Origin of the sequence: Streptomyces sp. NPDC028635 (genome assembly GCF_040637635.1) — a bacterium.
In the GTDB taxonomy this organism is placed as follows: domain Bacteria; phylum Actinomycetota; class Actinomycetes; order Streptomycetales; family Streptomycetaceae; genus Streptomyces.
On record NZ_JBEZWX010000003.1, the window covers coordinates 113,660 to 169,537 of the forward strand.

Sequence of the window (55,878 nt, forward strand, 5' to 3'; positions counted from 1 at the left end):
CCCGGTGATCATCGGCACCGGCAAGCGGCTGTTCGCCGACGGAGCGATCCCCACCGCGCTCGAGCCGGTCAGCGTCACCACGACCAAGGGCAGCACCGTCGTCGGCGTCTACCGGCCCAACGGCAAGCCCACCTACGACAGCTACTAGGCGATCTCCTCGGCACCGTGCCGGAGCGGGGCACGGTGGGAGGTTGTCGGACATCTGTCGGCGTGAGCATGCTCTGTCGGTGGTTTGTCGGTGGGCCTTGCGACCGTGGGCGGGTCGGTGTTCTCCACGAACACGCTGTCCCGAGCGCAAGGAGCCTGTCATCGTGTCTGCCGCATCCCAGAGCCGGCCGTGGGACGTTCACCGGCTGCCGTCCGCAGCGGGCCGGACCTTCCTGATCACCGGGGGTAACGCCGGGATCGGCTACTTCGCCGCGGAGCAGCTGGCCGCCACCGGCGCGGTCGTCATACTCGGCAGCCGGGACCGCGCGAGGGCCGACGCCGCCATGGCCTCGATCCGCTCGCGAGTCCCCGGCGCGCGTGTGCGGCACCTTCCCCTGGACCTGGCCGACCTGTCGTCCCTGAAGCGCGCCGTGGACGCACTGGACATCGGCCATCTCGACGCGGTGGTCCACAACGCGGGGGTCGCGCTCGACGACCCGCCGCGCCGCAGGACCGTGGACGGCCACGAGCTGATGTTCGGCACCAACCACCTGGGCCACTTCGCGCTGACCCAGTGGCTGGCCCCCTTGCTGTCCACGGCGCCGGCGGGCCGCGTCGTGACCGTGGGAAGCTTCGCCGCGCGGTCCGAGCGACTGGACCTCGCCGATCTGCAGTCGGCCCAGGACTACCGGCCCAAGCGCACCTACGGCCGTTCGAAGCTGGCGCAGATGTCCTTCGGCTTCGAACTCGATCGCCGGCTGCGTACCGCGGGCAGCAGGGTGCTCAGTGTGGTGGCGCACCCGGGTGGCGCACTCGACTCCCTCACCCCCTCCCGTCCGCCGGTGGCCGTGACCAGCCCCGGCGTGCGGCTGCGCGCCTTGCCCTGCGCGCTCGTGGTGCAGGGCAAGGACGCCGGAGCGTGGCCCATCGTCCGTGCCGTTCTCGACCCCGGGGTGCAAGGAGGGCAGCTGTGGGGGCCGCGGGTCTTCGGCCTGCGGGGCGCACCGCGACATGAGCCCGTTCCGTCCCACATGGCCGACCCGGCCGTCGCCGCTCACCTGTGGGCCGCCAGCACGGAGCTGACCGGTAGCGAACCTCACCTCGGCTTTCGGTAGGCGTCCCCCGCCCGACAGGTGGCGGCGAGCTGCCCGTCATTGCCCGCGCAGGAGGGGGAGCAGACGTTCCCAGTGGCGCTTCAGCCCGCAGGCGCTGAAGGCGTCGGTGTCGGACATGGTGAAGCCGTGGACGGTGCCGGGGTAGATCTCGGAGGTGTAGCCGACACCCGCCGCGTCCAGGGCCTGGTTGAGCTCGCCGAGGGCCTCGGGCGTCATGTCGCCTTCGGCATGGCCGAGGTGGACCCGCGCGGTGAGCCGGGAGAAGAGGCCGACGCCGTCGGCACCCACGGGGGCATGGAACGCGGCGACGGCCGCCACCTGCTCGGGGTGGGCCGCGGCGGTGCGCATCGCGTAGAGGCCGCCTATGCAGTAGCCGGTCACCGCCACCGGTCCGGTGCCCACCTCGGGCCGGGTGGTGAGGAACCTGAGGTAGGCGTCGGCGTCGCTCAGGACGCGTTCGGCGGTGTGCGCCTCGATCAGGGGCATCAGCTGGGCGAAGACCGCGGGCCGGGCCTCTTCTCCGATGTACTCGGGAAGCTCGATCAGCGGTGCGGGGCCGTGCCGGTAGTAGGAGTTGGGGACGAGTACGTAGTAGCCGTGCCCGGCGAGTTCGCGGGCCATCTCCCGCAGTACGGGCCGGATGCCGAAGCCGTCGGCATACATCAGCACCCCTGGGTGCCGCCCGCCGCCTTCGGGGAAGGCGGCGAAGGCGTCGGCCTGGCCGTCCGGGGTGGGGATCCGCAGCGTCTTGGTGGGCATGCATGCTCCTGTCGTGGTTGATGTGGCAGAGCCTGTGATCAACACGACGGAGGCGGAGCCCGCGCAGCGGCGCAAGAGCCTCGATCGAACAGGGGGCCCGAACCGGCCCGCACGGCGCTCAGAAGAGCACCGGGTCACCAATCCGTGTGTGGCGCAAGGCCGTCCCGGTGTTCATGGCCGTGCAGCCTACCGCACCGGACACGAGCCGAGGCAGCAACTCCGGCCCGGGTGCGCAGGGTCGGCGACTGCGGGGACGCCACCGGGGCGATCCGCCGCGGTCTGGTGTACCTGCCCGTGGCTCAGCTGCGGGCCGACGTCCTCGGCGCCCGCAGCTGAGCCACGGGCCCGACGCGGGTCTGCGCGGTGCCGCACTCCTGGCGCTGGTCGCGGCGGGAGTGGAGCCCGGTCTCGAGACGGCGCAGGCCCGCAGCGAACCCAGGCTGCGGCGATTCGCCGCACGGGTTCCGATCGCGGCACGTGAGGACGAGTTCTACCGGCAGTGGCTACGAGCGAGGGGCGGATGATCCTGGTGCACGCCCCCGCTCCCCCGGCCGGTCGGACGAAGGCGTCACCGGGGAATCGGGGCGGCTCCGGTCGCGGCGAGGGACAGGTCCCAGAGCCGGGCGGCCTCGTCGGGGGCGACGGCGTACTCCCGTACGCCACCGTCGTCCATGGGCGTGCCGGGCGCCGTGATGCGGGCGACGTCGCAGTCTTCCAGGTAGAGCCCGCCGCGGCCGTCGAGCAACGCGGACGTGGCGGCCCACAGGCCGGTGGCGGCACCTTGAGAGGGGGTCTTGAAGTCGGCGCCGACGACATGGCCGTGCTCGTCCACCCACCCGCGGTCGATCTGCGCCTGGAGCGTCATCTCCCGCTGGAGACCGGTGATGATCTTGCCGGGATGCAGGGCGAACGCCCGGACGCCGTCGCCTTTGCCGAGAGCGTCGAGGTGCACGGCGAAGAGGGAGTTGGCGGTCTTGGCCTGGCCGTAGGCCAGCCACGTGTCGTAACCGGTCCGGAAGTGCGGATCGTGCCAGCGGATGCCTGTCAGGGTGTGCCCGGCGGAGCTGTTCACGACGACCCGGGCGCCGCCGGCGGAGGCCAGGAGCGGGTAGAGCTCGCACGCGAGGGTGAAATGCCCGAAGTGGTTGGCGGTGAGCTGGCCTTCCCAGCCGGGTCCGACGCGCCGCTCCGGGGTGGCCATGATTCCGGCGACGGCCATCAGGAGGTCGAGCCGGTCGAGACGTTCTCGGATGTGCGCGGCGGCTGAGCGGACGCTGCCGAGATCGGCCAGGTCCATGGGGACGACCTCGCAGCCTCTCACCTCCTTCAGAGCGTCCCGGGCGACATCGGGGCGGCGGGCCGGGACGACGACCCGGGCCCCGGCGGCCGTCAGGGCCCGGGCCGTCTCCAGGCCCAGCCCGGAGTACCCCCCGGTCACCACGGCGTTCGTGCCGGAGAGGTCGCAGCCGGCCATGATGTCCTCGGCAGTGGTGACGGCGGAGAAGGGCGAGCCGAGCGGCTGCTGGTCAGTAACAGTCATGCCGCCGACGCTACGATCTGGAGCGAGGTCTAGATCAACCCCGGGAGTGGGTGGCATGACGACAACCCCGGCCGCTGAGGAGTCGTTGAGCATCGGCGAGGTGGCCGAGCGGACGGGACTGAGCGTGCACGCCCTGCGCTTCTACGAGCGTGAGGGCCTGCTCGTCGGGCCGGTCCGGCGCACGTCGGGCGGCAGGCGCCGTTACACCTCCCTCGACGTCGACTGGCTGCTGATCTGCGTCAAGCTGCGCGCGTCCGGGATGCCGCTCGCCGACCTGAGACACTTCGCCGACCTGGTACGGCAGGGGCCGGGCAACGAGGCGGAACGCCTGCGGCTGCTGGACGCCCACCGGCAGCGCGTCGACGCGCAGATCCAGACGCTCCAGGAGTGCCGCTCCGTCATCGCCTGGAAGGTCGGCGTCTACGCCGAGCACCTCGCCCGGGGCGAAGCCGGCGGGCTGTGGGACCCGACGGCCTGATCCCGGCCGCAGGGGGCGGCGTCCCGCCCGATCGGCGGGCGGCGGGTGTGTGACCCCATTGGGCCTGCTGGAGTGCGGGGCTCGAGTGGTCTTCGCAGCATGGCGTCTGACGACCCCGACCGTGCGGCGACGAGTTCGATCGGTGCCGGTGCGTTGCCACCGGTGCCGGTTCGGAAGGACGACATGCCCATACGCAACCGCGGCACAGCTGCCGCTGCCGCCCTGTTCCTGGCCGGCTGGACGGTGCTGAGCGCGGCCCCGGCCCACGGCACGTCCGGCGCGGCCACCGCCCGGCAGAAGCCCGCGGCGAAGGAGGGCGGCCGCCCGCTCATCAGCCCCGGGCCACTGCAGGGACAGCGGCCCGGTGCGTTTCCGCCCGCACGCGCTCAGTCCGGCACGCACACCGTCGCCTCCGGAGACACGTTGTGGGACGTCGCCCAGCGAACCCTCGGCACCGCACCGCGGTGGGACAGCGTCTACGCCCTCAACCGGCGGACAGTCGAGGACGAGGCCCGCCGGCACGGGTACGCCTCCAGCGACCGGGGTCACTGGATCTTTCCGGGTACCGTGCTCGCCCTGCCCTCCTCCCCGGCGGCACGGGCGCAGCCGTCACCGCGGTTCGAGCCCGCCCCGTGCCCCACCACGTACGGAGAACTGAAGGGGACCCGCTGCGGCTTCCTCGTCGTACCGGAGAACCGGACCCGTCCCTCCACGCGAACGCTTCGCCTGGCCGTCGCACTCGTCCGCTCGGCGTCGCCGAGGCCGCACCCCGATCCGATCGTGTTCCTCACCGGCGGGCCCGGCGCGGACGCCCTGGGGAACATAGCGGAACTCACCGAGGCCGGGCTGAACCGCGACCGTGATCTGGTCGTCCTGTCCCAGCGCGGGACCTTCTCGTCGCAGCGGCCGCTGACGTGTCCTGAGATCGACCGGTTCTACGGAGAACGCGTCGGCCTCCTCTACGACGCGCCCTCCACCGGGGACCGTTACGCCCGGGCCGCGGCCCGCTGCCGTGAGCGCCTGACAGCCCAGGGAGTCGATCCGGCTGCCTACACCACCGGCGAGAACGCCGCCGACGTGGCGGATCTGCGCAAGGCCCTGGGAATCCGGCAGTGGAACGTCCTCTCCCATTCCTACGGGACGCAGCTGGCGCTGACCTACATGCGCATGTTCCCCGACGGGATCCGCTCCGTGACCGTCGACGGCGTCGTACCGCCGTCCGTGGCGACGCCCGGGTGGACGTGGAGCAGCATGAGGGAGGCGTTCGACAACATGGTGAGCGCCTGCGCGGCCCAGAACGCCTGCCGGCAGCGCTACCCGGACATCGGTGCGACCTTCCTGCGCATGGTGCGTCGGCTGGAGGCTCGGCCGGTCACCACGCAGGTGACGGTGCCGCAGGTCGGGAGGGTGAAGGTCGTCCTCGACGGCGGTGCGCTGCTGAACTGGGTGGTTCGTGCCAGTCACGCCCCCGCGACCTTCCCCCTGGCCGTGGACGAGCTGGCCCACGGCCGCCCCGAGCGCATCGCCGAGCAGTGGGCGGCGGCCTGGCTTCCCGGCTCGAACGGGATGTTCGCCCACGGGTTCTCGCTGAGCGTATGGTGCAGCGAATGGGTTCCGTTCGAGACCCCCGGCGAGCAGCTCGCCGAGGGACTGCGGGCCTTTCCCGAGCTCCCCCGCTCGGTCCTGGCCCAGGCGCCGCAGCTGCCGTTCCTGCGGCAGGCGTGCCAGGCCTGGGACGTCCCGAAGGCACCCGACTCGGTGCGCGCGGTCACCCGTAGCAGCATCCCCACCCTCGCCATCTCGGGCAGTTTCGACGCCCAGACCGGGGCGCAGTGGGGACGCTACGTGGCCCGGACGCTCTCCCGGTCCACGGTGGTGACCCTGGCCGGGGTCGCCCACGGGGCGTTCGACCATCCGTGCGGCGCGGAGGTGATCACCTCCTTCTTCGACGACCCCGACCACCCCGACACCCGTTGCGTGAGCTCTGTGAAACCGGCGCCGTTCGTCGTCGACCGTCCTTGACACCGAGGGCGGGGAGCGCATGCCGGCGTACGCGTTGCCGGAACGGCGGTGGGCATGCTCCCGTGTTCCTCCGCTAGGCGCAGGGCTCCTGCTCCATGGCCCGCTCTCGCGGGGCCTGCTGGTCCGGGGCGTCATGTTCCGGGGCCTCGGACGCTGAGGAGCGGGTCACGATCCGGGAGCCCGGCCGGGTGAGCCGCAGGGCGACGGCGACCGTGGCCAGAGCGAGCGCGGTCATGGCGGCGCCGGCCCAGGCCGGGGAGGCGTAGCCGAGGCCGGCGTCGATGACGGAGCCGCCGAGCCAGGGGCCGCCGGTGTTGCCCAGGTTGAAGGCCGCGGTGGTGGTGGCGCCGGCGAGGGTGGGGGCGGCGCCCGCGACGTTGAACATCCGGGCGTTCAGGGCGGGCGCGGTGTAGAACGCGGACACGCCGAGGAGGAACGTCAGCGTGATCGTGGCGGCGGGGTGGGTGGCCAGCAGCGCGAGGGCCACGAGGAAGACGGTGGAGGCGGTGATGCCGGTGAGCAGTACGCCGAAGAGGTGTGCGTCGGCGACCCGGCCGCCGATGTACGTACCGATGAGGGCGCCGATGCCGAACAGGGCGAGGACGGCGGAGACCCAGCCCGCGTCGAGGCCGGAGACATCCGTGAGCAGCGGGGCCAGGTAGGAGAAGGCGCAGAAGACGCCGCCCGCGGCGAGGGCGGTGATCAGCACCGACAGCAGGACCTGCCGGTCGCGGTAGATCACCAGCTCACGCTTGAGACGCGGCCGGTTCTCGGGCAGCGGAATGTGCGGGATGCGGGTGACGACGCCGGCCAGGGCGATGGCCGACGCGGCGGCCACGGCCCAGAACGCGGAGCGCCAGCCGAGGTGCTCGCCGAGGAAGGCCCCGGCGGGAACGCCGAGGACGTTCGCGATGGACAGACCGCCGATCATCACGGCCATGGCGCGGGCGCGCGCCCCGATGGGCACCATGGCGATGGCGACGGCCGCCCCGACCGCCCAGAACCCGGCGCACGCCAGTGCGCTGACCACGCGTGAGGCGAACAGCACGGCGTAGTTCGGCGCGAGCGCGCCGGCCACCTGGCCGAGCCCGAACAGACTGATCAGCGCGACAAGCGTGGTCTTGCGCGGCAGCCGCAGCGTGGCGACGGCGAGGAGCGGGGCGCCGACGACCATGCCGATGGCGAACGCCGAGATGAGCAGTCCGGCGCGCGGGATGGAGACGTGCATGTCCTGCGCGATGGGCGGCAGCAGCCCGGAGAGCATGAACTCGCTCGTGCCGAGCGCGAACACGGACAGGCCGAGGATGTAGACGGCGAGCGGCATGCGCGCGGACGGCGGTGGCGACACGGGAGGCCCGGCCGCGGGCTCGGCGGGGCCGGGCTGCGCGGACTCGGCTGGACCAGGCTTCACGGACTCGGCAGGCTCAGGCTTCACGGACTCGGCGGAGAAAGACGGCATGACATGGGTAACCAGGCCTTTTGTGCCTGTCATTCCTGCGTCGGCGAAACGTCTCGCGATACGGGACGGTTCCTGCGGCGCACCGATGCCCGGTATGGGCCGGGTGCCCCGAAGGCCCGGCTGTGCGCGAGGGGCCGGCTGGGCGCGCCGGGCACGGGTGAAGCGGTACGGGCAGGAGGCGTTCGCGGCGCAGGTCTTATCCAGGAAGCTCAGCCCGAGCAGATCAATGCCCGCCAGTATTTCGCTGGGCGGTCTCGCCGCCGGTCGGTACCGTGCGACACGGGACCGAGGGGGGATCCGGTGCGACCAGTGCTGTTGGTGGATGTCGACGGACCGCTGAACCCGTACGCCGCGAAGCCGCATCGTCGGCCCGCGGGCTATCGGACGCATCGCCTGCTGACTCCTCGCTGGGAGGCTTCCGAGCGGCGCCGGCTGGCTGAGTGGGGGCTGCAGGACAAGCCCGTCAAGCCGCTGCGGGTGTGGCTCGACCCGCGTCACGGCGCCGCGCTGGGCGCGCTTCCCTTCGACCTCGTATGGGCGACGACGTGGGAAGAAGAAGCCAATGCCTTCATCGCGCCGATCCTGGGATTGCCCGAGTTGCCCTTCATTGCCTGGTCCGCGCGCCGACGTGAGGCCGGGGACGACGTGTTCTGGAAGACGCCGGAGATTGTCGCGTGGGCGCAAGGCCGTGCGTTCGCCTGGGTCGACGACGAAATCACCGAGGCGGACCGGGTCTGGGTGAAGGACCACCACGACGGTCCTTCTCTGCTGCATCGGGTCGATCCACGACGCGGCCTGACGATGGACGACTTCGCAGTGCTGACGGCATGGGCCGCCAGGCTTGGCTGAGTTCGCGACTGGTTGACGGTCGGCAGCGGACCGGGCCGACCTGCGTGACCGTTACGCGGAAGCCCTTGGCGAAGCCGGGGGCGCTCTATCGGCGGACCGCCGAGATCAGTCCGCCGGGTCGCTCGTCGTGCTTCGGTGGGGTGCTGATCGGGCGGCCGTAGGCGGCAGCGCGTTCGCGCAGGGTGTGGCATTCGGCCTCCCAGCCGTGACCGGCCAGCCAGCCCACCGGGTCGTCGGGCATCTCCGAGACCCACATGGACGCCGCCGATCCCGGCACGGCGTCCGCGCCGAAGCGCTCGATCACGCCGCGCGAGCCCAGCGTCAGCCCCATCCGACTGCCTGGCGCCGACCGCGCGCCGATCCGGGCCAGCAGCAGCTCCACCGCATCCTCCGGCAGATAGATCAGCAGTCCTTCGGCGATCCACACGGTCGGCACCGCCGGGTCGTGCCCTGCGGCGGCCAGCGCGCCCGGCCAGTCCTCACGCAGATCCACCGCGACGGTGATCCGCTCACAGCGTGCGACGGCCCCCTCCTGGCGCAGCACCGATGCCTTGAAGTCCAGTGGCGCGGCGGTGTCGACCTCGAACAGCCGGGTGCCCTCGGGCCAGTCCATCCGGAAGGCCCGGCTGTCCATGCCGGCGCCGAGCAGCACGACCTGCCGGACCCCGGACGAGCAGGCCTCCCGCACCAGGTCGTCGAGGAACTTCGTCCTGATGACGATGGAGAACGACACGGCCAGCCGGCGACGTCGTGCGGCCTCGTCATCGGGCAGCGGTGGCGAGGAGGGCCACAGGCCACCGGCGGTGGCGAAGGCCTGGGCCAGCGGGTCGCGGAACAACGCGTCCTCCCGCTCGGTCTCCAGCGCCCGCACCCGCGCCACTCCCACCGCCGTGGCCCACACTCCCGACGGCTGCACCCGCTCCTGCTCATCAGTCACCGCGCCAGCCTAAGGGTTGCCCAGCAAACGAGCCTGGACTCGTTCTGGAACACGAGGCGACAGAGCGATCGAGGTGGGCTTGCAGTGGCCGCCTGGTCTCGCCTGCTCCGGGCTGATCAGCTGGATGTCACCTGGCTCGGTGGCGCCCATCGGCTTCGATAGCCTGCGCTAGTGGCTGACGCTTCGCTGAGATTCCTGATCGACGCCGATCACGGGCAGTTCTACGTCCAAGACCTTGATCCCTATGACGCGTGGAGCGCCGAGCACGCGATGGACCCAGACCTGCCGCCAGCAGGCTGGACGGATGAAGCGGTCTACGTCCACCGCATCGGCGTTGAACCGCACTCGATCTCTGTCGGCACGGCTCGGGACGACATGGTCGAATCGCTCATCACCGTTCACGCTTCCGAGCCGCCGACTGACCCGGCGGCCGAGCACATCGTTGAGACCGACCTTGACGTGCCAACCGGTCAGCTCACCGTGTCCAGCCCCGGGACCGATCCTGCCGACGGGCCGAGCCTGACTGTTCCGGCTGGATTGCTACGTGCTCGGGTCTCCTACGTCCCGGCCGGACCACCACCGGTCGGCACTGGCGGAGGTCCCGGCGACCACTTCCTGTATCAGGTGGACCTCTGGCCCTCCGACCGGACGTACGGACTGGTCATAGTCAAGCAAGGGCCGGAAATCTGGGCAGGGTAGGCCCTCAGCCCGTCCTCACCTGTCGGCCGAGTGCCAGTTTGTGCAGGCGGGCGATGCCCCTCATCGCGTGATCCGTAAGAAGTGCCTTGATCGGACCTGATGGCCGCTCAGCGCAGCAACGTGTCGAGGAACGGGTTCGACAGCACGCGGTGGGGGTCCAGGCGGTCGAGCGTCGCGACCGCCTCGTCCCAGCCCGGGCCGCCGCCGGCACGGTGGGCGGCGGGGACGGCGCGGGTGAGGACGTCGGGGTCGGACCACGCGGCGGTGTCACTGTAGGCCCAGCCCTTGGACCATTCCACGCGAACCGTCGCCCGGTCCCCGTCCAGGGCCAGCAGGAACTGCTCGATGTCGCGGTAGAAGCGGTACACGGCGGGGGTGGCCGGCAGGGAGAGGATGTCGAACCACACCGCGGTGTCGGCGTCCGGCCGGTCGGGGCGCGGTCGCAGGGCGGACAGCAGCGGGGGCCGCGCGCCCGGGACCCCGCACACGGACGGGTCCTCCAGACCCGTCACCCGGATCTCCACCTGGCCGTTGACCGGGTACTCGCCGCGCGCCGCGTACTGCGCGAGCAGCGTGCGGTAGAAGCCGGTGAACTGGCTGACGACCCACTGCAGATCGGCCCGGCGGATGAGGACGGCGTAACCGTTGGCGGTCTCGCGCAGCGTGGTGGGGCGCACGTACTGCAGCAGGTTGCGGGAGGCGCCCCACAGGTCCGAGCGCAGCCCGCCCGCCAGCAGGTGGGTGAGGACGTCGCCGGTCAGCACGTCCCGCACCAGGGTCCCGGAGAGCAGGACGTCGGTGATGTCGCCCGTCAGCGCCACCTTCGCCAGCAGGTACTGGACCTGCCCGAAGAGCGGCGCGCTCGCCCACGCCCCGGAGACCAGGTCCCCCGCCAGCCGGGCCACGGGCTCGGGCAGGGAGTCGGAGAACGGGTAGTTGTACGGTTCGTCGACCGCGCGGGCGGTGAACGGCCGCTTCGGGGCGACGCTCCAGACCTTCAGCCAGGGGCAGTCGGTGAAGGCGAACCAGATCGCCTCCACCCGGCCGGCGCGGTCCACGAAGTCGGCGAGGGTCCGCGTTCCGGCCGGAGCCCCGGGGGCGGCGAACAGTTCGGTGGCGGGGATGTCCAGGAAGGACTGGCAGCGCAGATTGCGGTCGGTGCCCACGCGCAGAACGGCCTCGGTGACGAGTGCGCGGCCGAGGTGGGTGAGGAGGGCAGGGCAGTCGGGCTCGGCCCGGCCGACGGTGCGCAGGGTGTAGCGGCCGGCCTTCTCGTCCCAGACGACCGCGGTGAGTTCGGTGACCAGGTTGCTCAGTGAACCGTAGCCGTGGCCGGGTGACGGGGTCTCGCCGGCGGCGGGGACGGCGGTGCCGTGCGCCCCGATGGCGAGGGCGCCACCGACCGACAGGTCACCGGGCGCCGGGGCGGAGGCGACGCCGTGTCCGGCCGCCCCGGCGAACGCGAGCAGCGTCTCCAGCGAGGCACCGGCCTGGACCCGGATCGCGGCCGACCCGTCCGCGGCCCGCTGTTCCAGCGACATCGCGGTGAGGTGCGCGGTGGTGTCCAGCAGGACGACCTTGGCCGCGGCGGGGGTGCCGTCGGCCACCGTGAGGGGGGCCCAGCCATGCCGATGACCTTGCGCGCGTACCGTCCAGCCCGCGCCGTGGGCCCAGTTGACGACGGCCAGCGCCTCCTGCGGATCGCGCGGCGCACATGTCCACAACTGGTCGGTACGGATCTCGCCGGTCCAGTTCTCGTAGGTGCGCTGATAGACATCGATCCCGGCCGGGAAGCCCGGCGGCGGTGCCGAGGCCGCGTAGGCGCTGCCCGGGCGGACCAGCCCGCGCAGCATCCAGACCGCGCCGCCCGCGGCGGCCGACGACGCGAGCAGCCTGCGCCGCGACAGCCCGCCTCCCTGGTTCGAAGGACTGTCCGTCATTCCCGTATCCCCCTGACCCGCTCATGACCGGCGCGTCCGGGCCGGTCGAGCACGCACGTTACCCAGCACGGGAGATCCCACGGTCACGCGTTCGGCCGATTCACGTGAACGAGTGAACGACCGTCGAACCGCATCGCATTCGGGGGGCTTGCCATGTAAAGGCCAGGTGGCGGCAGCGTGGGGTGCGGTCGCGGACCAGCTGAACACGGATGGGGCACGGTGCATGGCGTGAGCCGCGAGCGCGCCGCACGCTGGATCCGGATGTGGACGCGCCGTCCGACACTGCGCGGCGACCGGCCTTCTGGAGGAGCGCATGACTGCTTCGACGCCCGCGACCGAGGCGCCACCGGCCCGGTACGACGACCTGCGGGCACTGGTGATCAACTGCACCTTGAAGCGCTCACCCGAGACGAGCAACACCCAGGGGCTGATCGACCGCAGCACGGCCATCATGGCCGCCCAAGGGGTACGGCTGGATGTCGTACGGGCGGTGGACCACGACATCGCCACCGGGGTGTGGCCCGACATGACGGAGCACGGTTGGGAGAGGGACGCCTGGCCGGATCTGTACCGGCAGGTGATGGCGGCCGACATCCTCGTTCTGGCCGGCCCGATCTGGCTGGGTGACAACAGCTCGGTGATGAAGCAGGTGATCGAACGGCTCTACGCCTGCTCCAGCCTGCTCAACGCGGCCGGTCAGTACGCGTACTACGGCCGTGTCGGCGGTTGCCTGATCACCGGTAACGAGGACGGCGTCAAGCACTGCGCCATGAACGTGCTCTACAGCCTCCAGCACCTGGGCTACACCATCCCTCCCCAGGCGGACGCGGGATGGATCGGCGAGGCCGGCCCGGGCCCGTCGTACCTCGATCCCGGCTCGGGCGGCCCGGAGAACGACTTCACCAACCGCAACACCACCTTCATGACCTGGAACCTTCTGCACATGGCCCGGGCGCTGAAGGATCTCGGCGGCATTCCCGCCTACGGCAACCAGCGCACCGCCTGGGACGCCGGCTGCCGCCACGACTACGAGAATCCCGAACATCGATAGACACGGACGTGGAAGCCGTGGCCCGGGCGGGGGTCCGCGGCTCATCCTCATAGGTCTCGTAGGTGCTCGACGGCTTCGGCGGTGCGATGGCGGGTGCGGTCCAGGGCGGCGGTGAAGCGCACGCCACAATGGTCGCCGCAGTCCCCGAGCACCACGACGAGGAGCACGGCTCATGGCAGGACCAACCGCTCAGCAGGACCCCGGGCAGACAGCCGCCCATCACGTGGCGCTTCCGGGGACCGAAGGGCTCGGACAGCTGCGTGGGACGTTTCTGCCGAAGCGGGCCGGCGCCGTGCGGCTGACCGCCCTCCTCCTCATGGGAACCGTCTCCCTGATCGTGCCCCCGCTGGGCGTCTACTTCCTGTGGCTCGCCGCCCGGACGCCCGACCTCTCCCGCAAGCAGGCTGCCCGCAGACTGCACCTGTTCGACCACGGCCTGGCCGAGGTGGGCGGGAACGGCGAGGTCTCCGTCTTCCGCTGGGACTCCCTGACGGTGCTGCAGGAGATCACCGAGCGGTACGCCAACGGCGTCTACGTCGGTACCACGTACGTCTACACGCTGCATCGCGAGGACGGCACGACGCTCAAGGTGACCGGCTTCTACGCGCAGCCCGAGCAGTGGGGCCCCGCGATCCAGCAGGAGATCACACGGGCGCAGCTGCCCGCGCTGCACGCCGGGCTGGTACAGGGCAGGACCTTGTCCTACGGCGATCTCTCGGTGAACGTGGGTGGTGTGGCCACGGCGAGGGACAGCCTGTCCTGGGCGGACATCGAGACGGTGGAGATCTCTCAGGGCGTGCTGGTGCTGCGCAGGAGGGGCAGGAAGCTGCCCTGGGCGAGGGTGCCGGTCAAGAAGATCCCGAACTTCTTCCTCTTCCTCGCCCTCGTCGAGCTTCTCCGGCAGGGTGATCCTCGCCAGGCCGTCTGAGCCACTCGGCAACCGGAGTGAACCGCGCGCGGCCGGCCTCGGACATCAGCTGTGACTGGCCGCCTTGCCCGGACGCTCGTTCCGTCACAGGCCGCTCGCGGACGACGCCCTGATGTTCCCGGCGAGCAGACGCCCCGTCCGTCGGCGCGCCCAGGCGGCTCAGACGCCGGGGTCGGGCTCGGCCGGGGCGGGCAGGCGGGCGCGCGCCGCCTCCAGTTGGGCGGCGAAGGCCAGCCCGAGGAACAGGGCGATGGAGGTCAGGTAGGCCCACAGCAGCAGGGACATGAAGGCGCTCAGCGGACCGTACAGCGTGTCGAACGAGCCGCTGAGGTCCAGATACAGGCTCAGCACCCAGGTCAGCGCGGTCCACAGGACGATGTACACGGCGGCTCCGAACGCCAGCCAGGTGTAGCCGGGCTGCTTGCGCCGCGGTGAGCAGCGGAAGACGGCGCTCGCCGAGATCAGCGCGAGCACGAGCCCCACGGGCCAGCGCAGGACGTTCCAGGACGAGAGGTCGGAGCCGTCGAGGTGGTAGACGGTCACCGCGGCCGCGGCGAGTTCGTCGCCGGCGATCATGATGACGAACCCGAGGCCGAGCGGCAGCCCGGCGGCGACGGACATCAGCAGGCCTCGCAGGTACTTGCGGTGGAAGGGCCGGTCGCGTTCGTTGCCGTAGATGCGGTTGGCGCCCCGCTCGATCTGGCACATGGCGGTGGTGACGTTGACGAGGCAGAAGGCGGCGCACAGCCACAGGGCCAGGGCCGCGCCGTCGCCCGCCGTGCGGCGGCTGCGGCCAAGGGCCTCGTCGACGACGTCGGCGCTGGGCCCCTGTGCGATGCGGTGGATGGTGAGCTCGGCCAGCCTGCCCACGCTCTCGGTGTGCAGGGTGGTGGACAGGCCGACGAACGCGATGGCGAGGGGGACCACGGCCAGCACCGTCTGCAGGGCCAGGGCCCGGGAGTGGCTGAAGCCGTCGGCGTAGCGGAAGCGGACGAAGGCGTCCCGCAGCAGCGACCAGCCCCCGTAGCGGCGCAGGGCTGCCCAGGCCTCGTCGCCCGACAGTTCGTCCCCGCTCATGTCCCGCGTCACCGGGACCTTCGTCGCGGTACCCATTCATGTCTCCCGTCCGGCGACAGCACCGTTCCTCCTTGTGCCCCCGCCCCGCCGAACAGTCACTTCCCCGTACGCCCGGATCCGTCCGCCGCCCCTTGCGTCGGGCACCGCCCGGGATCTGCGGGAGTGAGTCCGTGGCCGCAGGGCATCCGCTCTCTCGGGCTCGCCCGGCGGCCCGTGTTGTTCACTGTCCTACTGGTCCGACGGGAGACTCGGCGTGATCCTCGACGGCATACCGGTGCCCTCAGCACCCGGTACCGATACTGACGCGCAGGCCCGCAAGCAGCGCCTGCGCCGCCGCCTGGAGCGGCTGATCGGCGTGGCTGCCACCGAGGGGAACGAGCTGCTGCCCCTGCGCAACGGCGACGAGATCTTCCCCGCGATGCTCGGAGCGATCCGCTCCGCTCGGCACACGATCGACATGATGACGTTCGTGTACTGGCGCGGACAGATCGCCCGCGACTTCGCCGCCGCCTTGGCCGAGCGCGCCCGGGCCGGGGTCCGGGTGCGGCTGCTGCTGGACGGCTTCGGAGCCAAGGAGATCGAACGGCGCCTGCTGGACCTCATGGACGAGGCGGGTGTGCAGGTGGCGTGGTTCCGCAAGCCGGTCTGGCTGTCGCCGTTCAAGCAGAACCACCGCTGCCATCGCAAGGCCCTGATCGTCGACGAGCACACCGCGTTCACCGGCGGTGTCGGCATCGCGCAGGAGTGGTGCGGCGACGCCCGCGGCCCCGGCGAGTGGCGGGACACCCATGTGCGGGTGCGCGGTCCGGCCGTGGACGGCATCGCCGCCGCGTTCGCGCAGAACTGGGCCGAATGCCACGAGGAACTCTTCGACGAGCGTGACCGCTTCACCGAGCACCCGCAGGCGGGCTCGTCGGTCGTGCAGGTGGTGCGCGGCTCGGCCAGCATCGGCTGGCAGGACATGCAGACCCTCGTCCGGGTGGTGCTCGAGTCGGCCGAAGAGCGTTTCCGCCTGGCCACGGCGTACTTCGCCCCCGACGACTACTTCGTCGACCTGCTGTGCCGTACGGCCCGCCGCGGCGTGCGCGTGGAGATCCTGCTGCCCGGCCCGTACACGGATCAGCGTGCGTGTCAGCTCGCCGGCCAGCAGCATTACACACGGCTGCTGCGGGCGGGTGTGCGCATCCGGCAGTACCAGCGGACGATGATGCATGCCAAGATCATGACGGTGGACTCGGTCGCGGCGCTCATCGGGTCGACCAACTTCAACCGTCGTTCGATGGACCACGACGAAGAGGTCATGCTCGCCGTCCTGGACGAGGAGTTCACGGCCCACCTCGATCGCGACTACGACACGGATCTGGAGCACAGCGTCGCCATCGACCTCGCCCGCTGGAGACGGCGGGCCGCGGTGCAGCGGGTCAAGGAAGCGGCCGTGACGCCGATCCGCCGCTTCCTCTGAGCGGGCGCGCGGCCCAGGAGCGGGGGTGGCGGAGGCAGGCACGGGCGTGGGCCTCCGGGCAGTACGCGGCACACGGTGCGGTACGCGAGGACGGCCCGCCCGGTCCCGAAGGGGCTCGGTCCTCCCCCCGCTCCCCCACGTGGTCATCCCCCGCTCCCCCACGCGCCGTTCGTCGGCGACTTCGTTTCTCGCGGGCCACGGGTGCCTTCGCCCGTGCGATCTCGTGCTCGGTCGCCGTCACGCCGTCGCTGCCGCCCTTGTGGTTCACCTGGTGTCCGTCCTCAGGTGAACCGGTGGAGAAGTCGGCAGATCCGTACCCGTCGCACTGTTTGCACGCGCGACCCAGGGGCAAGCGGAATTCACGCTTCGGACCGGAGGCGCGCCCGGTGACCTGCCCCACGCCCTCGCAGGCTTGGCACCGCACCGCGGCAGAACCTGACAGGTGACAGTCCCGTCGGGTCGTCCGGCACACGACGTCCGGGCCGACCCCCAGATCGTTCGGGGAGCGAACGCATGCCGACCGAGATGTCCACCCGCCGTCCTGACACGCCCACCACCCACGCCGCCCCCTCAGGCAGCCGCCGCCACACCCACGACGACGCTCCCGACACCGCGGCGCTCTTCGCCCGGCTGGCGGAACTGGAGGACGGGCCCGCCCGCCACGCCCTGCGCGACGAACTCGTCGAGATGTGGCTTCCGATGGCTCACCGGATCGCCACCCGTTTCCGTGACCGCGGTGAGTCCGTGGACGACCTGCGGCAGGTCGCCGCGCTCGGACTGGTGAAGGCCGTCGACCGGTACGACCCGTCCCGAGGGGCGTTCGAGAGCTATGCCGTGCCCACCATCACGGGTGAGATCAAGCGGCACTTCCGCGACCGGATGTGGGCCTTGCGGGTGCCGCGCCGGGTGCAGGAGCTGCGCAACCGGGTGCGCCTGGCCCGCCGCGAGCTCTCTCAGCTGCCCGGCGGCCACGAACCCACCGTCGGTGACATAGCGGCCCACACGGGGCTCACCGAGGAGGAGGTGTCGGCGGGCCTGGAGGCGCTGGACAGCTTCAAGACGCTGTCCCTGGACGCCGAACTGACCACGGAGGACGACGGCCACAGCCTCGCGGACACACTCGGTACGACGGAGGCGTCCTACGACGTCGTCCTCGACCGGGAGGCCGTCAAGGAGGGACTGCGCCTGCTGCCCGAACGTGAGCGGGCCATTCTGTACATGCGGTTCTTCGAGGACATGACGCAGAGCAGCATCGCCGACCGACTGGGCATCTCCCAGATGCATGTATCGCGTTTGATCAGCCGCAGCTGCGCCCGCGTCCGCGAACAGGCGCTGGGCCGCCGGCGGACCCGTTCCGGTTCGCGCTGACCGCACGGTCCCGCACCCCGCAGAGCTCTCGGCGACGTTGCCGCGGCTCCGCGCCACGCCGGTGATCGGGGCCACGCGGTGTTGCCGGAGCACCGGCTCGTGCAGGTCACCCTCGGCTTTCAAAGTTTCCTCACAAGTAAGTCACAAAGCCTTCTCCTCGCCCGTCACCCGTGCCTAAGGTGATCGCCGCGCCGGACGGAGCCGACCACTTCGTCAGCGGGCGCGTCGACCGGCGACCGGGGGAACACCGTCGCCACGGGGAGGACTTGTCCATGCCGAGACATCGGCTTCTCACGCATGCCCGGTGGCGATCCGGGCCGCTCACCGCTCTGCTCACCACCGGCGTCGCCGTGGCCCTGCTCGGGGGTCTCGCCGTCCAGCCGGATCTGCTGAGCCGCTACGACCACGACCACCTCGTACCCGTCGCCGACAGCTACGACGGGTTCGACGCCCAGGCCGCCGAGCAACTGCGGCAGGACCAGTGTCTGCTGGGCGAGGCACTGCGGATGGGCGGCCCGGCCATGTCCACCGTCGCGCAGGACGGGCTCAACCAGCCGCCGGACAAGCTGCACACCGCGGCGAACCGGCAGTACTGGGACCACACGCCGCTCGACGTGGCGTTCGAGCAGGACCGGGCCGCCGCCGACAAGGAGGGCACGGCCACCTACGAGCACATCCGCGACTTCGAGATCTCGGGCCTGCCCACACCCGGCGGCTTCAAGTCGGTCACCGACTTCGAGTGGCCGCCCGGTCTGGGCGGCGACGACCGGCCGACGTTCTTCGGGCAGACCGGTCTGTCCAAGTGGATCTGGGAGCAGTTCTGGAAGAGCGAGAGCGACTTCTACCGTGATCTGACCCCGAAGGCCGACGACGCCACCGTCAAGGCGGTCAAGGACCTCGGAACGCCCCTGTACGGCACCGAACCTGCCCCCGGCACACCGGAGTGGAATCAGGGTTACGAGGAGCGCCGGGCGTGGGACGGCCTGGTCAACTGGAGCATGGAGCCGCTCAGCGCGGACAACGCCCGTCTCTTCCTCTCCTCCGGCGGCTTCCCGCGGACCGCACCCGAACCGGGCAGCGCCGAGTACCGCATCGCCGTCGAGGACCTGAAGTCCCGCTTCGCGTCCTGCGCCTGGCGCGGCCCCGTCGACCCGGACAAGGTCCTCGGCAAGGAGGTCGCCACCGCGTCCGCCGAGTGGCAGCAGGAGATCGCGGCCCAGGCCGGCCAGCGCAACCAGATCCTGACCGCCAACCGCACCGCCACCGTGGCCCTCGCCGCCGGCTCCAAGGCGCTCGGCGAGATGCTCGGGCAGTCCTGGCGCGCCGACCACCTGGTCCGCTGGCAGGACTACTGGTCGGCCGGCGGCCCCGGTTGGATCGGCGACAGCCCGTTCGTGGTGCACCCGCACGGCGCGGCCGACAAGTGCCTGGACGTGGCCGGCGGCAAGAAGGACAACGGCACGCCCGTGCAGATCTACACCTGCAACGGCGGCGCGGCCCAGAAGTGGCAGATCTCGGGCGACTCCCTGGTGAACCCGGCTTCGGGCAAGTGCCTGGACATCAAGAGCAGCGGTACCGCGAACGGCACCGCGGTGCAGATCTGGACCTGCAACAGCTCCGCGGCCCAGAAGTGGGAGTACGGCACGCACGGCACCACCCGGCTCTACAACCCCGGCACCGCCAACTGCCTGGACCTGGCGACGTACAACAACAGCCAGGACGGCCGGATGTGGGACTGCACCGGCAAGGACCCGCAGAAGTTCGACATCGTCCCGTCCGGCCACAACGGCACCGACGATCTGGACTACCCGAAGAAGGCCCAGTTCGACCGGGTGACGGCGGACATCGCCAAGGCCCAGGCCGAGGCGAAGAAGCAGCTCGACGTCATCAAGGCGCAGGCCGCGATCGCCAAGACGGCCGCCACCACGACGGACACCGCCATGCAGGCCGCGTACGCCGTCGCCGACAAGGCGGGTGCCCCGCGCGGCCGCGGTCTGCTCGTCGGGCAGCAGAAGGCCCAGGTCACCAAGGCGTCCGCCGCCGCGATGGACGCGCTGTCCAAGGCAGGTGACACGGCGTACGCCGCGACCCGCGCCGCCGCCGGTGACAGCGCCACCGTCGCCGCCCGCGCCCTGACCCAGGCCGCCCAGTCGAAGGCCGCGTTCCGTACGGCCGCCGCCAACGAGGCCCGCGCGCAGGCGAAGGCCGCCGCCGACGCGGCCGCCGTGCAGGCGCAGAACGCCAAGGCCGCCCGCGATGTCGCGAAGGCCAAGCTGGCCGAGACGCAGAAGGCCGAGGCCGACGCGAAGGCGGCGGCCGCCGACGCGCACGCCAAACGGCTCGCGGCGGAGGCCGAGGAGGCCACGGCGAAGGCGGAGAAGGACACGGCCGCCGCCAAGCAGGCCGAGGCCGCCCAGCACAAGCAGAACGCCCAGGGTTACGCCACGCAGGCCACCGAGGCCAAGACCAAGGCCGAGGCGGCCGAGTCCACCGCCCGCACCAAGCGGCAGGACGCCGAGGCCGCCCGGGACCGGGCCAAGGGCAAGATGGACGACGCCTGGGACGCGGAGAACAAGGCGCACGCCGCCCGTGCCCAGGCCGACGCCAAGGACGCCTACGCCGCCGCCCACGACTCCGACGCCGACGCGAAGGACTCCCGGGCGGCCGCCGACGAGGCGGACCGGCACGCCGACGACGCCGAGGCCGCCGCGAGATCCGCGCGCGCCGAGGCGAACGCCGCCTCGCAGGCGGCGGCCGACGCGGACGCCGCCGCCACCCGCGCGGAGGCGGCCGCCAAGCGGGCCCGCTCGGACGCGGACGCGGCGCAGGCCGCCAAGCTGCGGGCGGACGCCGCCGTGCGGACGGCGACGAGTGCGGCGGCGGACGCCATCGCCGCGTCCCAGACCGCGGCCACGGCGGCGCGCGCCGCGGTCAAGCTCGCCGACGAGGCGGAGAAGCACGCCACCGACGCCAAGGCGCAGGCCGACGCCTCCAAGGCCGAGGCGGCGAAGGCGGTCGCGGGTTCGGCCGACGCGGCCGGGCACGCCTATGTGACCGCGCAGGCGGCGGAGGACGCCGGCAACGCGGCCCTGCAGGTGGCGGCCCCGGCCAACGACGCCGTCCAACTGGGCTCGCCGTACATCACGACCGACTCGGCCGCGGGTCTCGCCGTGCTGGCGGGCCAGTCGTCGAAGACGATCGCCGAGCAGCAGCAGGCGGTCGCCCAGGCGCACGCCGCCAACGCCCAGAAGAACGCCGCACAGGCACAGAGCCTGGCGAACGCGGCGACCGGCGACGCGAAGGCCGCGTACACGCTGGCGGCGGAGGCCGCCGGGTTCGCGGCGACCGCCCGCACGTCGGCCAAGGACGCGCTCGGCTACTCGGCCGAGGCCGCCGGGTACGCGGCGGACGCGCAGGCGTCCCTGGCCCGGGCCACCACCTACGACCAGCAGGCGACCGAGGACGCGACGGCAGCCGACCAGGCGGCGGGCCGCGCGGAGAGCTCCGCCACCCAGGCGCGCTCCTCCGCCGACCAGGCCGCCCTGGACGCCGCGGCGGCCCACACGGCGGCCTCGGAGGCGGAAGCGGCCGCGAAGGACGCCCGCGCGGCGGCCGACCGCGCAGATGCCGACGCCACCGCGGCCGAACAGGCGGCGAAGGACGCGCAGAAGTACGCGGAGTCCGCGCAGCAGGCGGCCGACGAGGCCGCGAACAAGAAGGCCAACGAGCAGGTGTCGACCGGTGCCGGCACCGGTCACGACCACACCTTCTACGTGTTCGACAGCATCGAGCCGATCGGTGACCCCAAGCCGCTCAACGACTGTGTCCTCGGCATGGGCAACAGCAGTTGCCGGGTGACCTTCGAGATGCACTTCAACGCCGTGGTCAGTTTCTACTACTGCGCCGACCCGGATGTGCCGGCCACCGAGTCCGGGTGCCCGAAGCAGGACACGATCTTCCTCGGTTCGCAGCCCTACAAGGACCTCAAGCGGGAGATCACCCAGACGTACACCACGTGGGACTTCACGAAGATCATCTGGAGTGCGATCTGGGACGCCCTCAAGAAGGACTTCGTCGAGTGCTACCACCAGGCGACTCCGTCGAACGACGGTGGCACGGTCTCGGGGTGCGCGTGGGCCGCGGCCTCGTTCATTCCCGGCGAGAAGGTCCTCGCGGGGCTCAAGTACGTCGGCCTCGTCGAGGACGCGATCAGGACCGGGCGGGGCGCGGAGAAGCTGCTGGGCGAACTCAAGGCGCTCATCGGCGAGAAGGCCTCCGCGAAGGACATCGCCGACCCGGACACCCTCGCCGGTATGGCCCGCCGGCTCTCCGAGCGCATGGCGGACCGCGCCAAGGCCGCGAACAGCCTCGACCTCGACCTGGTGAAGAAACTGGAGGCGAGCGGCGCGAACCTCAACCGGGCCAACGTCGTCATGGCGGTGCGCTACTCGCGCCCCGGCGTGCCCGTCGCATGGCTGGAGGTCGGTGACACCCGGGCCGGGCTGGTGCACATCCTCTTCCGGCACGCGGGCGAGTTCATCGAGCGAGGTGTCGCCGCCGAGGACATCCCGCGGTTGCTCAGCAAGGCCCTGGAGGAAGGGAAGATCGTCGGCTACCAGGGCGCCGACCAGGGACGGCCGATCTACGAGACCGTGTACAACGGAACGACCCACAGGGTGGCCATCACCGTGGGTGACAACGGATTCATCGTAGGGGCCAACCCGGCGTGACCCAGCCGCCGCCGGCCGCGGGGAGCCCACGGACCCGGACCCGGACCCGGACCGGGACCGGAGGCCCCCGCGGCCGGCGGCTGCGGCAGGACTAGGAGAAGAACCACAGCTCATGACCCGAGAAAGCGCTCCGCGCCACCTCATGGTGCGTGCCCACGGCGGCCCGTCACCTCTGTCGACCGCGGACGCCGGTGCCCACGCGGACCCGGACGACTTCATCGACGAGGTCCCCCTGGACGATCCCCGTCTGAACCTGCCGCACGACCTCACCGAACGGCTCAGCCGATGGGACCGGGCACGTCCCGAGGGCGGCTTCCCCGACCGGCCGGCTCTGCGCCGCCACGTCAAGCAGGGGCTGGAGGCCGCCCAGGATCTGGCGCGGCATCTCGGCCCCGACTGGGTGGTGCGTTTCTGGGACGAGCAGCACGGCCAGGCCAAGTTCGTGTGCTGGGGTTGCCGGCAGCTGCACTGGACCGCCGACGCGCACGGCACGCCACCGCACCCACGGCACGTCGTGGTCGAGGGCGAGTACAAGTGGTTCCCGCTGCGCGCCGACGGCTTCGGCGACTTCGCCCCCGACGACCCCGCCGCCGCGCTCGGTTTGTCCGAGGACCTGGTGCGAGAGCTGTACCGGTGGGCGAAGGACATCGACTCGGTGATGGAGACCTGGCTGAGGGACCGGGACGACGCGGCCCGCGAGGCCGCCTACGAACGTCTGGACGCCGAGGGCGAACAACTGGCCCGACGCGTGGCCGGCGAGCTCGCTCCCGGGCGAACGGCCACCTACGGAGGAATCGGCTGACCCGCCCGCCCGCGCGGACGGCGCGGCGTCCGGGGCCCGTACTCACACCCGAGTACGGGCCCTTTCCGTGCGGCGGGACGGCGGGCCCCGTCCCCTGCGGCGCGATGGTCAACCAGCAGATGATCGGCGCTTCGGCTCCGCAGTGGTCGCTGCCGGTGCCGCCGCTCTCGCGCTCAGCCCTCTGCCCTCGGTCCCCGGTCCCCGGTCCCCGGACCCCGGACCCCGGCCCCCGGCCCCCGGCCCCCGGCCCCCGGCCCTCAGGATGACCGGATTCGGTCGAAGAGGGCGAGGGCTTCGCTCGGGTCCGGGCTCACCAGGCGTTCCAGACCGGCCGTGGTGATCTTCGCCCACCTGCCGGCCCGGGCCCACATCCGTTCCTCGAAGGCGCGGACCGCTTCGTCCAGGTCCTCAGGTCCCGCGGCGATGGACTCGGCGAGTTCGGCGCCTTCCAGCATCGCGAGGTTCGCGCCCGCCCCCAAGGGGGGCATGAGATGGGCGGCGTCGCCCAGAAGCGTCACTCCGGGCACGTGGGGCCAGGTGTGGGACACGGGAAGGACGTGGAGGGGGCGGTGGACGAAGGCGGTGCCGCGGCGGATGAGGTCGAGGGCGGGAGCGGCCCAGCCGTCGAACAGGGCCAGCAGGCTCGACCGGACAGCCTCGGCATCGGCCAGGTCCAGATCCGTGTGCCAGTCCAGCGGCGCGCGGAACTGGGCGTACACCTTGACGTGACCGCCGCTGTTGCGCTGGGCGACGAGCGCGCGGTTCACGCCGTAGACGGCCAGGGAACCGTCGCCGATCAGCCGGGCGAGGTCGGGGTGACGGGTGTCGACGTCGTCGAGAGAGGTCTCGACCGCGGTGACGCCCGTGTAGTGCGGCGTCACCGGCGAGACCGCCGGACGGGTTCGGGACCAGGCGCCGTCCGCGCCGACCACGAGATCGAACGTCTCCTGTCGCCCGTCCGCGAACCGGACCAGCACGCCGTCCCTGGTCCCCGGCACCACCTGCGTCACGGCCCTCCCCCACTCGACGTCGAGGGGGCCGAGGAGCAGGTCACGCAGTTGACCACGGTCGATCTCGGGGTTGGCCCGCTCGTCCGGGCCGGGTCGCCAGTCACGCAGGACGGTCCCGTCCGTGGCCAGGATGCGCAGGGCCTGCCCCTCGGGACGGGACAGTGCCCGGAATTCCTCCAGCAGCCCCGCCTTCTCCAGGGCGAGCTGGCCCATCCCTTCTTGAAGGTCGAGCGTGCCACCCGGGGGGCGGGCGTCGGGGGCGGGGTCGCGTTCGAGGACCGCGACAGGGTGGCCATGGCGGTGCAGGACACGGGCGAAGGTGAGGCCGGCCGGGCCGCCCCCGACCACAGCGATGCGGTAGCTCATGCCGATACACTGTATTGGGTCGATGTGCTGTATCACAACAGTACGATGTGGCCATGACTGTGTGGGACCGGCCGGAGCCGCCGACTCAACCCGTGCCGCTCGACCGGGAGCGGATCGTCGCCGCCGCCGTCGCGCTGGCCGACGAGGGCGGGCTGGAGGCGGTGTCCTTGCGCAAGGTCGCCGCCCGCCTGGACGCCGGCCCGATGCGGCTGTACCGATACATCTCCACCAAGGAGGAGCTGTTCGACCTCATGGTGGACGAGGTCCAGGCCGAGATCCTCCCCGAGGAGCAGCCCGGCGACTGGCGGGAGGCGCTGCGCGTCCTCGCCCACCGCACCAGGCAGACCGCTCTCCGTCACCCGTGGCTGGCCGACCTGCTCGGCGGACGCCCGTCGCTGGGCCCGAACGGCCTTGCCGTGACCGAGGCCACGCTGGCCGCCCTCGACGGTCTCGCCGACGTCGACACCGTCATGCGCGCCGTGGAGACCGTCAGCTCCTACTTCATCGGCGCCATCAGGCGCGAGATCGCGAACCTGCGGGCAGAGCGCGCCACGGGCATGTCCAAACGGGACTGGCAGCGAGCCCACGGCCCGCATGTGACGAGAATGCTGGCCACCGGCCGCTACCCGGCGCTGGCCAAGGCCGTGCACGACGGCACGCACGTGGACGCGGAGGAATCCTTCGCGACCGGCCTGGAGTGGGTCCTCGACGCCGTGGCCGCCAGACTCGGCAGGCCACCGGCGTGACGCTTGTGCCGGAGGGGACCAGCCGGGGCCGGCTGCTCCCCTCATCCACGGGGGATGGCCCCCTGGCTGCTCCCCGCGGCTGCGGACTGATCCCGAATGCCCCGTTCTCGGTCTTCAGCCGAGAACTTTCCAGCCGGCCGCGCCGATCAGCGCAGTCCGGTTCAGCGCAGTCCGGCGCGGCGCGATCCGGCTCAGCGCAGTCCGGCGCGGCGCGGTCCGGCTCAGCGCAGTCCGGCGAAGAGATCGTCCTCGCGCGTGGCCGTGCCCGTGCCGCCCTGGACACGCACGAAGGTCTCCACGCCCATCAACTCGCCGAACCTCTCCTTGCCCATCCGGAGGAAGAAGATGTTCTCGCCCTGGCTGGCGTGCGCGGCCAGCGCGTCGAACTTCTGACCGCTGAACGCGGTGGTGTCCACCCACGTGGTGATCTCGTCGTCGGGGAGGCCGATCTCGGCCAACGCGGCGGCCTCGGCAGGATCCGGCTCCGGCATGTCCTCGGCGAACTCGCGCATGACCTCACCGAACCGCTGCATCATCGAGCGGGGCATCGTGGTCCAGTACACCTTCGGTTGCAGCCCGGTCATCTCCAGCGCCGCCATGGTGATGCGGTGGGCCTGAATGTGGTCGGGGTGGCCGTAGAAGCCGTTCTCGTCGTAGGTGACGACCACATCGGGGCGATAGTGCCGCATGAGCTCCGCGAGTCGGGCCGCGCCGTCCGCCACGGGGGTCTGCCAGAAGGAGTCGGGGGCGTCATTGCTGGGCCAGCCCATCATCCCGGAGTCGGCGTAGTCCAGCATCTCCAGATCACTGATCTTCAGGATCTCGCAGCTGGCCTCCAGTTCCTGACGGCGCATCAGGGCGACGGCCGCCGGATCGTGCCCGGGGGCGCCCGGCTTGACACCCCCGGGTCCGTCACCGCACCCGCCGTCGGTACAGGTCACGAGGACCGTGCGGATGCCTTCCGCCGCATACCGCGCGAGGACCCCTCCGGTTCCGGTGGCCTCGTCGTCCGGGTGGGCATGTACCGCCATCAGCGTCAAGGGCCGGTCAGCCATGAATCAGTCCTCCTGCAGAAAAATGGGTCTTGGTCCGAGTGCGCGGCGGGCGTACCGCCATGTTGAGCCCGGCTCCTGGTGCAGCGCCGTTCCCCGGTCGGTACAACCGTGTCGGCCGCCCCGACTGTTCCCAGCGCGGCCGCTTGCTTTTCCCATCGGCGGGATCGTTCGGGCGGCACCGTCTCCTGCGCGTCAGAGCGCGTCGGTCGCCGCGTGCTCCCCCGTCAGACCCGCGCGGTCCAGCGCTCTGGCGACGGCGGGCCGGTCCATCGGGTCGTCGTAGGTGGTGGTCTCGGCCAACTGTTCCAGCAGTCTGCTCGGCTCCAGTCGGTACGCTTCCGCGTCGGCCAGGAGGCTGTCCGCGCTCGGCCCGTCGACCGTGTCATCCAGGTGGTCCGTCAATTCGCCCAGCACCTCACCGCGGTCGATGAAGCAGCTCATGCCGCAGTCCAGACCGTCGTCGTCGAGGTCGTCCGGGTACGGGGCCCGGGCCCAGGCGCCGTTCTCGTACCAGTAGACGCAGCCGATCTCGCGTCCTTCGAGCCGGTTCCGCAGTTCGTCGTAGGGCAGCCAGTGCGGGCCGCCCGCCAGCACGTCGATCGCCGGCTCGTACCACTTGACGTCGCTCGCCTCGTCCTCGCCGTAGAGCACGAACCGGCCGTCGCCTGCCTTGGCCATGACCCACCAGGTGCAGCCGCAGTCGTCCCAGTGGAGGCCCTTGTCGTCGATCCACCGGCCGGTCCGGTGCCGCGGCGGACGCTCCTCGTACTCCGTGGTCGCCTGAAGGGCGGCAAGCAGCGCCCACCGCGCCCACAGCTGATCGGCCGGCGGAAGATCCTCCGGCAGTCCTGGCCGATGAACGGTCATGTGTTCCCCCGTGTGTGCGTTCCTGAGTGATCACGTGATCGCGTGACACCGCAACGATACGGTCCGGCACTGACACGACCCTCGAAGGGTGCGGCGAGCAACGCGTACAGTGTGCACGGGCGCGGTGAGATCACGAGGAGTCTGTGTTGACTGCCGTCAGCCTTGAGCACACCACCGTCCCGGCCGACACCGGCGAGGTGACCCTGCTGATAGCCCGCCGGGTGGAGCCCGGCCACGAAGCCGCGTTCGAGCGGTGGGCGAAGGGCATCCTCGACACCGCGGCGACCTTCCCCGGCCACCTCGGGTACGGGCTCTTCCGCTCCTCCGGCGGCGACGCACCCTGGTTCCTCGTCCATCGGTTCCGGGACGCTGCCGCGTGCCGGGCGTGGCAGGAGTCGCCCGAGCGGGCCGCCTGGTTCGCCGACTGCCAGGGGCACCACCACACCGAGATCGCCCGGCGGCAACTGACCGGCATGGAGACCTGGTTCGCCAAGCCCGGCTCGACCCGGCCCGCACCGCCGCGGTGGAAGATGGCGATCAGCGCGACCCTGGCCATCTATCCCATCTCGGTCGTCGGCAGCCTCTTCCTGGTGCCGCACCTGACCTCCCTGCCTGTCCTGGTCAGCAGCGCGGTCGTGGCCTGCGTCTTCAACGTCCTCATGACGTACGTCTCGATGCCGGCCGTCAGCAGACTTCTGCGCGGCTGGCTCACCTCGTAGCACCGGCGGGGCGGCGCTCACCCGCCTGCCACCTGCGCTCGAGGACGCGGCGCTGGGCCGAGGAGGGTACGGAGGTCGATGACGCGGTAGCCACGGGCGGTGATCGCGTCGAGGATCCGGGGCAGCGCCCGGGCGTCGATCACGTCGGTCCGTCCCTCGGACGCGCCGACGTGCATCTGCAGGATCGCCCCGGGACGCAGGGCGTCCAGCGCCCTGCTCACCGCGCGGTCCACCGTCATACCGCCCTCGGTGCCCATCCACCCGTTGGTGTCGGTGGTGAATTCGATGTCCGCGTATCCCAGCTCGTTGACCTCCCTGATGTGGGCAGGGCTGGTCTCGCTGTACGGGAACCGGAAGAACGGGGTCAGGGTGCCTCCTGCCCCGGCCCGGCGCAGGGCGTGGTCCGCTTCCCGGACTTCACGGCGTCGTCCGGCGGCGGTCAGGTCCTTGAAGTAGGGGTGGCTGTAGGAGTGGTTGCCCAGTCCGTGGCCCGCAGCCGCGATCCTCTTCACGGCAGCGGGGTACCTGTCGGCGAAGTCGCCGGTCAGGAAGAACGTGGCAGGGGTGCGTCGGCGGGCGAGGTCATCGAGGATGCGGTCCAGACCGGCGTCGTTCCAGGCCGCGTTGAAGGTCACCGCGACGACGCGTGCGCGCGTGGCCAGCACACGGTTCTCCGATCCGAACAGTGCGGGGAGGCCCATCTCATCCGCGGGTGCTGCCGGGCGCGGTGTGTCCGCTGCGGCCGTCATGGCCTGGGGCATGGGAACCACCGGCCACAGGACGGCGAACAGTCCGGCGACCGACCAGAGCAGACGGCGGGACGCGAGACGGCGTGCGGTGACGAGGAGACGCGTTGTCATACCACCGACATCGGTCGCCAGCCGACCGCCCTTGAGCCTGGACGGACAGCGCCTCTGCCGCTGGTCGCCATGCCGGTCAGGGCCTTGGCCTCAGCGCTTCACCTTCGAGAAGGCCGGTCGCGGGCTCGCTGGACCACCGTCCCGAGGCCGTCTGCTTCCCGGAGATCTGCGTCCACGCGACCGTCACCTTCCGACGCCTTCCACGGGGACGCGCAGGCGGAACAACGCGCCGCCGCCGGGGGCGTGTTCGGCGGTGAGGTCGGCGTGGTGGGCGCGTGCGATCTGGCGGGCCATGGCCAGGCCGAGACCGGAGCCGGGCAGGGCGCGGGCGGTGCGGGCGCGGTAGAAGCGGTCGAAGACGTAGGGCAGGTCCTCCCCGGCGATTCCGGCGCCGTGGTCACGGATCGTCAGTTCGAGGTGGCCGGGAGGTCGGGTGAGCGTGACCTCGACGGGGCGTCCGGGCGGACTGAACTTCGCGGCGTTGTCGAGGAGGCTCGACAGGAGGCGGGAGAGGCGGGCCGGCACGCCCGCGACGGTGGCGGCCTCCGCATCCGGGTCCACGCAGAGGAGGAAGGGTACGGCCGGCCAGTGGTCGCGGGCGGCGTCGACGGCGTGGGTCACGACTGCCGTGAGGCGTACGTCCTCGATCAGCGGATCCGGTTCCTCCTCGCGGGCCAGCTCGATCAGGTCGTTGACGAGGACCGTGACCTCCCGCAGCTGGCGGCTGAGCGCGGTGGCCGCGCGTTCGCGCTGGGCGTCGGTGAGGCGGGAGGACCGGGCGAGCAGCTCGGCGTTGGTGCGCAGCGCGGTCAGCGGGGTGCGCAGTTCGTGCGAGGCGTCGGCGACGAGTCGGCGCCGGGCGCTGACGGATTCCTCCAGTTCTCCGAGCATGGTGTTGAAGGACGCCGCGAGCCGGGTGATCTCGTCGTCGCGGCCGGCGCGTTCGGGCGGGAGCTCGATGCGGTGGCGGGCGTCGCGGGTGGCGGCGATGCGTTCGGCGGTGGCGGTGAGTCTGCTGACCGGGGCCAGCCCGGTACGGGAGACCCAGAAGCCGAGTGCGCCGGCCAGGAGCACGCCGGACGCCCCGACGACGGACAGCAGACCGGCGGCCTGCCGCACCCCGCGGTCGACGGTGTCGGAGCGCACGGCGACCTGGAGGGCTCGCCCGTCGCCCAGGTGGGTGGTGAGCATTCTGGCACTGTGGCCGGCCAGCTCCAGATGGCGGTAGTAGGCACCTCGGCTTCCGGAGGCGACCTCGCGAGTGGCCTGGGTGACGGGGAGGAGGTACGGCTGGACGGGGTCCTGGGCGGCCTGCGCGGGGACCAGTTGGGCGCAGGCCGGGGCGGCGAGATAGCGGCACTCGCCCTGCACCACACCCACGGGTTCGTGCCGGTACTGCTGGGCGGCCAGCCGCGCGGACTGGGTCAGGTGCAGGTCCAGCTGGTGGAGCAGCTCGTGACGGATCACCAGGAACGCGGCAGCACACATACCGACGGCCACGACGGCCACCGCGCAGGAGGCGGCGAGCGTCAGCCTGGTGCGCAGCGGGCGCCGGCGCAGCCATCGCGCGTGCGCGGGGCCGTCGGCGCGTGGTGGGCGGCGTCGCGGGGCCGGCGTCACGACAGGTCCAGCCGGTAACCGACGCCGTGCACGGTGTGCACCAGCCGGGGCTCGCCGTCGGCTTCCAGTTTGCGGCGCAGGTAACCGACGTAGACGGCGAGGGAGTTGGAGTCGGGACCGAAGTCCCGGCCCCACACGCGTTCCTGGATCGTCTCGCGCGGCAGTACCTGCCGGGGGTGGCGCAGCAGCAGCTGCAGGAGCAGGAACTCGGTACGGCTGAACTCGATGGCTCGCTCCCCGCGTCGTCCGGTGCGTGTGGCCGGGTCCACGATCAGGTCGGCGAAGGCCAGTTCTCCGGCCGTCTCCGGTGCGGCGGGCGCGGTGCGGCGCAGGAGCGCGCGGATCCGCGCCACCAGCTCGTCCAGCGCGAAGGGCTTGACGAGGTAGTCGTCGGCGCCCGCGTCCAGGCCGTCGACCCGTTCACTCACCGAGCCCAGTGCGGTCAGCACCAGCACCGGGGTCCTGTCGCCGAGGGCACGCAGCCGCCGGCAGACGGCCAGCCCGTCGAGACCGGGCATCATCACGTCCAGCACCATGGCGTCCGGGGACCACTGGGCGACGGCGGCCAGTGCCGCCAGGCCGTCCTGTGCTCCGCGTACCTCGTAGCCCTCCACGGCGAGCCCGTCCTCCACGGCGTACCGCACCTCGGGCTCGTCGTCCACCACCAGGATCTTCGGGGCTCTCGGGCTCTCACCGACACCGTTCATGGCAGCAAGCCTGCCAAACGCCGTCTTAAAAGGTTCTTAGACACCGCCCGCAGGGTGAGGGGCATGAGGACACCACGAACATCTCAGTCCCCTCTGTCGGTGGTGATCGGTGCCGGGGGCACGGGCGGCCACATCTATCCCGGGCTGGCGCTGGCGGACGCGCTGCGGCGGGCCGTGCCGGACGCCGTGATCTCGTTCGTCGGCACCGAGCGCGGGCTGGAGACCCGGCTCGTCCCCGAGGCCGGCTACCGGCTGCACACCGTCGACATGATCCCCTTCGATCCGTCGCTGGGCGCCAAGCGGTTCCTGCTGCCCGCCGCTCTGGCGAGGTCGGGTGGCCAGTGCCGGGCCGTCCTGCGGGAGCAGGGCGCGCAGGTCGCTGTGGGGATGGGCGGCTACCCGAGCGCACCGGTCATCGTCGGTGCCCGCCTGGCCGGACTGCCCAGTGTGATCCACGAGTCCAACGCGGTACCGGGTCGCGCCAACCGGTTCGCGGCGCTGCTCACCGACCAGATCACGCTCGCCTTCGAGGAGAGCAGGGCGCACCTCGCGGGCGGTCGGCACGCGGACGTCGTGGGCATGCCCATCGCGGCGGACCTGGCCGCGCTGGACCGCCCTCGGCTGCGCACGACCGCCCGTCGGGCTCTGGGCGTTCCCGCGGAGGGCCGGCTGCTCCTGGTCAACGGCGGCAGCCTGGGTGCCGCCCGGCTCACGGCCGCCGCGGTCGGCCTCGCCCGGCGCTGGCGGGAGCGTACGGACGTCCACCTGCTGATCAAAACCGGTCCGGCCGCCCTGGAGGACGTCCGGCGGCAGCTGCACCAGGCCGGCTGTGACCGGGTGGCGAGCGCCGTACCGTATCTGGACCGGATGGATCTCGCGTACGCGGCCGCCGACCTGGTGGTGTGCCGGGCCGGTTCCGCGACCGTGGCCGAGCTGTCGGCCACCCGCACCCCCGCCGTCCTGGTGCCGTACCCCTACGCGCCCGGTGACCACCAGACCCACAACGCCCGGGTGCTCACCGATGCCGGCGCCGGGCTGCTGCTGCCGGACGCCGAGACGGACGCCGACCGGCTCGCCGCGCTGACCGAGCCTCTGCTGGCGCAGCCGCACCGGCTGACGGCGATGGCCGCCGCCGCGCCTCCCGGCCGACATGCCCGGGCCGCCGGCCTGCTGGCCGCTCACGTCCTGCGTCTGGCCGGCCGTGGGGCGTCCCCGTCCCACGGCGCCGCAGGATCCCCCTTCCTGTCCGGCCCCCCATCGACGCCCTCACCCCCGCACGCCCCCTCGCTCCTCCCTTCCCACCCCGACTCGGAGACCGCAGCATGAACGACACCACCTCCCCCTCCTCCAGCGCCCCGGCCGGCTTCGACTGGAGCGGACGCACCGTGCTGGTCACGGGCGCCGAAGGGTTCATCGGCTCCACTCTCGTCGACCTGCTCGTCTCCCGCGGGGCCCGGGTCCGCGCCCTGGTCCACTACAAGCCGTACGCCGACAAGGGGCACCTCGCGCACCACTTCGCCGACCCGCACAGTCCGGTGGAGACCATCGCGGGTGACGTCCGCGACCCCGGCAGGGTCATGGACGCGGTGGCCGGCTGCGACACGGTCTTCCACCTCGCCGCCCTGATCGGTATCCCGTACAGCTACGACTCGCCGGGCGCGTACGTGCAGACGAACGTCGTGGGCACGGAGAACGTCCTGGAGGCGTGCCGCCGCCATGCCGTACGCCGTATGGTGCACACCTCCACCAGCGAGGTCTACGGCACCGCCCGGACCGCACCGATCCGCGAGGACCACCCGCTGCAGCCGCAGTCGCCGTACTCGGCGTCCAAGATCGGCGCCGACATGACGGCCCTGTCGCACTGGCACGCCTTCGAGCTGCCGGTGACCGTCGTACGGCCCTTCAACACCTACGGTCCGCGGCAGTCGGCCCGCGCCGTCATCCCCGCCATCCTGTCCCAACTCCACTCCGGCGCACGGCAGATCAGGCTCGGCTCGCTCACCCCGACCCGTGACTTCACCTACGTCACCGACACCGCCGCCGGGTTCCTCGCACTGGCCGCATGCGACCGGGCCGTCGGCCACAGCGTGAACCTCGGCACCGGCCGGGAGATCTCCGTCGGCGACCTTGCCAAGGCCTTGATCGCCGCCTCCGGGCGGGACGCCGAGGTCGTCGTCGACACCGGCCGGCTGCGCCCGGCGGGCAGCGAGGTGCAGCGGCTGCTCTCCGACAACTCCCGAGCCCGCGACTGGGCCGGCTGGGAGCCGACGGTGCCGCTGGACGAAGGGCTGCGACGGACCTCCGACTGGATCGCCGCCCACCTCCACCTCTTCGTCACCGACCGCTACCAGGTCTGACCCACCGGCGGCCGTTCCTCGCACAGGCTGTGACGAGCCGGCTGGAGCAGTCGTCGCACAGCTGTGAGACGGTCAGGCCGCAGCTTGCTCCAGTCGTGGGAGGCTGCGGCCTTGCACCGGTCGTGGGTGGACCGACGCGTGCCAAGGTGAACCGAACGGTTCCCCACCTGGGCGGAGGCATCACATGTCCACCGAAGCCAACAAAGCGCTCGTGCGTCGGTTGTACGACGACGTCTTCAACGGTCGCCACGTGGAAGTCGTCGACGAGCTGGCCGCCCCGGACTACGAGGAACATGATCCCTTGCCCGGCCAGGGCCCCGGCCGCGAGGGGCTGAAAAGTCGCGTGAGCATGCTCGTGGAAGGGCTGTCTGCCCGGTTCACCCTTCACGACGTCATCGCCGAGGGCGACCGTGTCGTCGTCCGCTGGACCAACGACGCCACCCACTCCGGCACCTTCCTCGGCATCCCTCCCACCGGACGAACGGCCAGTTTCGCCGGCATCGACATCTACCGCGTCGACGGCGACCGGATCGCCGAACACTGGCACGTGGTCGATCAGCTCTCCATGCTCCAGCAACTCGAACTGCTGCCTCCTGCCTGACGGCGACTCGGCTGCAGCCGACTGGAGTTGCGGGACCCGGCTGCAGGGTTCGCCGCCACCGTGCTGGTTCGCGCGGAGCGCGCCGAGGCATCGGCAACGGCGGCAGCACGCCCACTATGAGTGGCGGTAGCCACCGCCCACACCATGCCGCGGGCCCCCGGCCGGAGACCCCGGGCGCGCCTGGCCCGCCGGCCGCCGCGCCCCTTCCAACAGCCCTACGAAGAGGGCTACTTCACGCTGCTGGCACACCGGCACCAGCGCGGTCAGTGCGGCACAGGGATCGAACGCCGCTCACTCATCCTCCGCTCCGGCCAGGCGGCGCGCGGTTTGCGCAGGCACGGTCGACCGAGGAAATCGCTGCGCGACGCAACGAAACAGCTGTATTCTCCTGTGAGACACAGTTAATGCGTCACGCAATTACTTCGATCCTTGGAGACCCATGCTCACCGTTGCCGTCACCGGAGCCACCGGAGCCCAGGGCGGGGCCACCGCCCGCGCCCTGCTCGCCGCCGGCCATCACGTGCGCGCGCTCACCCGCCGGCCCGCCTCGCCCGCGGCCGACATCCTGCGCGGCCTCGGCGCCGAGGTGCGCCATGCCGACTTCGACGACCGCGCCTCACTGGTGAGCGCCCTCACGGGAGCGGACTCGCTCTTCGCGGTCACCACCCCGTTCGGCACCGACACCGCCACCGAAGTCCGGCAGGGCAAAGCCCTCGCCGATGCCGCGGCACAGGCCCGTCTCGGGCACATCGTGTTCACCTCCGCCGCCCACGCCGACCGGGGCACCGGCGTCCCGCACTACGAGAGCAAACTCCTGATCGAGCAGCACCTGCGTACAGCCGGGGTGCCCTGGACGGTGATCGCTCCGGCCGCGTTCATGGACAACTACGCCACCGGCTGGAGTCTCGACGGGCTGCGCGACGGCACCTTCGCCTGGCCCATGCCTGCCCACCAGTCCCTCACGCTCATCCCCGCCGTCGACATCGGTGCCTTCGCCGCGCTGGTCCTCCAGCGCCGTGACGAGTTCACCGGCCACCGCATCGACATCGCGTCCGACGAGCGCACCCCCGGTCAGATCGCGGAGATCCTCACGACCGCCATCGGTCTCCCGGTCGCTCACCAGGAAGTGCCCCTCGACCAGGTCCGGGCCCACTCGGCCGACCTGGCGGCCATGTTCGCGTACTTCACCACCGCGGGCCTCGACGTCGACGTCGCCGGGCTGCACCGCGACTACCCCGAGGTCGGCTGGCACAGCTTCACCGACTGGGCCGCCACCCAGGACTGGGCCACCCTCCTGGCAGCGGCGCCCGTACATCGGTGACGGCCGCCACCTGCGCCCGCGACCAGGTGCGCCCGCAGGCTCGGGCCGCAAACGCCCTCCCCAACCAGTCCGACCAGGCCACCAGCGAAGGAGCACACCCATGAAACCGATCGGCTACTGGCTCAACCGCACCGACAAGGCGCTCACCCGTTCCATGAACGGCATGCTGGAGGAGTTCGGACTCACACGCATCGCCTGGCAGGTCCTCAACGTCATCCACGGCACCCCCGAGACCGCCGACACTGAAGTCCTGTCGTCCCTCGCCGCCAACGCCGACACCGCCACGCTGGCCGAAGCCATCGACACGGTCCTGGCCGACGGCTGGGCACACCGTCCCGCACCGGGACTGCTCACCCTCACACCGGGTGGCCGCCGTCGCTTGACCGACGTGGCCGCGCGCGTCGACGCGTTCCGTGAGGTGTCCATGGCCGGGATCTCCCTGGAGGAGTACCACACGGCCGTCCGTGTCCTGGAACGCATGAGCAACAACCTGGAAAAGGCGACGGGCGCAGGCCGTTCGGCCCTGTCGGTCCCTTCGCCGTAGCCCCCTCCGCACGGATGCGGGCCCGGCCGCACTCGGCCGGGCCCGCATCCGCATGCTGACGCGTCTGCTGCTGCCTACGTCACCAGCGGTACCAGCGCCCCTTCCGTCCTGCGCCGTCGGCGGAGCGGACGACGAAGCCGAGCAGCCACACGACCAGCACGATCACCGCGATCCACCAGAGCGCCTTCAGGGCGAAGCCCGCGCCGAAGAGGATCAGAGCCAGCAGAAGAACCAGAAGCAGGGGAACCATTGATATCAACCTCCTGGCCAGCGAATGCCCTTGCTTCAGCCTGATAAGCACAGGATTCAGGCGTTAGTTCGTCGGCGTAGGGGGCATCAGCATGTCCCCTGCGAGTCCCCTCGCCCCGCATACGACGCGTGGCGGCCGCTCATCGCTTCCGCGGCCCGCGGATCACGCCGATCACGACCGGGACAGCAGCAGGTGGGCAGCGAGCCCCAGGATCACCGTGCTGGAGACCAGGGCGGTGCACAGGCGCCCCCGGGGCCCTGTCAGCGCGCGGCCCAGCAGCGCTCCGCCGCCGGCCAGGAACAACTGCCAACTGGCGGACGCCATGAATGCCGCCAGGACGAACACCACCTGATCCCCCCGAGCGGACATGGTCGTCCCTTGGCCGGCCATCACCAGGGCCGCGAAGTAGATCACCGTGACCGGGTTCATCATCGTGACGCCCAGGAGCGCGAGATAGGCCCCCACCGGACTCATCAGCTCCCGGTCGGGACCGGCGCCGACCTGCCGCTTGCGGTACCGGACGATGGCCGTCACGGCACTCCTGGAGGCCAGGGCCGCGAGCACGACGGCCGACGCCCACCGCAGAGGCACCGTCACCGACTCGATCGCGGGTGCGAGCGCTGAGCCGGCGATCACGGAGTTCAGCGCGTACAGACCGTCGGCGGTCGCCACGCCCAGAGCGGCACCGGCGCCGACCCGCAACGACGTCCGGGCAGTGAGGGCCACGAGATAGGCCGCGACCGCTCCCACCGGCATGGCGATGCCATAACCGGCCAGGAGTCCCGCGACCAGGGCCGCGCTCATGCGCGGTGCGAATCGGACCTCCACGGGCGGCCCGGCTGCTGCCGGCCCGACTCCGCAACGGCGGAGAAGGGGATACGCAGCACGGGAGCGGTCATCGTGGTCATGGGCAGATCCTCGGCGTGCGCCGGCCACTCGGGCAACCGAATTACTCAGGCGCCGCGCCTCCCTCGAGGCCCTGCCGCGGACGGCTCCGGGCCGGGTCCGGACGCGCCATGAAACCTGATCGGCCCAGACCTGGATCCCCGCTCGCAGCCCACTCCAGGGCTGGGTCAATGTCGGATTCCTGCCGGACGGCGGAGTCGTCTGGTGGTTGGCTCACCGCATGAACACAGCGCAGCCGGACCAGGCCCTGCTCTTCCGCTCCCTTCACACCTCCGCACGCCCCCTCGCGCTCGCCAACGCCTGGGACGTCGCGAGCACGGGTGTCATCGCGGCCGCGGGGGCGCCCGCAATCGCCACCACGAGCGCCGGGATCGCCTGGTCGCTGGGCTGCCCGGACGGGGAGGGCCTCACCGCTGACCGGGTGCTGGAGCTCATCGCTCGTATCGTCGCGGCGGTCGATGTGCCGGTCACCGCCGACATCGAGGGCGGGTACGGGCGGGACGCCGCACGTGTCGCCGACACCGTCACGGGTGTACTGGAGGCGGGTGCCGTGGGTGTCAACATCGAGGACGGCACCCGGCCGCCGGCCGACCTCGAGGCGCGGCTGCAGGCGGCCCGGGGCGCGGCGGAACGGGCGGGAGTGGCTCTGTTCCTCAATGCCCGAACCGACACGTACCTCCTCGGCCTGGGCGACCCCACCACCCGGCTGCGCGACACACTGGAGCGTGCACGGAGATACGTGGACGCCGGCGCCGACGGCATCTTCGTTCCCGGCGTCACCGACCCCGCCACCATCAAGGAGCTGACGGAGGCCATCTCCGTACCGGTGAACATCATGGCCGGCCCCGGAGCGCCGGACGTCGCCGAGCTGGGTGCCCTCGGCGTCGCGCGCGTCAGCCTCGGCTCGGGCATCGCCCAGACCGCCTACGCCGCCGCCCGCCGCGCCGCACGCCACTTGTACGACACGGGCGACTACCGCCCACTCGCCGACGCCATGACCTTCTCCGAGCTCAACGGCATGTTCCCCGACCCGCGCACCCGCTGACGTGAGCTCCGGACGCTGCAGGGGCGCTCTCTCGGAGCGCGAAAACCCTTCGGGCCTTCCCAAGGCGGATCCCCGGCTGGTGGCACGGGCCCGGTACACCGCGGCGTGACGCCGCGCGCCGCGGACCGACCGGTCGGTGCCGAGGGGCGTCTCAGGAACGTGGTTGCAGCACCTCCAGGGCGCCGGTCTCCGTGTCGTAGCTGCGCAGGGTAGTGAGCCGGGCCGACAGCGGAGGCGCCGGCAGCAAGTCCGGGACCCGGCGACCGGCGAAGGCACCGGCCCGCCGGGTCCGGCCCAGGGTGATGTGCGGGCTCCAGCGCCCGGGTGCGTGGAAAGGGTTGAGGGTCTCGGGCGGGCTGTCCGAGACCACCGCCTCCCACACCCGGCGGTGCACGTCGGCCAGTGCGGAGTCGAGGTCCAGCGCCCAGGCCAGAACCGAAGTGGGCCGCTCGAAGCGGACCACACCAATGAACCGCACCGGCAGCGGCAGGGCAGCCGCCACCTCGGCGAGTTCCCAGCGAATCGGCGCCGTCAGCTCCGGGCAGGCAGCCAGGGTGAGGTGCGGGCTGTTGGTCGGTGAGCGGTGCCTGGCCTGGCTGGGCAAACCCGCGTCCGCAAGCCGCCGCCAAGCCTCCCGGACCACCAGATCCGCCGCTTCGTCCAACAGGAGTTCGACCGTACGCACCGCCGCAGCCTACCGGCGATCACCGCCGCTCCCGCCGCGCCCGGCGAGCGCACCACCCACCTGTACGCCGCCAGCACCCGTCTCGATGTGGTGCAGGGATGTGGTTCCATCCTCAATAGTCCTGGTCCTAATGCGACTTGACAGAAGGAGAGACGCATGGCGACGTTCGTCCTCGTGCCCGGCGGTTGGCACGGCTCCTGGGCGTTCGAGACGGTCGTTCCGTTGCTGGAGCGTGCCGGTCACACCGTTCACGCGCTCACCCTGACCGGTCTGCGGCCGGACGACGACGCGTCGACGGTCGCGGCCGCCAACCTCGACACCCACGCCGAGGACGTTCTGCGGCTCCTCGATCGCGCCCCCATCAGCGACGCGACGCTGGTCGGCCACAGCTACGGCGGGATGGTGATCGGCGCGGCCGCCGACCGCGCCGATGGCCGGGTCTCGCGTCTGGTGCATCTCGACGCCTACGTGCCCCGTGATGGCGAGTCGTGCTGGTCCGCGACGACCGAGCGCTACCGGCAGGCGTTCGTGGCGGGCGCTGCCGGCACCGGCTACGCCGTCCGCCCGCCGGACGGTGGCGATCCCCGCCGTCGCCCCCATCCCCTCGCCTCGTTCCTGCAGACGATCCGGCTCACCGGCATGATCGACCAGGTCCCCCGTCGGGAGTTCATCTACTGCTCGGGGTGGGAAGACCGCACGCCGTTCGCCGGCCTCCGCAACCGTCTGCGAGACGATCCCACGTGGTCCGTCCACGACCTCCCCACCCGGCACGACGCCATGCGTGAGGCCCCGGAGGCCGTCGCCGCACTGCTGCTCGGCGAAGGCAGTGCCGCTGCGACAGGGCGTACACGCAGCGTCGGAGAATCTCGGGCGTGACCGGCACCGATGATCTCGGAGCGTGACCGGCACCGATGACCTCGGCGTGACCGGCACCGATGACACTGTCCGCCGGGCGCTGGTCCGCCGGGGCCATGCGCCCGAGGCCGGGCCCAGGAGGGCGGGTTCGCCCGGCCCGTTCAGACGTGGTCCGGGAAGAGGGCCGCGGCCACGTGCTGGGTATCGGCGTATTCGACGACAGCGGTGATCTTGCCGTCGCGCACGGTGTAGATGCCGAGGCAGCGGTTGTCGTACGTGCCGCCGTGCACGGTCTCGGCCTTGGAGGTCCATTCGGCCACCACCCGGTCGCCCTCGGCGATCGTGCTGACGAGTGCGATCTCCAGGGTGCCGGGCACGAGGAGCGGCCCCATGCCGCCGAGGAACTCGTCGACGATCACGTCGCGGCCGTGCCACACCTTGGACATGGGCAGGTCGCCCGGGTAGTGCCAGGTCGCGTCCGGGGAGAAGCTGTTGCGGATCACATCGGCGTCGCCGTCGCGCACGGCCTCGATGTAGCGGATGACTACGGCCCTGGGGTCGGTGGTGGTCATGGTCGTGCTCCTCACTGGCGTGGCTCGGTCCTCGGTCGTCCCGTGGTGTCGCTTACTTGACCATCTGACCGCGCGCAGTGGCCTCCCGGCCAACAACCAGGCCGCCGGACCGACAACGCGAGGTTGTCGCACGGGGTCGACGGCGTTGCGACCACACTGCGGAGTGCGAACTAGCGGTCCATGACGGCGCGTTCCTCTTCGCGCAGCGGTGGCCCCTGGAGGTGGGGCTTTCGCGGTCCGAACAGCATCGGGATCAGCATGTCCTTGGAGAAGAGGCGCGTGGCGGGCTTCTCCATGCTCATCACGTCCAGCAGCGCACCCATGGCACGCGGATTGCGGGCCCCGGTCTCCACCGCCTTGTCGACGAAGCGGGCCAGGAAACGCTCCATGGCGGTGGGCGGGGTGTGCGCGGCGCCGGGGTAGAACGCGTCCTGGCCGACGGCGAGGTCCCAGGCTGCGGCGACAGGGCGGGCCGCGGCGCGTTGCAGCCGACGCGCCGCACCGGGTGCGGTGATGCCCTTGGCGCGCAGGACGTCGCGGACGGCGAGGGCGCCTTGGGCGGCGACGGTCAGGCCGTGGCCGTAGACGGGGTTGTACGCGGCGATCGCGTCGCCCATCACGATGAAGCCGTCGGGCCACCCCTTCATCTTCTCGAAGTAGCGGCGCCGGTTGGCGGTGCTTCGGGTGGTGACGACGTCGCTGATCGGCTCGGCATGCCGAAGGAGCCGGCCGATGACCGGGTCGCCGAAGCCCAGCGCGAAGGGCACGAAGGCGTCGGCATCGGCGCTGGGTTCGCCGCCGCGCGTGCCGGCCAGGGTGACGAGCCACTGGCTGTTCTCGATGGGGAGGATGATGCCGCCTTGGCCGGGGGCCTTGGCGGGGTTGGCCTGCACGTTGACGAGCGGGAAGCTGTCGCCGGCGCCGGCCGGGGCCTTGAACAGGCGGGTGGCGTACGTGACACCGGCGTTCACTTCGCGTTCGGTGACCTCGGGCAGGCCGAGGCCGGCAAGCCACTGCGCTGCGCGGGAGCCGCGTCCGGAGGCGTCCACGACGAGGTCCGCGGGAAGGGTGACGTCCTCGCCGGCAGACTGCACGCGTACGCCGGTGACACGTGTGCCGTCGCCTGTCAGGCCCAGTGCGGTGGTCTCCTCCCGGAGGGTGACGCGTGCGTGGCTGAGCACGCGTTCCCGCAGAACGGAGTCCAGGAGATCGCGGGAGCACACGAGGTTGCGGTGGTGGGTCGCCAGGAAGCGGCGGAACCAGACCTCGTTGGGGGCGCGCGAGATCATGTCGCCCATGATGCGCACGAGTCGGGCGCCCTGGGCGACGGCCGCGTCGGTGAGACCGGGCAGGAGTTCGTCGAAGGCGTTGACACCTCCGCTCCACACCAGGTGGGCGTGACGGGTCTGAGGGACGCCGCGGCGTGGCTCGGGTCCGTCGGGAAGTCGGTCTCGCTCGATGAGGGTGACGTCGGCGAACTCCGTGAGCACGGCTGCGGTGAACAGTCCTGCCGCGCTGGCGCCTATGACGACTGCGGCGGGCCGGCGGGTGGTGATGCTGTCAGGCATGCGTGGTCACGCTTTCTGTGTGGGCTGCCCGCCGGCGGACGCGGTCAAGGGTGCGAGGGCGGCGGAGCGCGGTGGAGATCGCGCTCAGGTCCTGCGCGATGTGGGTGCTGATCTGCGCCGGCCGGGGTGTGTGACGAGGTCTGCCCGCGGCGTAGGCGGCAACGGCGTCACGGATCGCGATCGCGCCGGCGGTGGCGCGTGCCTTGGTCTCGGGATGGGTGTGCGCCGCCTGTGCGTACGTCTTGCGGTACAACTCGCCGTCGAAGTAGGGGTTGAGCAGGCGCAGTGCGTCGTGGATGCGCTGCTGGCGTTGCAGGAGTCGCAGGTCCAGGGGGATCCAAGGGCCGAAGCGGGTGGCGGCGGTGGCCGGTTCGACGGCGCGCACCGCACGGTGCAGGGGGCGCAGCCGCCAGTACTCGTTCTGGTCACGAGCCAGACGTCTCACCGCGGGACCGGCCTGCGGAACGATGAAGCCGACCGCCATCAGCGCCGCCTCCGTCAAGGCGAAGGGAGGGGCGGCCTTGGTGCTGAGCCAGTCCCAGTCGGCGCCGCACCAGCGGGCGCTGAGCGCGGTCAGTTTCGCCGCGTCGAACACCAGGCCGCTGGAGAAGCCGATCTGCAGCAGGACGACCCCGGTCTTCAGCCAGGGGTTGCCCACCTCGTGGAACCACTTCCAGAGCATGTGTACGGCGGTGAGGCAGGACGCGAGGTGCGCGAGGAGGTAGAGCAGGATGTGCTCGCGCATCCAGGGCGTGTTGGCGTAGTAGGTGTCCAGGTCGTAGAGGCGCTCGCGTGGAGCGTCCGCCAGGATGAAGGTCACCCACAGCGCCACGATGATGCCGGCGTACGTCCAGTAGATGCGCCGGATCCTGCGGCGCCGCCGCGGGGAGGGCTCCTCCCTCCACCGCATGATCATGGTCAGGCCGGTGGCGCAGGACGCGGTGAGGAACGAGTACGCCCACGGTGCGGCGATGTTGGGGACGCCGGTGAGCTCGTTCAGGCGCTCGATGTTGACCGGGATGATCACCACCAGGGCCGCGGTGGCCCAGAACAGCAGCAGGGTCGTGGCCAGCACTTCCGGGTCACGCCAGGCACGCAGGAACGTGGGGAGCTTCAACAGCAACGCTACGGCGAGCAGGACGGTGGGGACCGCGTAGGGGACGTGGAAGGAGGAGGTCATGACAGTATGCGGCCGCCACGGTTGATGAGGGAGACGTTGATGCGTCCCTCGACGGTGGACTGGGTGAGGGGGCCTTCCGCGTAGCGGCCCTTCATCCAGGTGCGGACCTCGCGGCCGAACAGGAGGCCGAAGGTTTCCGCGTCCACTTCGTGGTCGTCGGCCGCGGCCGCGCGGGCGGCAACGGTCACGAGGGCGTCCCGGGGCACCTCGTGGGCGGTGAGGATCTGATGCACCGCCCGCTGGACGGCTTCGGGTGCCCGGTCGGCGGTGAGGGTCCGCGCCGCCGCCGGCATTCCGGCCACGTGATGACCGCAGTCGTGCTGCTCCTCGTGCCACAGTTCGTGTCCGAGGATGACCAACTGGGCCTCCGGGACCGTGTGTTCCTCGACCACGATGATGGAGTGGTCGCCGCAGTCCAGTCGCATGCCGGAGACCGGGAGGTCGGGCGGGAAGGGCCGGAAGACCAGCTGGATGGGCCGCTTGGTGCGGGCGCTCATGGCACGGCAGAACCCCTCCATCACCTCGTGCGGTTCGGCGGGGCGCTGAATCGTCCGGGCGGCCTCGCGGCCCAGGGCGGTCAGCAGGGATTTCATGGCCTTGGACGTCACTGGCGCCGGCCTTCCGCCGGGGGCACGACCGAGCGGAGCACTCCCTCGAGGAGACGCTCGAGCTGCTCGCGGGTCAGGGAGCCGTGCATGCGCAGGTCCGTGGCCCGTACTCCGTAGCGGTCCATCAGCGCCAGCAGGGGGTCACCGTCCTCATGGGTCCGCAGCCGGTCCACCAGGGGAATCAGCACACGGTTGAGGGCCTCGTCGGCCGGCGCGGTGAAGAAGGCCTCACCTCCTTCGACGTCGAAGAACCCCACGAGACCGTGGAGGAGTTCGACGCTGGGCACCTTCTTGCCGTCACACACGAGGCGCGCCCAGACCTCGGACACCCCGAGGCGCTCGGAGATGCGCGAGGCGAGGTCGGACATCCGGCTGCCGGTGCGCCTCATGTAGGCCTGCGCGAGGGTCCGGATGCGGCTGCGGACACGGTCGTTGACGCTGTCGGCGGGGAGCGTCGCCTCACCCTGCAGCAGGGTGCGGACCGTTTCCTCCGGCAGTGCCGTCTGCTCGGCGAGGTTCTCGGGGTCGAGCAGCGCGGACTGGTCGAGTCCCTGCTCTTGGATGAGCGCGCGCAGACGCTGCAGCGTCTGCGGCAGCGGTGGGGCTGCTTCCACCCTTGTGCTCCAGGAGGTCGAGGACCAACGACTGTTGTGCACCCGCACTTTACGCACCGGGAAGCGCGTCCTCAATACGATCGTTGGCCATCTGAAAACCATCGTTGACAGGTGGTGATCAGCCGTAGCAATATCGCCGGGGGCAGCGGAGGTGTTCGCTCCGATTGCCTGCCCGCACAGCTTCCGTCCGGACGTGTCGACGCCGGACGGAGCCGGCCGAGGATCCCGCGTGAGACGTCGGGGGACGACGCGGTGCCTCGGCTGGGTCGGCGGTGTCGCGGTGGGGGCGACACCGCCGGCCCTTCGACGGCCGTACGACTCGGCTACGGCCCCCGCCTTGTGCGGCCTCCGGGGGCCGCCCGCGGTGCCGCCGCCACCTGCTGGTTTAATAAGAGCCAGGACTGTGCCGCCCCCATCGGATGCTCGGCGCAAGGTCAGCCCACGTCGATCACGGGGCGCGTTGCACACTCAGCACGGGACCGTTCCACACCAGCCGCAGTCAGGGCCCAGGCCCAGGTCCCGAGAGACACATGAGTACCGACACCACACCACGCCCGGCTGCCCAGCGCCTGCTCGCCGGCCGCGCGCCGGCCCCCGCCGGGCACCGTCACGCCCTGCACGCGACGACCTCGGTCGTCTCGGTGCTGCTGCTCTTGGCCGCCGTGGGCGCCGTCCTGCACGAACCGCTGCTCATCCCGCCCCTCGCCGCCAGCGCCGCCCTCGTGCACAGCACCCCGCGGCTGCCCCTCGCCCAGCCACGCAGCCTGATCGGCGGCCACCTGCTGTCGGCGATCGGCGGCTACCTGGTCCTGGCCGCCTTCGGGAGTTCCACATGGGCTGCCGCGCTGGCAGGCGGCCTCGCCCTGGGCACCATGATGATCACGAGGACGCCCCACTCGCCGGCGGTGGCCACCGCCGTCATCGTCGTCCTCCAGTCACCCGCCCCGCTGAGGTTTCTCACCCTGCTGCTCACCGCGACCGCGCTCCTGGTGAGCGCCGGGACCATCGCCGGGCTGCCCAGGCATGCGCCTCGCTATCCCGCCTACTGGTGGTGACCTACGACCGCGCATATCCGACGAACGCGTTCACGCGTCCTGGGTGACGGGGGCGAAAGCCGCGACCCCGCCTCGCCGTTGCGCGGTTCGCGGCCGCCGGAATGGGCGCCGGCATATCGGAAGACACCATAAGTAATCGGTGCAGTTGGAGCTATGGCCACAATTGCTTCACAGGGGGCGCATATCTCCGTCGGCCGAGAGAAGATTCCGGATGCACCGTTGGAAATGATCAAAAGGAACGATCCGTGCGACCAAGACTTTTCGGCATAGCCGCCTCCGTGGCCGCATTCGGACTACTGGGCTCCCTCATCACCGCCTGCGGCTCGTCCGGAAGTGACGGGACGACGCTGCGCCTGGTGGTCCCCGAGTACGGCGACAACCCGGCGAACGGCTCCAAGGCGTACTGGGACAAACTGACCGCCGCCTTCACCGCCGCCCACCCCGGCAAGAAGGTGGAGGTGACGATCTACCCGTGGGCCGACGTCGACCGCGAGGTCACCCGCATGGTCCAGGCGGACGACGCTCCGGACGTGGCGCTCATGGGCGCGTACTCCGACTTCGCCGCGCAGGGCCGCCTCTACGCGGCCAGTGATCTGCTGCCGATCCGGGCGGAGGCGAACTTCCTGCCGCCGCTCGCGGAGGCGGGCTCGATCGACGACACCCTCTACGGCTTGCCGTTCGTGGCCAGCAGCCGGCTGCTCTTCTACAACGAGGAGCTGTTCGACAAGGCCGGAGCGAAGCCGCCCAAGACCTGGTCGGACCTGAAGGACGCGGCGAAGGCGCTGAAGAAGGACGGCGTGCCCTACCCGTACGCCCTGCCGCTCGGTCCCGAGGAGGCGCACGCCGAGGCACTGATCTGGGAGCTGAGCAACGGCGGCGGATACACCGACGGCAGCGGCGGATACAGCATCGCGTCCCGGCAGAACGCCGAGACGTTCAGCTGGATCAAGGACAACCTGGTCACGCCCGGCCTGACCGGCCCGACGCCGCCGGCCGCGCTCAACCGGCAGGACGCCTTCACCGCCTTCCTGCGCGGCGACGTCGGCATGGTCAACGGCTATCCCTCGCTCCTCAACGAGGCGAGGGCGAAGGGCATGAAAGTCGGCACGCTGACCATGCCGGTGTCGGACACGCTGAGCGAGGGGATCACCCCGCCCTCGGTGGGTGTCGCCGACTGGATGATGGCCTTCAAGCACGACGGCAACCGTGAACTCGTCGGCTCGTTCGTGAACTTCGTCTACGAGGACAAGAACCTCAGCGCGTTCGCCGAGCGCTACCACCTGCTGCCCTCGACGGTGACGGCCACCCAGGCCACGGCGACGGACCCTGGCGCCGAGCAGTTCCTGACCGCGCTGCGCACGGCCCAGCTCTACCCGGTCAACGACCCCTCCTGGCTGCAGGTCAGCAACATCATCAAGCGGAACATCGGCAAGGCCGTGGCACCCACCGCCGACCCGAAGACCGTACTGGAGGACATCGCCCAGGAGGCGCGGGGCGTCACCCAGCGGCAGTGACGCTCAACCGCATCCGGGGGGGCGAGCGTTCCCGCGCCACCGAGTCGGCACCCCGGGTGCCGGGGTGCCGACTCGACCGGGCAGCGGTGCGGACGGCGTTCGGCGGTGTCCGGGCGGGCTGCACCCTTCAGCGCTGGATCTCGGCGCGCATCCTCTCCGTCGTTGTCGCGATGTCCCAGTAGCGGGCCGTACCCCGCGCGTTGCTGTAGACGCCCGTACCGCCGGTGACGGCCATGTCGAGGGAATCCGTTCCGCTCGTCCAGAGGGACTGCATCGTCAGAGAGCCCCGCTCGAGCTCTAGCGTGATCAGGCAGTGCGTCGTGCGTTTCCCGCCCTCGATGCGGACGACCTGACACGACCCGCCCCCACGTCCGACGGTGCGGCCGTCCTTGACGGCGGTTCCCGAATAGACGTCCATGTCGCCCAAGCTGGGCCCCGCCGGTCCCAGGTCGGCAGCCGCGTACTGATCGTTGTGAATGGCGAGTTCGATGACCTCGACTCGATCCCCGCCCGGGGCATCGGCGTCCGCGCTGCCCACCGCGCAGACGCCGACCACGGCCGCGACCAGCGACACGGCAAAGGACTTCTTGAGTGTCATGCGTGTCCTGCTGCTCCCCCGCTCCCTGCCCCGGCGCACATCAGCGGATTCCGGAGTGCTGGTGACCATGTGGATCTCCTCGCTGTGGTCTCCCTCTGCGAACACCCCTGACGCTATGACCACTTGGTGATGCTGTCTAAGATCAATATCGCTATGGCGTTATGACCGAGGAGACATGATGGAGCTGAACTCGCTCAGGCAATTCCTGGTCGTGGCGCGGCTGGAGCACCTCAGCCGGGCAGCCGAAGAGCTGCGCATCGCCCAGCCGTCGCTGAGCCGCACCATCGCGCGACTGGAGAGCGAGGTGGGCGCCCCGCTGTTCGACCGGAGCAACCGGCTGCGCCTCAACGACGCCGGCACAGTCTTTCGTGACCACGTGGAACGTGCTCTCGGTGAACTCCGGGCCGGACAGCGCGCAGTGGCCGAGGCCACCCGTGAGGGCCTGGGCACCGTGAGGCTGGCGTCGGAAACCTTCCTCACCCTCACCGGCCCACTCGCTGCCTACAAGCGATCGCATCCATCCGTCGAACTCGACCTCCAGTGGTCGCCGGTCGAGGACATGGCCCGCCGTCTGCGGGCCCAGCAGGTGGACCTGTGTGTCGCTTCGCAGCCGGTCCAGGCCGAGGGCCTGCAGTCGATGCAGCTGTTCGACGAGGCGGTCGGGGTGAGCACGCCGATCGACCATCCGCTGGCGGCGCGTACGTCCGTGAGTGTCCTCGAACTCGCCGACGAGCCATTCGTCACCGCCCGCGAGGGCCACTGGCTGCGCCGGCTGCTCGACCGGCTCTTCGCGGCACACGGCCTCACCCCGAGGATCGTCTGCGAGAGCGACGAACACAGTGCCCTCGCCGGCCTGATCGGCGCGGGAATCGGCATCGGTCTCGTCCCCTCCTTCGCCCGCCACCTCGCCGGGGACGCCTCCCTCACCTGGCTCCCCGTCGACAGCCCCGGCTGCCGTCGCACGGTGACCCTGTGGTGGCGCGCCGGCAGCGACCTGCCGCCCGCCGCCCGACTGATGCGCGCCACCCTCACCGACTGGAACTGGGACACCGAGGAACCGGAAGGCCGCCCTTGACGGCTTTGCGCCGAGGGCCCCGAAGCCCGTCCTTGACGGCTTTACGCGGAGCCCCCCGAAGGGCGTCCTTGACGGCTTTACGGCGCCTCGCCGGGCCGCGCCGATCCCCGGGCCGACCGCGTGCATGCCCGACGTGTGACTGTGGCGGAGGGTACGAGGTCGGCTGCGATGCGTGAGGAGAGGACGCCCCCGGGTCTTTTGCACCGCGCTCGCCTGAACTAATGTGAGCGCCGTCACGCAGCGAGGGCGCTGGACCGAGACCCGGCCGATGCACCTCCGTGTGGCTTCCGGAGTTGCTCTCCGCCCTCCCTGCCCCTGTCCGCCTCCCGGCGGCCGTCGGGGCGTTCAACGGCCCGGTCGGAACCTCACGGTGCGCGGACCAGCGCGCTGACCTCGGAGTTGAACCGACCTGGCCCCTCGGACGCGGTAACACCCGCTGTCCGGCAAAGGCACATGTCCCGTGCGGACAGCCCGTGGCATCAACCGATCCCGCACGGGCTGTGCACCGGCCTCAACAGCGCAGTCGAGACGACACGAAGGCAAGATCACGCACCTGCGAGGGTGCGGGAATGGAAGCCGAGATGCCTCTGATCAACCTTTCCGTACTTCGTGACCTGCTCACCGAGTTCGATGCGCTCACTCCCCAACCCGACCCGGCACCGGATGTGCGACGGCGACTGGAGGACGTCCAGTACACCGTCTGCGTGTACACCGGTGTACGGGACCCTCAGCAGGCGGTGACTCACGCGCGTGGGCTGCTCGGCCAGGCAGCGGCCGGCTCCAGATGAGGCCGGCGGGGCCGCCCGGCCGGGTGCGGAGCGGGCTGTGTCCGGTGTCCAGGGCCGGCTGCACACAGAACTGACCCCGGCCGCCGGGCGGCTGCCGGGTCGGGGATCGGCAGGGTGACTCGCCTCAGCGCCGGAGCGCGGGGACCGGGCGGACCGGGAGCGCTTCGACGCTGTTGCCGATGAAGCTGCGCTGGCGGGCCAGTTCGGCCTCGGGGACGGCGAGGTCGAGGTCCGGGAAGCGGGTGAAGAGACGTTCCAGGGCGATCGTCGCCTCGAGGCGGGCGAGCGGCGCGCCTACGCAGTAGTGCGCGCCCTGACCGAAGGAGAGGTGCCGGGACGCGCCGGGCCGGGTGATGTCGAAGCGGTCGGCGTCGGGGCCGTGGAAGGCCTTGTCGCGGCCGGCGGCGGTGTAGCCGGCGAGGACCGGGGTGCCCTGCGGGATCACCGTGCCGCCGAGGTCCAGGTCGCGGGTGGGGTAGCGGAAGGGGAACCAGCTGACCGGGCCGTCCCAGCGCAGCGTCTCGTCGACCACGTCCGACCAGGTGGCCTTGCCGTCCAGCACGAGCGCCAGCTGATCGCGGTGGGTGCACACGGCCCGTACGGCGTTGCTGATCAGGTTGAGGGTGGTCTCGTGACCGGCGACGAGCATCAGACGCATGGTGCCGATGAGTTCGGCCTCGCTGAGCCGGTCGCCGCCGTCCTCGCGGGCGGCTATCAGGGCGCTGGTCAGGTCGTCGCCGGGGGTGGCCCGGCGGGCGGCCGCGACGGTGCCGAGCAGTTCGACGAGCTCGCGTACGGCGGCCATCACCTCCGCCGGGGTGGTGTCGGTGGCGATGATCACCGTGTAGGTGAGGTCGTGCAGCCGGCCGCGGTGCTCCGGGTCCACGCCGAGCAGCTCGCAGATGACGCTCATGGGGAGCGGGAGGGCGAAGTGGGTGCGCAGGTCCGCGACGCCGTCCGGGTCCTCGGCGGCGGCCCGGCCGAGGTCGTCGAGGAGGCCGGTGGTCAGCTCCTCGATACGCGGCCGCAGCCGCTCCACCTGGCGGGCGGTGAAGGCGTTGCCGACCAGCGAGCGCAGCCGGCGGTGGTCGGCGCCGTCGGCGGTGTGCATGCCCTGAGCGTTGGCGAAGACCCGCAGCGGCCAGTCCGCGGGGATCGTGCCGTCGTGCAGGGCCGGGCAGTGGCGGGCGTCCTTGGCGACGTCGGGGTGGGAGAGGAACTCCTTGAGCGCGTCGTGCCCCAGGACGACCGCTGCCGGCACGCCGCCCGGCAGGACGATGTCCGCAACGGGCCCCTGTGCCCGGAGGCCGGCGTTCAGGGCGTGCGGGCAGCCACCGGCGGGGTCGACGACGTGGGCCGGGGCGGGAAGGGGCGTTGCGGAGGACAAGCCGGAACTCCTGACCGTCTGAGCGAATATCGGCCAACAGTGCGGTGCCGAAGGGTGATTGCACAAGTCCGCCACGCGAACGGCGGGGCGTACAAGCCCCGGTCCCGCCCGGGCCGTCGCCGACTCCCCCTTCCGGAACCGGGCGCCTGGCCGGGGAGGCCGAGCGCCGGATCACGCCGCGGCGGTCCGCGCAGCGTCCGCCGGAGTCCGGCCGTTGTCAGTGCCGGCTGGCAGGATCAGCGGCATGACACCGTTGCTTCTCACCGACATCGAGCGGGCCGTGCGCAGCAGTTGGAGCGCCGAGACGTGCACACCCGAGTTCCGGTCGCGCTGGACCGCGGACAATCCGGCCCGGGACCAGTGCGGGGTGACGGCGATGGTGCTCAATGACCTGCTGGGAGGGGAGTTGATCCGAGGAGAGGTCCACGTCGGCGGAGTGCGCGTGGACTACCACTGGTGGAACCGCCTGGGCGGGGGAATCGAACTCGACCTCACCCGCGAGCAGTTCCGGCCGGACGAGGTCGTCACGGGAGGCATCGTGATCCCTCGCCCACCGGTGACCGAATGGCGCAGACTCCGAGAGGAGTACGAACTCCTCCGCGAACGCGTCCTGGAAAGGCTCCACCGCCAGCAGGCGGCACCGTCACAGCGAGGGTGAGCAGGCATGTGCCGCAGGCTTTCCTTGCCTGACTGGAGGCAGTTGGGCGAAGGTGGGTGCGTTCGGTGGGGTACGAAGGGGGACGGGGGATGTCGATGAGGATCGGTGCCGGCAGAGAGGTGGACGGACCGCTGGCTCCTGGGAGGGTCGGGTGGAATCGCCTGACGGGTGCGGCGCTAGTCCTTGTCTCGGTGCTTGCGGCGATGGCGTGTGCTTGGGTGTTCACCACTTGGCTGCCCAGTGACCGCGAACTGCACCGGGATTACCAGGCAGCCCGTGCATGCCCCGCGGGCACCGAGATACGACGGTCCGAGGACTGCTTGCGGCACCTCACGTTCACGGTGCAGGCCACCAGCACGACCAGAAGGAAGATGCGGGCGACCCTGCTCGGCCCGCGCCCCCTGTCGAGAGTCGTCGTGGCGTTCGGCGACCGGGGGCCGGTGCTGAGTGAACTCGGAAAGGGCGACCGGATCACCGGTACCGTCTGGCGTGGCGTCGTCGTCGAGGTCGCCCATGGCGACGACCGGCAGACCTCGGCCGACGCACCTCGCGACGAACCCCAGATGGCGGGTGCCGTCGGCACCTTCGCGGGCCTGACGGCGGGGCTGGCGCTGGTGTTCGGCGCGATACGTCTGGCCAGACCCCGCGACCCCGGACTCTTCGTCTGGCGCCCCTACGGCAAGGTGCTCCTCATCGTCACGGAGGCCAGTTGCGCTGTCGTGGGGCTGGCCACCGTGTGGGCGGGCCTGCCCTGGGTGCTCGTTCCCGCCATCTGCGGGACGGTGCTCATAGGCACGGCATGGTTCCTCCACCAAGACCTGCGGAGAGGGGCCGCCAGGCAGGACCGACCGGACGTGGCATAGCACCTGAGACGCGCCCGGCCGGCTGTTGGACCGACAGGGCGGCAGCGCAGCCCTCGCAAGGCCCGCGATCAAGCCGTCCCTCGGCTCTGGGTCACTGCTCCAGCGCGTGACCGTACTGCGAGGCAAGCGCTGCCACGTCCGGTTCACCGAATTCCGCGCGCAGGGCATCGAACGCGTCGACCTTCTCGTCACCGAAGCGTCGGACGTACCGGGCGTAGGCGGCCGCGGACAGGAACTTCGGGGGCGTGGTTTTGCTGTGGAACTTGTCCGCGTACATGACGAGCCGTTCCTCGGTGGATTCGGCGACGTAATCGCACGGCGGCAGCGGAAGGCCCTGCGCAACGACGTCATGCTTGGTGATGCCCACGCCGGTGTGGCACGAGCAGATCCGGCAGAGGTGCTCGGGGTATCCCTCACCCCTGAGGATTTCGTGGCCGAGGATGCCGTGACGGATGTAGTTGTCCCGGTCGACGTGTCCGTCCACGGTGATGAGGGAGTAGACCCCGATATCGTGCAGGAGGCAGCCGGCCCTCACCAGCTCGAGGTCCACCCGCAGCGATGAACGCGCGACCAAGTGCTCCGCGACACTCCAGACGATCTCGCAATGGGTGTGCACGACGTCGAACGCCTCTGCTGTCGGCGCGTACTTCTCGTGCAGGGCGCGGATTTCGTCAACGCTGGGAAGGGACACGTGCGGAGCCTAGCAAGGGCTTGTGGATGACCTGGGGCAGTCCCGTCGGACGGGACTGCCCGGCCGTCACTTCCCGCCGACGCCCTTGTCCCCGATGTGGAAGATCTTGTGGCTGGAGCGGCTCATGTCGACGATCAGCCGGCTCGTGCTGGACTTGCTCCAGGTGAGGGTGATCACGGCCTCCGTGTGGTCGGCGGTGCCGGTGTCGGTGACCTTCCAGGCGAGCGGCACGTTCTGAGCGCGCAGGACCCCGTCGGCGTGGTTCTCGGCCTCCCAGGCGTTCAGTTCCTTCTGGAAGCCGGCGGTGAGGTAGTGGCTGCGCAGGGCCTCGCCGAGACCGCCGCCGTCCTCGTCGGTCACGGCGTCGATGTAGGCACCGTAGAAGTCGGCGATCCGGGTGATGTCGTCGGACGGCTTGCCGCTGACGCTGCGCGGAGTCCCGGCCGAAGCCTGCACGGTGGCGCCGACGCCGAGGGCGACGGCGAGGACTCCGGCGGTGAGGGCGGTGCGGGTCGTGCTCTTCATGTCTGTTCCCCGTCTTCTTCTGTGATCAGGTGGTCGATTGGTCGAGTGGTCGGGCTGTGGTGCGGTTGTCGTTGCCCGGGCGGCCCTCCCGACCCCCGTGGCGGGAGGGCGCACCCGGACGGCCTTCGTCAGCGGAGTTTGTCGACGGCCGTGGTGGTCGTCTTCTTGAAGGCCCGCACCGGGGCGCCCTCGAACCCGCCGAGCTGGGCCCAGTTCACGACCGTGACGGTGCGGCCGTCCCGGCCCACCGACAGCAGGCGGACGTCGCTCGCACCCCAGGAGGTCTCGGTGTGGACGCCGTAGACATGGGCCCCGTCCTCGACGGGCAGGGTCCCGTAGTCCTTGCCGGTGGCCCGGGTGTCCGGCTGCTGTTGTTCGATGCGGGCCGCGCAGGACTCGATGTCCGCGTTCAGCCGGGAGGTCAGCTGCTCGGCCGTGCGGGTGTCGGACAGGACGACGGTGATCTGCCGGGCGCCGGTGTCGAGGTCGGTGCGGAAGTCGCGATGCCAGGCGGCCGTGTGTCCCGGCAGCGCCCGCAGGCATGCGTCCTCGCCCGTCTCCTGCGGTACGCCTGCGGTGACGTCACCGGCCGTCCAGGACGAGGCTGGGTGGGGCGGCAGGTCCGCGGCCGCGAGGAAGCCGGGCGCCTTCACAGCGGCGGCGGCCGGCCCGGCGAACGCCACGGCGAGGCCCGTGACGGCGAGGCCGAGGAGCGTACCTGCTCCGGTGCTTTTGGGCATGGGTGTCCCCCGTGAATGAGTGCGGTGAGTCTCATCGCTGCGGTGCGGTGAGGTCAGGTGCATGCGTGCAGCGCACGAATGCGGTGCGTGCGTGCGGTGCACGGGTGTGGTGCGTGGCTGCATGTCTGTCGGACCTCGCCCGAAAGGCCGGTCGGTCTCTCCGGCGCGGGTCGGGCCGACGACAAGAGCATCCGCCGTGGCCGGGAGTCGACGCAACCGACGGCGGCCCTTTGGCGACGGTGGAACCATCCCAGCCCGGTTGACGTGCAGGTATATGAGTGCCTGGGATACGGGATCGCGGGCGGACGACGGGGGAACGGTGTCTGCTCGGGACGACGTCGAGGAGTTCACGGCCCTGCTGCGCCGGCTGAAGGACCGCACGGGCCGCAGCTACGGCTCCCTGGCCCGCCGCGTCAACATGAACACCTCGACGCTGCACCGCTACTGCGCCGGCGAGGCCGTACCGCAGGACTTCGCGCCCCTGGAACGGCTCGCGGCCTTCTGCGAGGCCACCGCACAGGAACGCCTCGAACTGCACCGGCTGTGGTTGTCGGCGGTCGCGGCCCGGCAGCGGAGAAGCACGACGGCCGGTTCCGCGCAGGCGCAGGCAACCTCCGCACCGGCGCAGGCAATCTCCGTACCGGCACCGGCACCGGCACCAACGCCCGAAACCGACGCGGACGGAGCACTCGCCGAGGCCAGCAGCTCCCCACGACGGCCCGACCAGCCCGGCACGGACCATCCCACCCCCGGCTCCCCCGCCCCAGGCCCTCCCGACCCGCACGAGTCCACCCCCTCCCCCGCGCCCCGCCCCTGGTACCGGCGGCGGCGCGTCCTGGTGTCCGCCGCCGTCAGCTGCGCATTTCTCGCCACCGTGGCCGGCATGTCCGCTTCGTCGCACGGCCGTTCGTCCCACGCGGACACCTCCTCCTCCGTGCTCCCCCGGACGGACGCACCTGCCGCGCCCCACCACTCGACGACCCCGCCGGCCACCGCCTCTCCCTCCCCCTCCCTCTCGCCCAGCGCTTCGCACAGCGCCCCGTCGCCGGGCCCCGGGCGCACGTCGCCCGCCCCGCCCGCCGCCACCGGGAGCGACCGCCACCCCACCGCGGCTGCGAAGCCGCCCGCCGGACCGCCCCTCACCTACAGCGCCGACTCTCAGGTCTGGGACATGGGCTGTGGCCACGACTACGTCATCGACAAGCCGCCCGTACAGGTCCCCCCGCCGCCGGTGCAGCAGGACGCCGGCGCGTGGGCGGCGTCGCTGGGCGCGGTGCACGGGCGGCAGACGATGGTGCAGGTCTCCGTGCAGGGCCGGTCGTCGACGGCCGTGGTGCTGGAGGCGTTGCGTGTGCGCATCGTCAGCCGGGGCGGCCCGGCCACGGGGAGCGCGTACGCCATGGACCAGGGCTGCGGTGGCGAGCTCACGCCCCGCCGCTTCACCGTGAACCTCGACGCCGACCGCCCCATCGCCCGCCCCAAGGACGGGGCCGACAGTGAACACACCCTGCCGGCCGTGCACTTCCCCTACCGCGTCTCCGCCGAAGACCCGGAGGTTCTGCTGG

Annotated in this window: 53 protein-coding genes (2 of these 53 only partly in view); 28 read left to right on the forward strand and 25 right to left on the reverse strand. The window is 71.3% G+C overall.

Features of this window, described 5'->3' with window-relative positions; all coding sequences use genetic code 11:
- Window positions 1–148, forward strand: partial view of a dihydrofolate reductase family protein gene (locus tag AB0E88_RS04630; protein WP_361623699.1) — the 3' portion only. 458 nt of this gene lie to the left of the window's left edge; the window shows 148 of its 606 coding nt (coding positions 459–606); its start codon lies off the left edge, out of view; the stop codon is at window positions 146–148.
- 163 nt (window positions 149–311) lie between these two features.
- Window positions 312–1,262, forward strand: a complete 951-nt coding sequence (locus AB0E88_RS04635) for an SDR family NAD(P)-dependent oxidoreductase (protein ID WP_361623702.1) — start codon at window positions 312–314, stop codon at window positions 1,260–1,262.
- 36 nt (window positions 1,263–1,298) lie between these two features.
- On the opposite strand, the gene AB0E88_RS04640 is transcribed toward AB0E88_RS04635, so the two are convergent.
- Together AB0E88_RS04640 and AB0E88_RS04645 are read right to left on the reverse strand one after the other, a co-directional pair.
- On the reverse strand, window positions 1,299–2,021 hold the full coding sequence (locus tag AB0E88_RS04640) for a dienelactone hydrolase family protein (protein WP_361623705.1): 723 nt from the start codon (window positions 2,019–2,021) through the stop codon (window positions 1,299–1,301).
- A 568-nt stretch (window positions 2,022–2,589) separates the two neighbouring features.
- A complete protein-coding gene (locus tag AB0E88_RS04645) occupies window positions 2,590–3,561 on the reverse strand; it encodes an SDR family NAD(P)-dependent oxidoreductase (RefSeq protein ID WP_361623708.1) in 972 nt (323 codons plus the stop codon).
- Window positions 3,562–3,616: 55 nt separating this feature from the next.
- Between AB0E88_RS04645 and AB0E88_RS04650 the strand changes: the two genes are divergently transcribed.
- On the forward strand, window positions 3,617–4,039 hold the full coding sequence (locus AB0E88_RS04650) for a MerR family transcriptional regulator (protein ID WP_361623711.1): 423 nt from the start codon (window positions 3,617–3,619) through the stop codon (window positions 4,037–4,039).
- A gap of 183 nt (window positions 4,040–4,222) precedes the next feature.
- A complete protein-coding gene (locus tag AB0E88_RS04655; protein WP_361623714.1) occupies window positions 4,223–6,061 on the forward strand; it encodes an alpha/beta fold hydrolase in 1,839 nt (612 codons plus the stop codon).
- Window positions 6,062–6,134: 73 nt separating this feature from the next.
- On the opposite strand, the gene AB0E88_RS04660 is transcribed toward AB0E88_RS04655, so the two are convergent.
- A complete protein-coding gene (locus AB0E88_RS04660) occupies window positions 6,135–7,385 on the reverse strand; it encodes a Cmx/CmrA family chloramphenicol efflux MFS transporter (RefSeq protein ID WP_361624352.1) in 1,251 nt (416 codons plus the stop codon).
- Between the two features lie 444 nt (window positions 7,386–7,829).
- Here AB0E88_RS04660 and AB0E88_RS04665 point away from each other — a divergent pair, with 444 nt between their 5' ends.
- The gene (locus AB0E88_RS04665; RefSeq protein WP_361624355.1) at window positions 7,830–8,369 is read left to right on the forward strand and encodes an HAD domain-containing protein; all 540 of its coding nucleotides are present in this window, start codon (window positions 7,830–7,832) and stop codon (window positions 8,367–8,369) included.
- An 85-nt stretch (window positions 8,370–8,454) separates the two neighbouring features.
- On the opposite strand, the gene AB0E88_RS04670 is transcribed toward AB0E88_RS04665, so the two are convergent.
- Window positions 8,455–9,270, reverse strand: a complete 816-nt coding sequence (locus tag AB0E88_RS04670) for a class I SAM-dependent methyltransferase (protein WP_361624358.1) — start codon at window positions 9,268–9,270, stop codon at window positions 8,455–8,457.
- 207 nt (window positions 9,271–9,477) lie between these two features.
- Between AB0E88_RS04670 and AB0E88_RS04675 the strand changes: the two genes are divergently transcribed.
- Window positions 9,478–10,005 (forward strand): hypothetical protein, encoded by a 528-nt coding sequence (locus tag AB0E88_RS04675; RefSeq protein WP_361623717.1) that lies wholly within the window; start codon window positions 9,478–9,480, stop codon window positions 10,003–10,005.
- A 107-nt stretch (window positions 10,006–10,112) separates the two neighbouring features.
- On the opposite strand, the gene AB0E88_RS04680 is transcribed toward AB0E88_RS04675, so the two are convergent.
- The gene (locus AB0E88_RS04680) at window positions 10,113–11,945 is read right to left on the reverse strand and encodes a cholesterol oxidase substrate-binding domain-containing protein (protein ID WP_361623720.1); all 1,833 of its coding nucleotides are present in this window, start codon (window positions 11,943–11,945) and stop codon (window positions 10,113–10,115) included.
- Window positions 11,946–12,258: 313 nt separating this feature from the next.
- On the opposite strand from AB0E88_RS04680, the gene AB0E88_RS04685 reads away from it, so the two are divergent.
- Window positions 12,259–12,996 (forward strand): flavodoxin family protein, encoded by a 738-nt coding sequence (locus AB0E88_RS04685; RefSeq protein ID WP_361623723.1) that lies wholly within the window; start codon window positions 12,259–12,261, stop codon window positions 12,994–12,996.
- A 172-nt stretch (window positions 12,997–13,168) separates the two neighbouring features.
- Window positions 13,169–13,924 carry a DUF6585 family protein gene (locus AB0E88_RS04690; RefSeq protein ID WP_361623726.1) on the forward strand — a complete coding sequence of 252 codons (756 nt, stop codon included), beginning with the start codon at window positions 13,169–13,171 and terminating at the stop codon, window positions 13,922–13,924.
- Between the two features lie 159 nt (window positions 13,925–14,083).
- Here AB0E88_RS04690 and AB0E88_RS04695 read toward each other — a convergent pair whose 3' ends face one another.
- On the reverse strand, window positions 14,084–15,037 hold the full coding sequence (locus tag AB0E88_RS04695; protein ID WP_361623729.1) for a YihY/virulence factor BrkB family protein: 954 nt from the start codon (window positions 15,035–15,037) through the stop codon (window positions 14,084–14,086).
- 217 nt (window positions 15,038–15,254) lie between these two features.
- Here AB0E88_RS04695 and AB0E88_RS04700 point away from each other — a divergent pair, with 217 nt between their 5' ends.
- The 4 genes from AB0E88_RS04700 (at window position 15,255) to AB0E88_RS04715 (ending at window position 23,363) form a co-directional block, all read left to right on the forward strand.
- Window positions 15,255–16,463, forward strand: a complete 1,209-nt coding sequence (locus AB0E88_RS04700) for a phospholipase D-like domain-containing protein (RefSeq protein ID WP_361623732.1) — start codon at window positions 15,255–15,257, stop codon at window positions 16,461–16,463.
- A 513-nt stretch (window positions 16,464–16,976) separates the two neighbouring features.
- Window positions 16,977–17,831 carry a SigB/SigF/SigG family RNA polymerase sigma factor gene (locus AB0E88_RS04705; RefSeq protein WP_361623734.1) on the forward strand — a complete coding sequence of 285 codons (855 nt, stop codon included), beginning with the start codon at window positions 16,977–16,979 and terminating at the stop codon, window positions 17,829–17,831.
- A 272-nt stretch (window positions 17,832–18,103) separates the two neighbouring features.
- Window positions 18,104–22,561: an RICIN domain-containing protein gene (locus AB0E88_RS04710; RefSeq protein WP_361623737.1), complete on the forward strand. Its 4,458-nt coding sequence runs from the start codon at window positions 18,104–18,106 to the stop codon at window positions 22,559–22,561.
- A gap of 112 nt (window positions 22,562–22,673) precedes the next feature.
- Entirely contained in the window at window positions 22,674–23,363 is a 690-nt protein-coding gene (locus AB0E88_RS04715; protein WP_361623740.1) for a hypothetical protein, read from the forward strand.
- 257 nt (window positions 23,364–23,620) lie between these two features.
- Here the strand turns inward: AB0E88_RS04715 and AB0E88_RS04720 are convergent, their stop codons facing one another.
- The gene (locus tag AB0E88_RS04720) at window positions 23,621–24,739 is read right to left on the reverse strand and encodes an NAD(P)/FAD-dependent oxidoreductase (RefSeq protein WP_361623743.1); all 1,119 of its coding nucleotides are present in this window, start codon (window positions 24,737–24,739) and stop codon (window positions 23,621–23,623) included.
- Between the two features lie 53 nt (window positions 24,740–24,792).
- Between AB0E88_RS04720 and AB0E88_RS04725 the strand changes: the two genes are divergently transcribed.
- Complete coding sequence (locus AB0E88_RS04725; protein ID WP_361623746.1) at window positions 24,793–25,485, forward strand: TetR/AcrR family transcriptional regulator; 693 nt, start codon at window positions 24,793–24,795, stop codon at window positions 25,483–25,485.
- A gap of 221 nt (window positions 25,486–25,706) precedes the next feature.
- Here the strand turns inward: AB0E88_RS04725 and AB0E88_RS04730 are convergent, their stop codons facing one another.
- The gene (locus AB0E88_RS04730) at window positions 25,707–26,540 is read right to left on the reverse strand and encodes a PIG-L family deacetylase (protein WP_361623749.1); all 834 of its coding nucleotides are present in this window, start codon (window positions 26,538–26,540) and stop codon (window positions 25,707–25,709) included.
- A gap of 192 nt (window positions 26,541–26,732) precedes the next feature.
- Window positions 26,733–27,407: a hypothetical protein gene (locus tag AB0E88_RS04735; protein ID WP_361623752.1), complete on the reverse strand. Its 675-nt coding sequence runs from the start codon at window positions 27,405–27,407 to the stop codon at window positions 26,733–26,735.
- Window positions 27,408–27,550: 143 nt separating this feature from the next.
- Here AB0E88_RS04735 and AB0E88_RS04740 point away from each other — a divergent pair, with 143 nt between their 5' ends.
- Complete coding sequence (locus AB0E88_RS04740; RefSeq protein WP_361623755.1) at window positions 27,551–28,126, forward strand: antibiotic biosynthesis monooxygenase; 576 nt, start codon at window positions 27,551–27,553, stop codon at window positions 28,124–28,126.
- Between the two features lie 17 nt (window positions 28,127–28,143).
- Here AB0E88_RS04740 and AB0E88_RS04745 read toward each other — a convergent pair whose 3' ends face one another.
- The 3 genes from AB0E88_RS04745 to AB0E88_RS04755 all read right to left on the reverse strand — a co-directional run bounded on the left by AB0E88_RS04745 (window position 28,144) and on the right by AB0E88_RS04755 (window position 31,313).
- The gene (locus tag AB0E88_RS04745; protein WP_361623758.1) at window positions 28,144–28,986 is read right to left on the reverse strand and encodes a polysaccharide deacetylase family protein; all 843 of its coding nucleotides are present in this window, start codon (window positions 28,984–28,986) and stop codon (window positions 28,144–28,146) included.
- 183 nt (window positions 28,987–29,169) lie between these two features.
- Window positions 29,170–30,606, reverse strand: coding sequence for a HAMP domain-containing sensor histidine kinase (locus tag AB0E88_RS04750; RefSeq protein ID WP_361623761.1), 1,437 nt, complete (start codon window positions 30,604–30,606; stop codon window positions 29,170–29,172).
- Complete coding sequence (locus AB0E88_RS04755; protein WP_361623764.1) at window positions 30,603–31,313, reverse strand: response regulator transcription factor; 711 nt, start codon at window positions 31,311–31,313, stop codon at window positions 30,603–30,605. Before AB0E88_RS04755 ends, AB0E88_RS04750 begins: the two co-directional genes overlap by 4 nt.
- Window positions 31,314–31,376: 63 nt before the next feature.
- Here AB0E88_RS04755 and AB0E88_RS04760 point away from each other — a divergent pair, with 63 nt between their 5' ends.
- From AB0E88_RS04760 to AB0E88_RS04780, 5 genes are all read left to right on the forward strand, one after another.
- A complete protein-coding gene (locus tag AB0E88_RS04760; protein WP_361623767.1) occupies window positions 31,377–32,639 on the forward strand; it encodes a UDP-N-acetylglucosamine--N-acetylmuramyl-(pentapeptide) pyrophosphoryl-undecaprenol N-acetylglucosamine transferase in 1,263 nt (420 codons plus the stop codon).
- Window positions 32,636–33,670, forward strand: a complete 1,035-nt coding sequence (locus AB0E88_RS04765; RefSeq protein WP_361623770.1) for a GDP-mannose 4,6-dehydratase — start codon at window positions 32,636–32,638, stop codon at window positions 33,668–33,670. Before AB0E88_RS04760 ends, AB0E88_RS04765 begins: the two co-directional genes overlap by 4 nt.
- 184 nt (window positions 33,671–33,854) lie before the next feature.
- Window positions 33,855–34,271 (forward strand): ester cyclase, encoded by a 417-nt coding sequence (locus tag AB0E88_RS04770; RefSeq protein WP_361623773.1) that lies wholly within the window; start codon window positions 33,855–33,857, stop codon window positions 34,269–34,271.
- A gap of 439 nt (window positions 34,272–34,710) precedes the next feature.
- Window positions 34,711–35,592: an NmrA/HSCARG family protein gene (locus AB0E88_RS04775; RefSeq protein ID WP_361623776.1), complete on the forward strand. Its 882-nt coding sequence runs from the start codon at window positions 34,711–34,713 to the stop codon at window positions 35,590–35,592.
- A 100-nt stretch (window positions 35,593–35,692) separates the two neighbouring features.
- Window positions 35,693–36,136 carry a MarR family winged helix-turn-helix transcriptional regulator gene (locus AB0E88_RS04780; RefSeq protein WP_361623779.1) on the forward strand — a complete coding sequence of 148 codons (444 nt, stop codon included), beginning with the start codon at window positions 35,693–35,695 and terminating at the stop codon, window positions 36,134–36,136.
- 79 nt (window positions 36,137–36,215) lie between these two features.
- Here AB0E88_RS04780 and AB0E88_RS04785 read toward each other — a convergent pair whose 3' ends face one another.
- Both AB0E88_RS04785 and AB0E88_RS04790 read right to left on the reverse strand, forming a co-directional pair.
- On the reverse strand, window positions 36,216–36,386 hold the full coding sequence (locus tag AB0E88_RS04785) for a hydrophobic protein (RefSeq protein ID WP_146464684.1): 171 nt from the start codon (window positions 36,384–36,386) through the stop codon (window positions 36,216–36,218).
- Between the two features lie 171 nt (window positions 36,387–36,557).
- Window positions 36,558–37,190 carry a LysE family transporter gene (locus AB0E88_RS04790; protein WP_361623783.1) on the reverse strand — a complete coding sequence of 211 codons (633 nt, stop codon included), beginning with the start codon at window positions 37,188–37,190 and terminating at the stop codon, window positions 36,558–36,560.
- Window positions 37,191–37,512: 322 nt separating this feature from the next.
- Between AB0E88_RS04790 and AB0E88_RS04795 the strand changes: the two genes are divergently transcribed.
- The gene (locus AB0E88_RS04795; RefSeq protein WP_361623786.1) at window positions 37,513–38,337 is read left to right on the forward strand and encodes an isocitrate lyase/phosphoenolpyruvate mutase family protein; all 825 of its coding nucleotides are present in this window, start codon (window positions 37,513–37,515) and stop codon (window positions 38,335–38,337) included.
- Window positions 38,338–38,488: 151 nt separating this feature from the next.
- Here the strand turns inward: AB0E88_RS04795 and AB0E88_RS04800 are convergent, their stop codons facing one another.
- Entirely contained in the window at window positions 38,489–39,022 is a 534-nt protein-coding gene (locus tag AB0E88_RS04800) for a 2'-5' RNA ligase family protein (protein WP_361623789.1), read from the reverse strand.
- 156 nt (window positions 39,023–39,178) lie between these two features.
- Here AB0E88_RS04800 and AB0E88_RS04805 point away from each other — a divergent pair, with 156 nt between their 5' ends.
- Window positions 39,179–39,898, forward strand: a complete 720-nt coding sequence (locus AB0E88_RS04805) for an alpha/beta fold hydrolase (protein ID WP_361623792.1) — start codon at window positions 39,179–39,181, stop codon at window positions 39,896–39,898.
- A gap of 140 nt (window positions 39,899–40,038) precedes the next feature.
- On the opposite strand, the gene AB0E88_RS04810 is transcribed toward AB0E88_RS04805, so the two are convergent.
- From AB0E88_RS04810 to AB0E88_RS04830, 5 genes are all read right to left on the reverse strand, one after another.
- Window positions 40,039–40,449, reverse strand: coding sequence for a nuclear transport factor 2 family protein (locus tag AB0E88_RS04810; protein WP_361623795.1), 411 nt, complete (start codon window positions 40,447–40,449; stop codon window positions 40,039–40,041).
- A gap of 170 nt (window positions 40,450–40,619) precedes the next feature.
- A complete protein-coding gene (locus AB0E88_RS04815) occupies window positions 40,620–42,017 on the reverse strand; it encodes an FAD-dependent monooxygenase (RefSeq protein ID WP_361623798.1) in 1,398 nt (465 codons plus the stop codon).
- Window positions 42,010–43,197 carry an MAB_1171c family putative transporter gene (locus AB0E88_RS04820; RefSeq protein ID WP_361623801.1) on the reverse strand — a complete coding sequence of 396 codons (1,188 nt, stop codon included), beginning with the start codon at window positions 43,195–43,197 and terminating at the stop codon, window positions 42,010–42,012. Before AB0E88_RS04820 ends, AB0E88_RS04815 begins: the two co-directional genes overlap by 8 nt.
- Window positions 43,194–43,805: a toxin gene (locus tag AB0E88_RS04825; protein WP_361623804.1), complete on the reverse strand. Its 612-nt coding sequence runs from the start codon at window positions 43,803–43,805 to the stop codon at window positions 43,194–43,196. The genes AB0E88_RS04820 and AB0E88_RS04825 overlap by 4 nt, the downstream gene beginning before the upstream one ends.
- Window positions 43,802–44,419: a hypothetical protein gene (locus tag AB0E88_RS04830; RefSeq protein WP_361623807.1), complete on the reverse strand. Its 618-nt coding sequence runs from the start codon at window positions 44,417–44,419 to the stop codon at window positions 43,802–43,804. Before AB0E88_RS04830 ends, AB0E88_RS04825 begins: the two co-directional genes overlap by 4 nt.
- Before the next feature lie 530 nt (window positions 44,420–44,949).
- On the opposite strand from AB0E88_RS04830, the gene AB0E88_RS04835 reads away from it, so the two are divergent.
- Both AB0E88_RS04835 and AB0E88_RS04840 read left to right on the forward strand, forming a co-directional pair.
- Entirely contained in the window at window positions 44,950–45,474 is a 525-nt protein-coding gene (locus AB0E88_RS04835; RefSeq protein WP_361623810.1) for an HPP family protein, read from the forward strand.
- Window positions 45,475–45,719: 245 nt separating this feature from the next.
- The gene (locus AB0E88_RS04840) at window positions 45,720–46,988 is read left to right on the forward strand and encodes an extracellular solute-binding protein (RefSeq protein ID WP_361623813.1); all 1,269 of its coding nucleotides are present in this window, start codon (window positions 45,720–45,722) and stop codon (window positions 46,986–46,988) included.
- A gap of 127 nt (window positions 46,989–47,115) precedes the next feature.
- Here the strand turns inward: AB0E88_RS04840 and AB0E88_RS04845 are convergent, their stop codons facing one another.
- On the reverse strand, window positions 47,116–47,586 hold the full coding sequence (locus AB0E88_RS04845) for a hypothetical protein (RefSeq protein ID WP_361623816.1): 471 nt from the start codon (window positions 47,584–47,586) through the stop codon (window positions 47,116–47,118).
- Between the two features lie 175 nt (window positions 47,587–47,761).
- Here AB0E88_RS04845 and AB0E88_RS04850 point away from each other — a divergent pair, with 175 nt between their 5' ends.
- Together AB0E88_RS04850 and AB0E88_RS04855 are read left to right on the forward strand one after the other, a co-directional pair.
- Window positions 47,762–48,661: a LysR substrate-binding domain-containing protein gene (locus AB0E88_RS04850; protein ID WP_361623819.1), complete on the forward strand. Its 900-nt coding sequence runs from the start codon at window positions 47,762–47,764 to the stop codon at window positions 48,659–48,661.
- A 569-nt stretch (window positions 48,662–49,230) separates the two neighbouring features.
- Window positions 49,231–49,449, forward strand: a complete 219-nt coding sequence (locus tag AB0E88_RS04855) for a DUF5133 domain-containing protein (protein ID WP_361623822.1) — start codon at window positions 49,231–49,233, stop codon at window positions 49,447–49,449.
- Window positions 49,450–49,573: 124 nt separating this feature from the next.
- Here AB0E88_RS04855 and AB0E88_RS04860 read toward each other — a convergent pair whose 3' ends face one another.
- The gene (locus AB0E88_RS04860; RefSeq protein WP_361623825.1) at window positions 49,574–50,836 is read right to left on the reverse strand and encodes a cytochrome P450; all 1,263 of its coding nucleotides are present in this window, start codon (window positions 50,834–50,836) and stop codon (window positions 49,574–49,576) included.
- A 244-nt stretch (window positions 50,837–51,080) separates the two neighbouring features.
- On the opposite strand from AB0E88_RS04860, the gene AB0E88_RS04865 reads away from it, so the two are divergent.
- Both AB0E88_RS04865 and AB0E88_RS04870 read left to right on the forward strand, forming a co-directional pair.
- Window positions 51,081–51,494: a hypothetical protein gene (locus AB0E88_RS04865; protein WP_361623828.1), complete on the forward strand. Its 414-nt coding sequence runs from the start codon at window positions 51,081–51,083 to the stop codon at window positions 51,492–51,494.
- A 320-nt stretch (window positions 51,495–51,814) separates the two neighbouring features.
- Window positions 51,815–52,357, forward strand: coding sequence for a hypothetical protein (locus AB0E88_RS04870; protein WP_361623831.1), 543 nt, complete (start codon window positions 51,815–51,817; stop codon window positions 52,355–52,357).
- A gap of 91 nt (window positions 52,358–52,448) precedes the next feature.
- On the opposite strand, the gene AB0E88_RS04875 is transcribed toward AB0E88_RS04870, so the two are convergent.
- The 3 genes from AB0E88_RS04875 to AB0E88_RS04885 form a co-directional block, all read right to left on the reverse strand.
- Window positions 52,449–53,048, reverse strand: a complete 600-nt coding sequence (locus AB0E88_RS04875) for an HDIG domain-containing metalloprotein (RefSeq protein ID WP_361623834.1) — start codon at window positions 53,046–53,048, stop codon at window positions 52,449–52,451.
- A gap of 66 nt (window positions 53,049–53,114) precedes the next feature.
- Complete coding sequence (locus AB0E88_RS04880; RefSeq protein ID WP_361623837.1) at window positions 53,115–53,573, reverse strand: hypothetical protein; 459 nt, start codon at window positions 53,571–53,573, stop codon at window positions 53,115–53,117.
- Between the two features lie 128 nt (window positions 53,574–53,701).
- Window positions 53,702–54,313, reverse strand: a complete 612-nt coding sequence (locus tag AB0E88_RS04885) for a hypothetical protein (RefSeq protein WP_361623840.1) — start codon at window positions 54,311–54,313, stop codon at window positions 53,702–53,704.
- 319 nt (window positions 54,314–54,632) lie between these two features.
- Here AB0E88_RS04885 and AB0E88_RS04890 point away from each other — a divergent pair, with 319 nt between their 5' ends.
- On the forward strand, window positions 54,633–55,878 hold the 5' portion of the coding sequence (locus AB0E88_RS04890) for a helix-turn-helix domain-containing protein (protein WP_361623843.1). Its footprint extends 194 nt past the window's final position; only the first 1,246 of its 1,440 coding nucleotides appear in the window; the start codon lies at window positions 54,633–54,635; the stop codon falls past the right edge of the window.

Coding starts and splice junctions, on each gene's coding strand:
- AB0E88_RS04640 (WP_361623705.1), bottom strand. CDS start 2,021: ATGCCCACCAAGACGCTGCGGATCCCCACCCCGGACGGCCAGGCCGAC.
- AB0E88_RS04645 (WP_361623708.1), bottom strand. CDS start 3,561: ATGACTGTTACTGACCAGCAGCCGCTCGGCTCGCCCTTCTCCGCCGTC.
- AB0E88_RS04760 (WP_361623767.1), top strand. CDS start 31,377: ATGAGGACACCACGAACATCTCAGTCCCCTCTGTCGGTGGTGATCGGT.
- AB0E88_RS04865 (WP_361623828.1), top strand. CDS start 51,081: ATGACACCGTTGCTTCTCACCGACATCGAGCGGGCCGTGCGCAGCAGT.
- AB0E88_RS04795 (WP_361623786.1), top strand. CDS start 37,513: ATGAACACAGCGCAGCCGGACCAGGCCCTGCTCTTCCGCTCCCTTCAC.
- AB0E88_RS04805 (WP_361623792.1), top strand. CDS start 39,179: ATGGCGACGTTCGTCCTCGTGCCCGGCGGTTGGCACGGCTCCTGGGCG.
- AB0E88_RS04655 (WP_361623714.1), top strand. CDS start 4,223: ATGCCCATACGCAACCGCGGCACAGCTGCCGCTGCCGCCCTGTTCCTG.
- AB0E88_RS04695 (WP_361623729.1), bottom strand. CDS start 15,037: ATGGGTACCGCGACGAAGGTCCCGGTGACGCGGGACATGAGCGGGGAC.
- AB0E88_RS04775 (WP_361623776.1), top strand. CDS start 34,711: ATGCTCACCGTTGCCGTCACCGGAGCCACCGGAGCCCAGGGCGGGGCC.
- AB0E88_RS04770 (WP_361623773.1), top strand. CDS start 33,855: ATGTCCACCGAAGCCAACAAAGCGCTCGTGCGTCGGTTGTACGACGAC.
- AB0E88_RS04785 (WP_146464684.1), bottom strand. CDS start 36,386: ATGGTTCCCCTGCTTCTGGTTCTTCTGCTGGCTCTGATCCTCTTCGGC.
- AB0E88_RS04790 (WP_361623783.1), bottom strand. CDS start 37,190: ATGAGCGCGGCCCTGGTCGCGGGACTCCTGGCCGGTTATGGCATCGCC.
- AB0E88_RS04680 (WP_361623720.1), bottom strand. CDS start 11,945: ATGACGGACAGTCCTTCGAACCAGGGAGGCGGGCTGTCGCGGCGCAGG.
- AB0E88_RS04650 (WP_361623711.1), top strand. CDS start 3,617: ATGACGACAACCCCGGCCGCTGAGGAGTCGTTGAGCATCGGCGAGGTG.
- AB0E88_RS04855 (WP_361623822.1), top strand. CDS start 49,231: ATGGAAGCCGAGATGCCTCTGATCAACCTTTCCGTACTTCGTGACCTG.
- AB0E88_RS04815 (WP_361623798.1), bottom strand. CDS start 42,017: ATGCCTGACAGCATCACCACCCGCCGGCCCGCCGCAGTCGTCATAGGC.
- AB0E88_RS04765 (WP_361623770.1), top strand. CDS start 32,636: ATGAACGACACCACCTCCCCCTCCTCCAGCGCCCCGGCCGGCTTCGAC.
- AB0E88_RS04845 (WP_361623816.1), bottom strand. CDS start 47,586: ATGACACTCAAGAAGTCCTTTGCCGTGTCGCTGGTCGCGGCCGTGGTC.
- AB0E88_RS04745 (WP_361623758.1), bottom strand. CDS start 28,986: ATGACAACGCGTCTCCTCGTCACCGCACGCCGTCTCGCGTCCCGCCGT.
- AB0E88_RS04710 (WP_361623737.1), top strand. CDS start 18,104: ATGCCGAGACATCGGCTTCTCACGCATGCCCGGTGGCGATCCGGGCCG.
- AB0E88_RS04780 (WP_361623779.1), top strand. CDS start 35,693: ATGAAACCGATCGGCTACTGGCTCAACCGCACCGACAAGGCGCTCACC.
- AB0E88_RS04885 (WP_361623840.1), bottom strand. CDS start 54,313: ATGCCCAAAAGCACCGGAGCAGGTACGCTCCTCGGCCTCGCCGTCACG.
- AB0E88_RS04850 (WP_361623819.1), top strand. CDS start 47,762: ATGATGGAGCTGAACTCGCTCAGGCAATTCCTGGTCGTGGCGCGGCTG.
- AB0E88_RS04720 (WP_361623743.1), bottom strand. CDS start 24,739: ATGAGCTACCGCATCGCTGTGGTCGGGGGCGGCCCGGCCGGCCTCACC.
- AB0E88_RS04730 (WP_361623749.1), bottom strand. CDS start 26,540: ATGGCTGACCGGCCCTTGACGCTGATGGCGGTACATGCCCACCCGGAC.
- AB0E88_RS04820 (WP_361623801.1), bottom strand. CDS start 43,197: ATGACCTCCTCCTTCCACGTCCCCTACGCGGTCCCCACCGTCCTGCTC.
- AB0E88_RS04660 (WP_361624352.1), bottom strand. CDS start 7,385: ATGCCGCTCGCCGTCTACATCCTCGGCCTGTCCGTGTTCGCGCTCGGC.
- AB0E88_RS04685 (WP_361623723.1), top strand. CDS start 12,259: ATGACTGCTTCGACGCCCGCGACCGAGGCGCCACCGGCCCGGTACGAC.
- AB0E88_RS04835 (WP_361623810.1), top strand. CDS start 44,950: ATGAGTACCGACACCACACCACGCCCGGCTGCCCAGCGCCTGCTCGCC.
- AB0E88_RS04705 (WP_361623734.1), top strand. CDS start 16,977: ATGCCGACCGAGATGTCCACCCGCCGTCCTGACACGCCCACCACCCAC.
- AB0E88_RS04755 (WP_361623764.1), bottom strand. CDS start 31,313: ATGAACGGTGTCGGTGAGAGCCCGAGAGCCCCGAAGATCCTGGTGGTG.
- AB0E88_RS04715 (WP_361623740.1), top strand. CDS start 22,674: ATGACCCGAGAAAGCGCTCCGCGCCACCTCATGGTGCGTGCCCACGGC.
- AB0E88_RS04735 (WP_361623752.1), bottom strand. CDS start 27,407: ATGACCGTTCATCGGCCAGGACTGCCGGAGGATCTTCCGCCGGCCGAT.
- AB0E88_RS04690 (WP_361623726.1), top strand. CDS start 13,169: ATGGCAGGACCAACCGCTCAGCAGGACCCCGGGCAGACAGCCGCCCAT.
- AB0E88_RS04810 (WP_361623795.1), bottom strand. CDS start 40,449: ATGACCACCACCGACCCCAGGGCCGTAGTCATCCGCTACATCGAGGCC.
- AB0E88_RS04880 (WP_361623837.1), bottom strand. CDS start 53,573: ATGAAGAGCACGACCCGCACCGCCCTCACCGCCGGAGTCCTCGCCGTC.
- AB0E88_RS04725 (WP_361623746.1), top strand. CDS start 24,793: ATGACTGTGTGGGACCGGCCGGAGCCGCCGACTCAACCCGTGCCGCTC.